The organism is Candidatus Phycosocius spiralis (genome assembly GCF_030158815.1).
In the GTDB taxonomy this organism is placed as follows: domain Bacteria; phylum Pseudomonadota; class Alphaproteobacteria; order Caulobacterales; family Aquidulcibacteraceae; genus Aquidulcibacter; species Aquidulcibacter spiralis.
On the sequence record NZ_BPFZ01000014.1, the window covers coordinates 1 to 57,671 of the forward strand.

At 50.6% G+C, this 57,671-nt stretch carries 45 protein-coding genes (1 of these 45 running past the window's edge); 19 read left to right on the forward strand and 26 right to left on the reverse strand.

All coding sequences use genetic code 11. The features are described from left to right. Positions 1 to 36: 36 nt before the first annotated feature. A complete protein-coding gene (locus PsB1_RS09870; protein WP_284360907.1) occupies positions 37 to 636 on the forward strand; it encodes a TetR/AcrR family transcriptional regulator in 600 nt (199 codons plus the stop codon). Here PsB1_RS09870 and mnmC2 read toward each other — a convergent pair. Beyond that, a complete protein-coding gene (gene mnmC2 / locus PsB1_RS09875; protein ID WP_284360909.1) occupies positions 602 to 2,455 on the reverse strand; it encodes a tRNA (5-methylaminomethyl-2-thiouridine)(34)-methyltransferase MnmC2 in 1,854 nt (617 codons plus the stop codon). The two genes, PsB1_RS09870 and mnmC2, sit on opposite strands and share 35 nt — an antisense overlap. Before the next feature lie 145 nt (positions 2,456 to 2,600). Continuing rightward, on the reverse strand, positions 2,601 to 2,888 hold the full coding sequence (locus PsB1_RS09880; protein ID WP_284360911.1) for a hypothetical protein: 288 nt from the start codon (positions 2,886 to 2,888) through the stop codon (positions 2,601 to 2,603). Positions 2,889 to 3,674: 786 nt separating this feature from the next. Between PsB1_RS09880 and rsfS the strand changes: the two genes are divergently transcribed. The 3 genes from rsfS to PsB1_RS09895 all read left to right on the forward strand — a co-directional run bounded on the left by rsfS (position 3,675) and on the right by PsB1_RS09895 (position 5,720). After that, positions 3,675 to 4,019 (forward strand): ribosome silencing factor, encoded by a 345-nt coding sequence (gene rsfS, locus PsB1_RS09885; RefSeq protein WP_320412734.1) that lies wholly within the window; start codon positions 3,675 to 3,677, stop codon positions 4,017 to 4,019. Beyond that, positions 4,016 to 4,492: a 23S rRNA (pseudouridine(1915)-N(3))-methyltransferase RlmH gene (locus PsB1_RS09890; RefSeq protein ID WP_284360913.1), complete on the forward strand. Its 477-nt coding sequence runs from the start codon at positions 4,016 to 4,018 to the stop codon at positions 4,490 to 4,492. The genes rsfS and PsB1_RS09890 overlap by 4 nt, the downstream gene beginning before the upstream one ends. 67 nt (positions 4,493 to 4,559) lie before the next feature. Then, positions 4,560 to 5,720: a murein hydrolase activator EnvC family protein gene (locus PsB1_RS09895; RefSeq protein ID WP_284360914.1), complete on the forward strand. Its 1,161-nt coding sequence runs from the start codon at positions 4,560 to 4,562 to the stop codon at positions 5,718 to 5,720. A gap of 145 nt (positions 5,721 to 5,865) precedes the next feature. On the opposite strand, the gene PsB1_RS09900 is transcribed toward PsB1_RS09895, so the two are convergent. The 5 genes from PsB1_RS09900 to PsB1_RS09920 form a co-directional block, all read right to left on the reverse strand. Beyond that, the gene (locus tag PsB1_RS09900) at positions 5,866 to 6,942 is read right to left on the reverse strand and encodes a LacI family DNA-binding transcriptional regulator (RefSeq protein ID WP_284360917.1); all 1,077 of its coding nucleotides are present in this window, start codon (positions 6,940 to 6,942) and stop codon (positions 5,866 to 5,868) included. A gap of 56 nt (positions 6,943 to 6,998) precedes the next feature. Then, positions 6,999 to 9,488 (reverse strand): glycoside hydrolase family 3 protein, encoded by a 2,490-nt coding sequence (locus PsB1_RS09905; RefSeq protein WP_284360920.1) that lies wholly within the window; start codon positions 9,486 to 9,488, stop codon positions 6,999 to 7,001. Between the two features lie 3 nt (positions 9,489 to 9,491). After that, the gene (locus PsB1_RS09910) at positions 9,492 to 11,450 is read right to left on the reverse strand and encodes a sodium:solute symporter family protein (protein WP_284360922.1); all 1,959 of its coding nucleotides are present in this window, start codon (positions 11,448 to 11,450) and stop codon (positions 9,492 to 9,494) included. Between the two features lie 54 nt (positions 11,451 to 11,504). Next, entirely contained in the window at positions 11,505 to 12,800 is a 1,296-nt protein-coding gene (locus PsB1_RS09915) for an AGE family epimerase/isomerase (RefSeq protein WP_284360925.1), read from the reverse strand. Between the two features lie 98 nt (positions 12,801 to 12,898). Then, entirely contained in the window at positions 12,899 to 14,263 is a 1,365-nt protein-coding gene (locus PsB1_RS09920) for a glycoside hydrolase family 5 protein (protein WP_284360927.1), read from the reverse strand. A 168-nt stretch (positions 14,264 to 14,431) separates the two neighbouring features. On the opposite strand from PsB1_RS09920, the gene gluP reads away from it, so the two are divergent. Then, a complete protein-coding gene (gluP, locus tag PsB1_RS09925; RefSeq protein ID WP_284360930.1) occupies positions 14,432 to 15,718 on the forward strand; it encodes a glucose/galactose MFS transporter in 1,287 nt (428 codons plus the stop codon). Positions 15,719 to 16,056: 338 nt separating this feature from the next. On the opposite strand, the gene PsB1_RS09930 is transcribed toward gluP, so the two are convergent. From PsB1_RS09930 to PsB1_RS09940, 3 genes are all read right to left on the reverse strand, one after another. Further along, on the reverse strand, positions 16,057 to 17,430 hold the full coding sequence (locus PsB1_RS09930) for a cytochrome P450 (protein WP_284360933.1): 1,374 nt from the start codon (positions 17,428 to 17,430) through the stop codon (positions 16,057 to 16,059). A gap of 294 nt (positions 17,431 to 17,724) precedes the next feature. Beyond that, complete coding sequence (locus tag PsB1_RS09935; protein ID WP_284360936.1) at positions 17,725 to 19,236, reverse strand: tryptophan halogenase family protein; 1,512 nt, start codon at positions 19,234 to 19,236, stop codon at positions 17,725 to 17,727. Between the two features lie 144 nt (positions 19,237 to 19,380). Then, positions 19,381 to 22,323 (reverse strand): TonB-dependent receptor, encoded by a 2,943-nt coding sequence (locus PsB1_RS09940; RefSeq protein WP_284360938.1) that lies wholly within the window; start codon positions 22,321 to 22,323, stop codon positions 19,381 to 19,383. 629 nt (positions 22,324 to 22,952) lie between these two features. On the opposite strand from PsB1_RS09940, the gene PsB1_RS09945 reads away from it, so the two are divergent. Then, on the forward strand, positions 22,953 to 24,131 hold the full coding sequence (locus PsB1_RS09945) for a glycoside hydrolase family 130 protein (protein WP_284360940.1): 1,179 nt from the start codon (positions 22,953 to 22,955) through the stop codon (positions 24,129 to 24,131). A gap of 91 nt (positions 24,132 to 24,222) precedes the next feature. On the opposite strand, the gene PsB1_RS09950 is transcribed toward PsB1_RS09945, so the two are convergent. Continuing rightward, positions 24,223 to 25,059, reverse strand: a complete 837-nt coding sequence (locus PsB1_RS09950) for a thermonuclease family protein (RefSeq protein WP_284360942.1) — start codon at positions 25,057 to 25,059, stop codon at positions 24,223 to 24,225. Positions 25,060 to 25,190: 131 nt separating this feature from the next. Then, a complete protein-coding gene (locus tag PsB1_RS09955; protein ID WP_284360944.1) occupies positions 25,191 to 26,138 on the reverse strand; it encodes an oxidoreductase in 948 nt (315 codons plus the stop codon). Between the two features lie 210 nt (positions 26,139 to 26,348). Here PsB1_RS09955 and PsB1_RS09960 point away from each other — a divergent pair, with 210 nt between their 5' ends. Continuing rightward, on the forward strand, positions 26,349 to 27,227 hold the full coding sequence (locus PsB1_RS09960; RefSeq protein WP_420887906.1) for a thymidylate synthase: 879 nt from the start codon (positions 26,349 to 26,351) through the stop codon (positions 27,225 to 27,227). A 384-nt stretch (positions 27,228 to 27,611) separates the two neighbouring features. Here PsB1_RS09960 and PsB1_RS09965 read toward each other — a convergent pair whose 3' ends face one another. Then, positions 27,612 to 27,896: a superinfection immunity protein gene (locus PsB1_RS09965; protein ID WP_284360947.1), complete on the reverse strand. Its 285-nt coding sequence runs from the start codon at positions 27,894 to 27,896 to the stop codon at positions 27,612 to 27,614. 243 nt (positions 27,897 to 28,139) lie between these two features. Here PsB1_RS09965 and cobS point away from each other — a divergent pair, with 243 nt between their 5' ends. Continuing rightward, on the forward strand, positions 28,140 to 29,123 hold the full coding sequence (gene cobS / locus PsB1_RS09970) for a cobaltochelatase subunit CobS (protein ID WP_284360949.1): 984 nt from the start codon (positions 28,140 to 28,142) through the stop codon (positions 29,121 to 29,123). On the opposite strand, the gene PsB1_RS09975 is transcribed toward cobS, so the two are convergent. Continuing rightward, on the reverse strand, positions 29,120 to 29,476 hold the full coding sequence (locus tag PsB1_RS09975; RefSeq protein ID WP_284360952.1) for a hypothetical protein: 357 nt from the start codon (positions 29,474 to 29,476) through the stop codon (positions 29,120 to 29,122). The genes cobS and PsB1_RS09975 overlap by 4 nt on opposite strands. Before the next feature lie 438 nt (positions 29,477 to 29,914). After that, positions 29,915 to 30,535: a c-type cytochrome gene (locus PsB1_RS09980; protein WP_284360955.1), complete on the reverse strand. Its 621-nt coding sequence runs from the start codon at positions 30,533 to 30,535 to the stop codon at positions 29,915 to 29,917. Positions 30,536 to 30,719: 184 nt separating this feature from the next. On the opposite strand from PsB1_RS09980, the gene PsB1_RS09985 reads away from it, so the two are divergent. Then, positions 30,720 to 31,616 (forward strand): ROK family protein, encoded by an 897-nt coding sequence (locus PsB1_RS09985; protein ID WP_284360958.1) that lies wholly within the window; start codon positions 30,720 to 30,722, stop codon positions 31,614 to 31,616. Positions 31,617 to 31,688: 72 nt separating this feature from the next. Here PsB1_RS09985 and PsB1_RS09990 read toward each other — a convergent pair whose 3' ends face one another. Together PsB1_RS09990 and mtaB are read right to left on the reverse strand one after the other, a co-directional pair. Next, the gene (locus tag PsB1_RS09990) at positions 31,689 to 34,217 is read right to left on the reverse strand and encodes a glycoside hydrolase family 3 protein (protein ID WP_284360961.1); all 2,529 of its coding nucleotides are present in this window, start codon (positions 34,215 to 34,217) and stop codon (positions 31,689 to 31,691) included. Positions 34,218 to 34,513: 296 nt separating this feature from the next. After that, positions 34,514 to 35,785 (reverse strand): tRNA (N(6)-L-threonylcarbamoyladenosine(37)-C(2))-methylthiotransferase MtaB, encoded by a 1,272-nt coding sequence (mtaB, locus tag PsB1_RS09995; protein WP_284361050.1) that lies wholly within the window; start codon positions 35,783 to 35,785, stop codon positions 34,514 to 34,516. Positions 35,786 to 35,982: 197 nt separating this feature from the next. Here mtaB and PsB1_RS11960 point away from each other — a divergent pair, with 197 nt between their 5' ends. From PsB1_RS11960 to PsB1_RS10010, 4 genes are all read left to right on the forward strand, one after another. Further along, positions 35,983 to 36,162 carry a PLDc N-terminal domain-containing protein gene (locus PsB1_RS11960; protein ID WP_420887908.1) on the forward strand — a complete coding sequence of 60 codons (180 nt, stop codon included), beginning with the start codon at positions 35,983 to 35,985 and terminating at the stop codon, positions 36,160 to 36,162. Between the two features lie 94 nt (positions 36,163 to 36,256). Continuing rightward, positions 36,257 to 37,195, forward strand: coding sequence for a sulfite exporter TauE/SafE family protein (locus tag PsB1_RS10000; RefSeq protein ID WP_284360963.1), 939 nt, complete (start codon positions 36,257 to 36,259; stop codon positions 37,193 to 37,195). After that, positions 37,192 to 37,971, forward strand: a complete 780-nt coding sequence (locus tag PsB1_RS10005; RefSeq protein WP_284360966.1) for a TIGR02186 family protein — start codon at positions 37,192 to 37,194, stop codon at positions 37,969 to 37,971. The genes PsB1_RS10000 and PsB1_RS10005 overlap by 4 nt, the downstream gene beginning before the upstream one ends. A 72-nt stretch (positions 37,972 to 38,043) precedes the next feature. Then, the gene (locus PsB1_RS10010) at positions 38,044 to 38,511 is read left to right on the forward strand and encodes a DUF3429 domain-containing protein (RefSeq protein WP_284360968.1); all 468 of its coding nucleotides are present in this window, start codon (positions 38,044 to 38,046) and stop codon (positions 38,509 to 38,511) included. Between the two features lie 5 nt (positions 38,512 to 38,516). Here PsB1_RS10010 and PsB1_RS10015 read toward each other — a convergent pair whose 3' ends face one another. From PsB1_RS10015 to folE, 4 genes are all read right to left on the reverse strand, one after another. Then, positions 38,517 to 43,391 (reverse strand): NAD-glutamate dehydrogenase, encoded by a 4,875-nt coding sequence (locus tag PsB1_RS10015; RefSeq protein ID WP_284360970.1) that lies wholly within the window; start codon positions 43,389 to 43,391, stop codon positions 38,517 to 38,519. A 151-nt stretch (positions 43,392 to 43,542) separates the two neighbouring features. Next, entirely contained in the window at positions 43,543 to 44,700 is a 1,158-nt protein-coding gene (locus PsB1_RS10020; RefSeq protein ID WP_284360972.1) for an AI-2E family transporter, read from the reverse strand. Between the two features lie 438 nt (positions 44,701 to 45,138). After that, the gene (gene hisI / locus PsB1_RS10025) at positions 45,139 to 45,570 is read right to left on the reverse strand and encodes a phosphoribosyl-AMP cyclohydrolase (protein WP_284360975.1); all 432 of its coding nucleotides are present in this window, start codon (positions 45,568 to 45,570) and stop codon (positions 45,139 to 45,141) included. 133 nt (positions 45,571 to 45,703) lie between these two features. Beyond that, a complete protein-coding gene (gene folE, locus PsB1_RS10030; protein ID WP_320412735.1) occupies positions 45,704 to 46,321 on the reverse strand; it encodes a GTP cyclohydrolase I FolE in 618 nt (205 codons plus the stop codon). 204 nt (positions 46,322 to 46,525) lie between these two features. Here folE and cysS point away from each other — a divergent pair, with 204 nt between their 5' ends. Together cysS and ppa are read left to right on the forward strand one after the other, a co-directional pair. Beyond that, complete coding sequence (gene cysS, locus PsB1_RS10035; protein WP_284360979.1) at positions 46,526 to 47,920, forward strand: cysteine--tRNA ligase; 1,395 nt, start codon at positions 46,526 to 46,528, stop codon at positions 47,918 to 47,920. Positions 47,921 to 48,114: 194 nt separating this feature from the next. Next, a complete protein-coding gene (gene ppa / locus PsB1_RS10040) occupies positions 48,115 to 48,663 on the forward strand; it encodes an inorganic diphosphatase (RefSeq protein WP_284360982.1) in 549 nt (182 codons plus the stop codon). A gap of 283 nt (positions 48,664 to 48,946) precedes the next feature. Here ppa and PsB1_RS10045 read toward each other — a convergent pair whose 3' ends face one another. Continuing rightward, positions 48,947 to 49,729, reverse strand: a complete 783-nt coding sequence (locus tag PsB1_RS10045) for an SDR family NAD(P)-dependent oxidoreductase (protein ID WP_284360985.1) — start codon at positions 49,727 to 49,729, stop codon at positions 48,947 to 48,949. 141 nt (positions 49,730 to 49,870) lie between these two features. Here PsB1_RS10045 and PsB1_RS10050 point away from each other — a divergent pair, with 141 nt between their 5' ends. The 3 genes from PsB1_RS10050 to infC all read left to right on the forward strand — a co-directional run bounded on the left by PsB1_RS10050 (position 49,871) and on the right by infC (position 52,708). Then, positions 49,871 to 51,055: a glycosyltransferase family 4 protein gene (locus PsB1_RS10050; RefSeq protein WP_284360987.1), complete on the forward strand. Its 1,185-nt coding sequence runs from the start codon at positions 49,871 to 49,873 to the stop codon at positions 51,053 to 51,055. An 11-nt stretch (positions 51,056 to 51,066) separates the two neighbouring features. Then, positions 51,067 to 52,065 (forward strand): glycosyltransferase family 9 protein, encoded by a 999-nt coding sequence (locus PsB1_RS10055; RefSeq protein ID WP_284360989.1) that lies wholly within the window; start codon positions 51,067 to 51,069, stop codon positions 52,063 to 52,065. A gap of 106 nt (positions 52,066 to 52,171) precedes the next feature. Next, a complete protein-coding gene (gene infC / locus PsB1_RS10060) occupies positions 52,172 to 52,708 on the forward strand; it encodes a translation initiation factor IF-3 (protein ID WP_284361057.1) in 537 nt (178 codons plus the stop codon). Positions 52,709 to 53,188: 480 nt separating this feature from the next. Here infC and PsB1_RS10065 read toward each other — a convergent pair whose 3' ends face one another. From PsB1_RS10065 to PsB1_RS10080, 4 genes are all read right to left on the reverse strand, one after another. Next, positions 53,189 to 53,839, reverse strand: a complete 651-nt coding sequence (locus PsB1_RS10065) for a 5-bromo-4-chloroindolyl phosphate hydrolysis family protein (protein WP_284360991.1) — start codon at positions 53,837 to 53,839, stop codon at positions 53,189 to 53,191. Positions 53,840 to 53,842: 3 nt separating this feature from the next. Next, entirely contained in the window at positions 53,843 to 54,577 is a 735-nt protein-coding gene (locus PsB1_RS10070; protein WP_284360994.1) for a 5-bromo-4-chloroindolyl phosphate hydrolysis family protein, read from the reverse strand. Positions 54,578 to 54,580: 3 nt separating this feature from the next. Beyond that, the gene (locus PsB1_RS10075) at positions 54,581 to 55,687 is read right to left on the reverse strand and encodes a toxic anion resistance protein (RefSeq protein WP_284360997.1); all 1,107 of its coding nucleotides are present in this window, start codon (positions 55,685 to 55,687) and stop codon (positions 54,581 to 54,583) included. 146 nt (positions 55,688 to 55,833) lie between these two features. After that, a complete protein-coding gene (locus PsB1_RS10080; RefSeq protein WP_284361000.1) occupies positions 55,834 to 56,967 on the reverse strand; it encodes an alpha/beta hydrolase in 1,134 nt (377 codons plus the stop codon). Positions 56,968 to 57,328: 361 nt separating this feature from the next. Here PsB1_RS10080 and PsB1_RS10085 point away from each other — a divergent pair, with 361 nt between their 5' ends. After that, positions 57,329 to 57,671 carry the 5' end (the start) of a TolC family outer membrane protein gene (locus PsB1_RS10085; RefSeq protein ID WP_284361002.1) on the forward strand. The gene runs 1,109 nt beyond the window's last position, so the window shows 343 of its 1,452 coding nt (coding positions 1-343); it begins with the start codon at positions 57,329 to 57,331; its stop codon lies beyond the right edge, outside the window.

Below are 57,671 nucleotides of genomic sequence, written 5' to 3' on the forward strand. Positions count from 1 at the left end.
AATCTATAGCGGCCAGGTTAACGTATCGGATCCATTATGCATGTTTTGCAGCAAAATCAAATACTTGAGGTTGCTAGTCAGCTGTTTTTTGAGCTTGGCTTCTTTAAGACAAAAATTAGTGATATTGCTGCCCGTAGTGAAACGTCAACAGCTTCTATTTACAAGATTTATCCATCTAAGGATGCGGTGTTTTGGGCTGTGATTGAGCGCACGGTTTCACAGATCAGGTTGCGCATCAAACAAGTGGACCCACCTTCCGATCCGATGACGTTTTTGAATGATGTCGCGCGAAACTACCAAGAACTGTGCGAAACTGATTTATTTCAGAATCTTATTCGCATCGCGCTGCTACAAAATCAATTGCCAGGAATTAGACAACGTGAGGTAGAGCGTTCTATTCGCGGTATCATCGCGGACTTATGTCTGCCAGCCCTTTATGCCTGTGGGCGCATGGAATTGATTAATCTCAAAAAGGTGGATGCGGCTTTGGGATTGCTCAGCAGCTTTATCGAATATCATACAATTTGGTATAATTTCTTGACGGGTGAAAAAAAAGAGCGTGCGTTAGTGGGCAAGGAGATTAGTCAAGAAGCGGTGCGTATTACATTGTTGGCCTATCAACCCTCGCCTGCCTAGCTTGCGCTTTCTTTAACGACCCATCCATGAACCGAGTTGGCGAAATCGCTTGAGCAACACTGCGCTCCATAGGAGTGAATTCTCCACAGGCAATAGCTGCAACATATTCGCCGAGCAAATGTGCAGTTGTAAATCCGCGTGAGCCTAAAGCCCCTAATACAAAAAGGCCAGGCAGCTTTGAGCCACACAAAGAGGTTGCAACCCCTGCTATGGGAATTTTATCGGGTGAAACTGTGCGCACAGATACCCTTCCATAGGCGCGCTTTAATTCTATGCGCGAGGCAAGATCTGGTGCGATAAGGGCCAATTGCTTCTTGTTCAAAAGATCTGCGCTGGGCGATGGGCTTGGATGAGACTGCGACTTTAAGTCCCATGGTGCATAGGTTGCGCCAAACAACAATTGATCCTGAAAAGGTGCGCCATAAGGTCCCCCTGCTATCCCAGATTGGGGCAATGGGCCGTTGACAGGTGCAAGACTGATTTGTCCAAGGCGACCTTCTAGGGGACGTGCTAGGTGAACAAATGACTCCAGTGCAGTACCTGCGGCGATCACGCAAAGGTCAGCCTGTCCCAAGACCATGCCAGTGTGATCCATAACCTGCCACTGTTCATCCACGAAGCGTATAGTAGAAATCTCGCAGGGGTGATGGCGGGCCGCTTTTGTCAGGGCCGCCAGAGCATTGTTAGGAAAAACCAGTCCACCACCACAATGAAATAGTTGGCCCGAAGGCTCTGTTATCAATAGGTTCTGTGGTAAGGGGGGATTGCGGGCAAGATCGCTTAAACGTTTTTGGGCTTGAGCATCTTGTGCCAGTTCATTTATACCAATTTGTGCAAAAACCTTTGTGCCTAATTCACGGTAGCGGGCGATGGCGTAAAGATAAGCAGCCCGGAAGAAACGGGCCTCACTTGTGTCCCCACGGTCTAATCTTGGCATGATGATAGCGCCAGGATTATGGCTCGCTTTGGTTCGACCACAAGGGTCATGATCAAACAGATCAATAACAAGTCCGCGCCGCGCTAAGGCGTCACATGCGGCCGCGCCTCCGATTCCCCCACCCAGGATGATGGCGCTTAGGGGGCGCACAGGAGGTGCCACGGATTGTCCATGAAAACGGGCTTCAAGGCGCTGGCGCTTAGAACCAAAGCCTAGCTCTTTGCGAACTACAAAGCCAAGGGATATCAAAGTTCGACGCACGTATCCTGCAACCGAATACGTTGCGAGCCGCCCACCTGGTGCAGACAAGCGCGCCACCTGCGCCAATAGCTCAGCTGTCCACATCTCAGGGTTGCGATTGGGGGAAAAGCCATCCAGAAACCAAGCATCTGCCTTGAAGTCCATGTTCGCTAAAGTCTCGGTGGCGTCACCAATCAGGATTGTTAGGCAGATCTGATCCTCACAAAACCAAATGCGTTGAACGCCATATGCGCGCACAGGCCATTTAGCTATAAGTGCAGCCGATAGGTCAGCCAGTTCTGCCCAGCGCATGTGGGCACGGGCTGCGTCACGGGCCTCCATCAAAAAAGCTTCCGTAGTAACATAATGAAGTATGGAGCCGAAACGACGGGTTTGACGCCACATCTGCCAAGTTGCCAAAAAATTCAGACCAGTACCAAAGCCTAATTCGGCCACAATAAAGCAGGGTTGCTTACCCCAAGTTTCGCGAAGGTAGCAGCCATGTATGAACACGGTACGTGCTTCGTCCAAGCCATTGTCGCGACTGAAAAAACAATCACCATATGTGTTATCATGGATCAAACCCATGTCGTCAAAACGAACATCGGGTAAGGGTGGCAGACGGGGCTTGATCTGGGTCAAATCGTAAGTACACCACAAAGCTGGTTGATTTGCCTTCCATGGAACTCAAGGCAAAAAGGAACTCAAGGCAACAAGGAACTCAATGCAAAAAGGCCACCCATGGGGTGGCCTTTAGCTCATTTAAATCGCCGCGGCGAATAAATGCTTATTTCTTTTCTTCGGTTACGCCGTTGACAGCAGCCGCGGCAGCGTCAACACCGTTGGTGCCTTCGGTTGCAGTTGCTTCAACCGTATTGGTTACTTCTGCTGCAGCGTCAACTACATTGCCAGCTGCTTCAGTCGTTGTAGCGGCTGCGTCAACAGCGTTAGCTGCTGCTTCGGTGGTTGCTGCTGCGTCGACAGTGTTTGCAGTGTCAGCTTTCTTGCCGCATGCGGATACGCCTAAAATCGCAACAGCTGCAGCTGCTGCGAAAAGCTTTTTAAGCTCGATCATAGTCAAATTCCTTCTTTGCCCTGAACGCCTCGTCTCGGGCGCAGTTCCGCGTCATTAGAAGGTGTTAGACAGGGACGCAATAGTAATAGATCAGCAACTTTTGCTAGGCCTGCTATGCATTTATGCAGTAACAAAGACGTGTAAAGCGGCACATCAGCATAGCTTAACTCTAATCTAATAAATAAATAAAATTAATAATTCCAATATATTATTGCCTCAGTAAGCGCGAATATCCTGCATGGATTGCACTTAAATCGTATCAAACTCAAACCAAAATTTTTGTCAGTCTGCTGAGTGATGCTGTCTCCTTTTGCTGAATGAGTGTGCGTAGTGAAAATGTTTGTGCAGTCAGCTAGCTTCCTATTCAAGGCTAATATAACGAAACGACCGCAGAATGGCCAAAGGATGGAAGGGATCGACCCGCGATCGAAAAAGGTGGAAAGGGTGCCTAGGAGGGGGAAGCATTTGATTTTGGGATTTTTATCCTTTCATCGATGCACTTTTCTTTCTAGCTTGAAATGGGCACCCCTTAAAAGAGAAAGCAACTACCTACTTACCGCTTCATACGCCTAGACATTCCGAGCCAAGCTCGACCTAGTTTGAATAAATCTTATCAGAACTCATCCTATCAGAAATGTGTCGATTCTAAATCATAGGCCATTTGTACTAAACCAAAATCGATCAAGGTTCGTGTGTATCAGGGCATGCATGTTTGCATAAAATGTGGTAGAAATCCTGTCTTCATTGTGAAAGGCTAGACCTCTGACATCTATACCCTCCGATCCCATGACACCAATCCTAAAAGATCTCATTCTCACTTCCTTGGATGAAGATCAGGCAGAAGATGTTTTGTACATTGATTTAAAAGGAAAAAGCTCTGTTGCTGATGCCATAATTATCGCCTCAGGCCGGTCACAGCGCCATGTCGCAGCGATTGCTGATCATATAGTCAGAAAACTGAAAGAAGCAGGAGTCGGCAAAGCACGGGTAGAGGGTCTTCCCAATGCTGATTGGGTCCTCATCGATGCAGGTGATATCATTGCACATGTGTTTCGCCCTGAGGTTCGTGCCTTTTATGCGATCGAACGGATTTGGACTGGTGAGACCAGACATGCGGCCGGTGCTGCTTGATTGTAACCTTGGCAGCGATCGGGCGGCTAAAGGCAAGTGATCCTGAACAGGTGATGACCAAGGACTGGTTGTCGCGCGCTGAGGGTCTGGGGAAGCCCATGGGCTTTCGCGGTGTCGGATTGCTTGAGATCGACCCGAAACTGCGTGACCCTGACCGCGATAAGGAATCTGCATGTCTTTTGGCGGCATTAGAGCCCGGCACTTTGATCATTGCCTTGGACGAACAGGGTCACTCACCTGGCTCAGTTGGGTTCGCCCACAAACTGTCGGGGTGGCGCGATGCAGGTCACCGTCAAATCAATCTCGTGATTGGTGGTCCGGACGGGCATGGGCAGGATCTCAAGAATGCTGCCACGGTGACTTTAGCTTTTGGTTCTTGGACTTGGCCCCACAAATTGGTACGTGCGATGGCGGCAGAGCAGATTTATCGCGCCATGACCATTTTGGCCGGAACACCATACCACCGCGTGTAAAAACGCTTATGGTATGATTCTCTTGGGAAGGGATGACCTAGGCAGCAAATCTTATTATTCAACCCATATGAAACGTCTTTTTGCCCTTTTCATGAGCTTGTTGAGCTTTGTTACAGCTTTGCCTGTTCATGGGCAAAGTTCTGCCGAGCAGGAGCTAAAGCGTCTAGAAGCTGAGCGTGTGCGCCGTGAACACCATTATGGCAGCTTGGTCGAAGATGCCAATCGTTTGGCCAGCGATGCGGAGGCTCTGCGCAAAAAGCTGGTGGCAGCAGCCGATTATCGTGATCGACTTGAACGCGAGGTCGAAGCCAAAGAAAGTCGCTTGATCCAATTACGTCATCAAGAAAAGGACCTAAGCGCACGGATTAAGGCCAGTCAATCTGCTTTAGAAGATGTGGTCATTGCATTATTGGCGATGGAGCGCGACCGCCCACCAACCCTTGCCGTGCAACCCAAAAATGTTGCCGAATCAGCACGAGTCGCGATCTTAATGGGTGAAATTGCCCCAATATTGCAAAGTCGTGCCAGACAGGCGGCCAGCCAAATCGCAAATCTTCGCACGGTGCGAGAATCGATTTTAATGCAAAATATCAGTTATCGCGACTCCAACACACGCCTCATGATTGCGCGTCAAACCATCGGCGGCCTGATTAAAGAGCGCCAAATCATGCAGGCACGCATCTTGGCCGATGCCGATACAGAGCGGACCCGCATTATTGAAATAGTCCGTCGCTCCAATGATCTGCGTGAATTGGTGCTTCGTTTAGGCGGATCAGTTCCAGGGCTTCAAGCCACGTCACCTGCCGAAGTCAACCAAGAAGATGGTGGCTTTGCCAGAGCCATGGGGTCCATTGCTTATCCCGCTTTTGGCCAAATTGTTGTCAGCTATGGTGCGACACTTGAGAGTGGTGGCCGCAGTGAAGGCATTACCATTCGGACGAAGTTGGGTGCGCAAGTTTCAGCACCTTATGATGGCGAAATTGAGTTTGTTGGCCCGTTTCGATCGTATGGCCGGGTGATGATTTTAAATGTTGGGGGCGGCTATCATTTGGTTTTAGCAGGTATGGCCAACACTTATGCCGATGTGGGCCAACATGTTTTGGCGGGCGAACCGATTGGGGAAATGACCTCTGATACCCGCCTGATGCCAGACCTCTATATGGAGGTGCGTCAGCAGAGTACGCCCTTAAACCCAAATTTATGGGTAAAGCGCCCCGACGGGACGTGAGAAGGCGATTAAAGTATGTGGTTTTATACCTCACACGCGCAATCGAGTGAAACGGGCGCAATGTGTGGCTGACTAATCTTTGAGGAAGCATAAGTTAGAATAAATCGACCTTAACTTCGCTCCTAAAATCAAATAACCCAAATTTTTAGCGTGGTGGAGCGGTAGAATCACGCACCAAAAGCGCATGGTTAACCGGCAAAGCTTGATTTAACTCAATTTCATCACGTGCGGCGGCATGGGCGATGAGTCGTTTGCAGGCTTGCGCCGCCATATCGCCGACGGGTTGGCGGATGGTAGTTAAGGACGGCAAACTATAGCGGGCGGCCTGAAAGTCATCAAAGCCAACAACTGAAAGATCTAGCGGGACTTCAACCCCATGTTCGGAGGCTACATGAATAATCCCCAGTGCCATTTCATCATTTGCGGCAAAAATCGCACTGGGTGGGTTTGCTTGTTGGAGTAATCGCCGCGCGGCTGCTTTGCCACCTTCATAAGTATAGTCACCTTGACACAAGTAGTTCTTTTCAAGCGCCAGTCCATACTTGGCCAAGGCAGCCAGAAACCCAGCCTCCCGGGCATGGCTGGAAGAAAGCGCGGGTGTGCCAGCGATAAATCCAATGCGGCGATGACCGAGTGAAATGAGATGCTCTGTTGCCTCAAACGCACCTGCCTTCTCGTCCATGGTTACAGATAGGCAAGGAATATCGGTTTTAATTGCACTTAAGCGGGCAAAAGGCGTCCCCATACGGGTCAATAACTTCATCACCCGCTGATTATCCGAAATGGGTGGTGTCAAAATCACCCCATCAGGATTAAGTGCCGATAAGGTGGACATCATGGCGGCCTCAGCCCCTTGGGCATTGGCATCTAACAGCTCAAACAACAAATGATAGCCTGCTTCGCGACACGCCATCATGCCGCCAAATTGCAACCGCTCAACATAGGGATTGGAGCGATCAATACGCCAATGTTCCAATGTTAGGGATTCGTCGAGATAGGTAACAAGCGTAAAGGATCGACCCCCCGCCAGACCCCGGGCAGAAGTCCTTGGGCGATATCCTAATGCAGATACGGCTTGGGTAACACGGTCGTGAACCGCTGGGCGGACATTAGGCTCGCGGTTTAGGACCCGAGACACCGTCTTAATCGATACACCAGCCTTGGCCGCGACTTCATAGATCGTGGGAGCACGGTGTTGGGTGTGGATAGGTTCTTCGGACATCTCCCAACCACCCTAATCGTGAAAGCAGGGGTCCTGCAAACATAGTTGCATAGGTTTCATACGACCCCTGCAGTCACTGGCGCGATGATAGCCTTAGCTAGGGTCAAAGATGCACCAGCTTCACCCGCGATCACAAGGAAACGAACGAGCTTTAAATCGATGCCCAAGTTTTCAAATTGCTTGAGCGCGATGACAAAGGTATCGCCTTGGCGTACGGCCCCTGACAGGGGAAGAAAAAAAGCCATAGCCGTTTCATCCAACCCCGACCATGCACCCAACAACGCAAGGCGCAAACTTTCACCCTGTTCCATCAGACCGCTTAAGCATAAACCATAACCAGCATTGGATTCACGCCGCAAATCGACAGCGATTTCGCCTTGTGAATGATACTCAAAAATCAGTTGGGCTTTGGCCCGCCAAGCGCCTGATATCGCATTTTCTTGTTGGCCATAGTCAATTGCCTTGACGTGTAATCCACCCCCCAGTGCCTTGACTCCGCGACCAGTTAGCACCTTGATGGCACCACCCTGACCAGCATGGTCGCATAACGAAAATTGCCAATCGCCTTGCGCAACACCGCGATCAAATATCCGACATGGATCCTTGCTGACACGACCGGCCACCTCATGAATTTTTTTCCAACTTGACCTGTCCTTTAAGGTCAGACCGTAGCCGAGGGGGAATAAGGGTGGACGAGACGGGCTTGGTGAACAAACATCGAATTGGTCGCCAAAAGCTGGCCAAGGAAACGGCAATTGACCTGAAAAATCAATTCTTTCACCTTGGACTGTGCCAAATAATAAATCCGCCAACGCACCAGCTTCTGTTCCTGGTAAAAATGCGGCAACAAAAGCGTCGCTGGCATTCAGTGCCGGATTGATCCAAAGTGGCCGCCCCGAATAAAGGATGGTGACCACCCCGATCCCTTGGTCTTTGAGGCGTTGAATGAGGTGATAATCATCAAGATCACCTGGTCGATAATCTAAACTATCGCAATCGCCACGAAACTCCGCATATGGTTCTTCTGCCAAGACGATGATTGCGACATCTGGTTTTTCAACCCATTGACCATTTTCTGCAAAATCAAGCTTAGCATTGTCTGCCCCCATGTGAGCTCGCACACCAGCCAAAAAGGTCTGGCTTTTGGGGAAGCTTGCAGCTAAATCCCCGCCACCTTGCCAGGATAGGGTCCATCCACCACAGGCAAGGTCCAAGCGGTTAGCACCACGCCCACATACCAATATGCGCTGATCTCGAGATAAGGGTAAAAATTGATGCGCGTTTTTCAATAAAACCGCCGAGGCCCGCACCGCTTTGCGGGCGATTTGTCGATGTGTATCGCAGGCCAAAAGGTCAAATCGGCCTGCGAGTGAGCGTTGTGATGGCCGCCCTTTGGTTGCCAGTTTCAGTCTGGCTTTAAAGCGCAGCATGCGTTTAACCGCATCATCCAACCGGGGTAGCCAAGCAGGATTCTCTTCGACAGCTTGGATGGTGGAAGCCAGAAGGCCTTGCCAAGAATCCGGGGCCATATACATATCTAAGCCAGCCAAGAGTGATTGGGGTGCAAAACTTGGCGAACATCCTGGGAGTTGACCATGACCATTCCAGTCGCCTGCAACCAAGCCGTCAAATCTCCAATGACGTTTCAACACATCGCTTAAAAGATCACGGCGACCATGCATGCCTTGCCCACCCCAAGAAGAGAAAGAAGCCATGACTGAAACCACCCCCGCTTCAATAGCCTTAACATAAGGCATAGCATGTACTGCGATTAGTTTGTCCTCGTCGCAATCGGTCTCACCTTGATCGCGCCCGTTTTTGGTGCCACCATCACCAAGAAAGTGTTTGGCCGCACAACCAACTTTATCATCCCCTAAAAAATCCTCATGCCCGGGGGTGCCCTGTAATCCGCGGATCAGTGCCCCGCCAAGTTCGCCCACTAAAGCCGGGTCGCAGGAAAAGGCTTCATAGGTGCGCCCCCAACGCAGGTCCTGAGCCACAGCCAAAGTGGGCGAAAACGTCCAATCCATGCCGGTTACCGCTATTTCGCGGGCGGTTGCGACACCAACCGAAGTCACCAAAGCCTGATCCCTTGTTGCGCCCAGATTGATATTATGTGGGAAAATCGTGGCACCCGCGATGTTGGAATGCCCATGTACCGCATCGGTGCCAAAAACAATCGGAATGGGGTACTGGTCCTCCTCATATGACCAAAAGCTATCCACCAGATCCAACCATTGCTGTGCGGTTGCATCCATCTGACTAGCTGGGGCTGAGTTGCCACCATTTAAGATCGCCCCGATGTGATATTGCTTGGCTTCTTCAGGCGTGATGGAGGCAATATCAGCTTGGATGATTTGGGCGACTTTTTGGGGTAAGGTCATCTGAGCCAATTGCTTTTCAATGAGGTCTTCTAAGCCCATGTCGATTTGGGTGGTCGTGTGGGGTTTTGGCCAGCGTGTTACATCAACAGGTCGTTCACCTCTGTTTAGAGGGGGCGGCACCGTTAGGGCTGGTTGTGCAGAAAAGGCCTCTTTGATGGGCATAGTTCAGTGGTCTGCCTTCAGTATTCTTATATGGTCATCTGAGGCTTCACCCTTATAATCTTTTGGATAATCTTCCAGCCGATCCCACCAATAGATTTTTAAGATTAAGGTGGTGACGCCAGCTAATGCTGCGCAAGCGCCAAATGCCGTCCAGTTCTGCGTCACAAAAAAGATGGGGGCAGCGACTAAACTCGTTTGCCAGATAATGCCAACGATAATGTTGAACGCATCAATCTTAAACGATGTGTTGGGCGCAACGCCTGCTCCTCGATCTTGAAGCGATTTTTGGACCGGTCCCCAAAAACCCCAAGGACGGGTTTTGATGTAAAACCTCTCCAAGACTGCCATCTCAGTAGCAGGTGTCAAAAGCGAGGCACTAACCACACAGGCCAAGCAAATCGCAAAAAAGAAAGGAAAGGCCTGTAAGGGGTTGAGGTTAAGAGCAGGTATGCCCAAGATCAGGGCAAAGATAATACCTGCTACCATGCCCCAAAAATAACCCCAGCCATTCATCCGCCACCAATACCACTTAACCACATTGGCCGCAGTATAACCCCCATAAAGACCCGCCGTGATCCAGTTCAGCGCGCTGTCAATTGAATGCAGAAAAAGCCCAAATCCAGTCCCGATCACCACAAATGCGATCGATACCAAATAGCTTAATCCAACCAGTTTTTTTTCACTGGCTTCTGGGTTGATGTATTTTTTGTAGATATCATTGACGATATAGGCCGGTGCAGCGTTTAAGGGTGCGGCAAAGCTGGACATGAAAGCTGCCAAAAGGCCCGCTAGGGTTAGTCCCAACAAGCCTGTCGGCAAAAATTCACCCAATGTGAAAGGCAAAATAGCTTCGTAATCTGCCCCTTTACCCATGGCGCGCAGTTCATCACTAAAATGCACCAATGCCAATACAGTTAACCCCGCGATCATCAAATAACGGGGTGGGTTGAGGACCAAGCTAACAAAACCACTCATTTTAGCGGCGTCGGTTGGAGAGCGCGCAGACAACACACGTTGCATATCATAATTGGGTGCAGGCCCGGCCAATGAAGTCAAAATGCCTTTGAACAAGACCAGCATGAAGAAGATGGTGAACAGAGAATAGCCTTCAGAAGCAATCTTTTCATTGGCTGAAGGCAAAAGTTTGGCCCAATCCAATTCTAGGTTCCAGCCGAAAAATGGATTTGACCAGCCATCGGGAATCGCTTGCATGATGGACTTTGCATCGGTATGCGCCATCGCTACCCAAGCAATTGCCAAACAGGTGATGGTCATCACGATGAATTGCATCACTTCGGTAAACACAACCGAATACATGCCACCCTTGATCACATAAACCGCGGTCAATGCGATGATGATGACGCCATAGGCACGATCATTATAATCTGCCAACAGGCGCGTTCGCTCGTTCAAACCTGCAGCATCGAGATTAGGTAGACGCAAATGTTCAGGTAAGAAGACTTGAAGATGGAAATAATCCGCAAGGTTGAACGGCACGAATTGGGCAGTCAGTTTGCCAATGCCCAAAAACCCGTAGGCCATATAGGCTAAGACTAATATAAGCGCGAAGAGAACGATGCTGAGATGGCTTAGTCTAGCCGACCGTCCATCGCCAAAGCGGAAGATAATCCATTCAGCCCCCGTCATCACTCCTGATCGGCGGAGCCATATGGACAAAAATACCATCAAAAACACCTGATTGAAAACAGGCCAAAGCCAAGGCAACCAGATGCTCTTTAACCCATAGACAAACAGGATTGAGACCAACCACATAGTGCCCGCAACATCAAACATCCCCGATGCATTAGACAGACCCAATGCATACCAAGGCAATTGATTGCCGCCTAGAAAATAACTGCGCATCCCTGTGCTGGCACGCTTGGAGATCCAAAAGCCTATAAAGATCGTCAGGGCAAGATAGGCAGCCACAATGGCCAAATCGAGGGGTGGTAGCTTCATCATGATTAGCCTCGCTCAAAAATCATCTGGTTGGGTCAGTCTTGTTATTCATAATCACTAACTTGCAACCATGGCTTGCGTAAGCTTGATGGTTTCCAGCATCGCGCGGCCGGTATGATAGGGGCATTTCCACGGGCCAACCATCAGCCCGCTGGCAGTGCTTTGATCGTCGACTCGTGAGAGCTCTTGCCATTCGCCGCCCTCATGGTCGATCTGATAAGTTTTGATAAAGTCCCAGACCCGCAGGGCGGCGGTCAAAAAAACGTCATCGCCGCTCAGGTGAAAGGCGTTTAAAAAACCAACCAAGGCCTCCGCTTGTATCCACCAGACATGGAGCTGGCGGATATGGCCATTGGCCTCCATCTCCTCATATAGGCCACCATAGGTCGAAACCCCTTCCAAGGCTCCATTGGCCAGAGCCAAGGCTGTCTCTTGTGCCTGCGCGATCGTCACACGATCGCCTAAAGCGCAAGCAGCTTCATAGATCAGCCAGCTCGCCTCAATATCATGACCAAAGGAGCGAATAACAGATTGAGGTGTCCAGTCCAGATCGAAGAATAGACCCAAAGTATTCCCCTTGGGGTGCACAATATGGCTGGTCATTACTGACACGGCTTCGCGCAAAGCCAGCTCAATTGTATGCAGGCGCGCTGCGCCAACGCCAAGCTTTTGAGCGGTCGAATAAAGCGCACTATAGGCTTCAAGAATATGCAAATGCGTGTTCATCGACTTAGGCGCGTTTAAGTCTTTTTCACTCAAGCGCACGTCTGAAATCGGCTCCAGATCTGGGCCTAAAGCTTCGATCCAACCGCCATAGCGGCTTTCCGAAAAATGGCGCTGCACCTGGTCAAAAGCCTTAAAGGCAAGTTCAAGGGCTGCTGTTTCTTGGGTGGCTTGCGCGTATGCCGCCAGAGCATAGATAGCGAAAGCCTGCGCATAGGTTTGTTTGCGCCGATTGCTGGGCACACCTTGTGGGGTAATCGTCCATACAAATGTGGATGTCGAAGGATCATAAAAATGCTGCGTAATCATTTCATAAGCGCGGTGGGCTTGCGCTCGGCAAACTTCATAACCTGTGGCTGAAAAGGCACTTGAAAAAAACCACAATAATCGCGTGTTTAAGATGATACTTGGTTCGCAATCCCCAAGGGGTACACCCGCCTCATCGATAGCACCCCAAAAGCCGATTTCTGGACGCACCGCATGCGTGCTCCACCATGAGATTAGGCGTTTAAACTCCACCTGAGATTCAGCTTCAAGCAAGTTTAAGCTCGCCGATCGTGGGTGAAGAACCCGCGTCGAGCGCGTTATCACAGTATCGTCTTGCGCCACCGACCGAACCCTCCCGTTCATATTTTGGCCTTATAATATGACCATATTCATTGTTAGCGCTGTCAATACGGATAGGCGCAAAAGCTGTCAACGACCAAGCTTGTGCGTCAAAAACCGCCCTAAAGCTTTGAAACCTGATAGCTCAAAGTTTTGATCTTGGCTAAGGTTGAGGTGTCATTGTCAAATACCGAATACCAACCCTGTGGCTCATGGGGTGGATCTCCTAGATAAGCGGTTTCGCCGGGTCGCATACGCTTATCGTCATGCAAGGCGCGGGCTTGGCCGCCCCAAGCCCAAAAATTCAAGCCAGCGATCTCACCCTTGCGGGCATGGCTTTCTAACAGCGCCGCACCTATGAGGTCGTAGAACCGATCACGCCAAGTAGTTGGGGTACCGGCGTCAAATGACCCCGCGTCGCGGGGAAAGCCAAACTCCTCAATCACCAAGGGTTTGCCAAGCCGATTGGCTATGCCCACACTATCGCGAATATAAGCCTTGGTCCTGGTTTCCACATTTGGGAAGGTGCCTGCTAAGTCCTTAACATTGGACCAGCTCCAATTTTGGGGCCAGATATGGGCCGTGGTATAATCAATATCGGCGCTTGCCTGGGCAAGCTGTGCATAGCCTACATTAAAAGTCTCTGCCAAATTATCTGTACAACCGATCGGCCCCTCATGACCGACACACACTAAATGATGAGGATCTAAAGTCTTAATCAACCGCGCTGAACGGTTGATCCACTCAATATAGGCAGGCATGCGTTGATCAATCACCGCCTTGGTCCCCCCGGGCCGCGGCTCATTACATAATTGCCACGCCATGATCGTGGGGTCATCCACATAGGCTTTTCCAGTAACTGTGTTGATCCGTCCAACTAGTGAACGCACATAGGCTTCATAGAGTGCCAAGGCCTTTTTATTTAGATAAAACTGCGAGACATAATCGGGGAAGGCCGGCCAAGGATGGGCTGGATCATTCATTTCGACAAATTTGCCACCATTGGTCCAAGCCTCATAGGTTCCCATACCACCTGACCATTCCCAAAAATTGGTCAAATACAATACGGCCACCATTTTGCGTTGAGCCAGAAGGTTTAAGCTATGATCAAGCCCCTGTAACAAGACTTCATTCAGCGAACCATCCGGATTTTGAATGGCAGGGTTTAGGGAGTTTTTAAGTGGCGACAATTCAGAGGAAGCCAAAATCCGCACATTGTTCACGCCTAAGCTGGCCAATGTGTCCAATTCTTTCTCAAGTCGGCCAGGATTACCGATCTTAGGGTCTGGGCAGGCTGCATAGGCTGCATACCAAAGGTTAGCGCCAACAAAATAATATGGCTTTCCCTCGCGGATAAATCTTTGCCCATCCACTGTGATGAAATTCTGAGCGGAACCTGGTTTGCTTTGTTCCGCTGCAATGACCGATGTTGCACCCCCCAATGCAAATCCGCCCAATCCCAAACTTAGTCCTCTTCTATTTATCATGTAAGCCCCTTCACAAATACTCCAAGAAGGGTTTAGTTGTGTTGGATAAAGACAGCCCTGTCAATTCGTAAACCCAACACTTTAGAGTGCGTAAGACCCAATAGATTTTCATGAGGGTCGGTTTATCTTGTTTTGGGTTTAAAACGAGGCAGGACCAAGGGAGGCAGTATGAGCAGCGATCAAAACTCAGCTAATGGGCTATCGGCTGGTGGAAAAATATCCATAGCATTTGGGGCAGTTACGCTCTTATTTTTTGGGTGGGGCTTTGTGACTTCACTGATTGACCCTTTGGTTCCAGCTGTCAAATCGATTTTTGAGCTAAGTTTTCTTGAATCCCAACTCACACAATTTTCTTGGTTCATTGCCTATGCATTGGTGTCATTGCCAGCAGCGGCCGTACTCAGCCGTTTAGGGTCGGTTCCGTCCATTTTAGTGGCTTTGGCCATTATGATTAGTGGGTGTTTGCTTGCCCCCTTGGCAACGTTTTTGCACTCCTACCCACTTGTTCTGACTGGTCTTTTCGTGATTGCAAGTGGGGTTACCTTGTTGCAAGTTGCCGCCAATCCCTTGGTTGCGGCGATTGGCGATCCCAAGCACGCTCATTTTCGTCTGACCTTGGCGCAGGCCTTTAACTCACTTGGTACTGTACTTGGCCCGCCATTGGGTGCCTTCATCATGCTGCGCGGCGGTGTGTTTGACGGCAAGGCCGTCGCCGATACGGCGGCAAAGGCTGAGTCACTCGCCAATGTCGAGCGTTCCTTTTTGATGATAGCCGGGGTGTTTTTACTTTTGGCCTTCTTGGTGTTTTTGGCCCGCAAAGCCATTGTGAATGCCGCTGTACCTGCCAAGGCCGCCAGCCCACTTGAAGCTTTATCTTCGCGCTGGGCTGTCCTTGGCGCTGGGGCGATTTTTCTATATGTTGGGGCAGAAGTGACTGTGGGCAGTTTCATGATCAACTTCTTGCATCAGCCCCATGTACTGAACATCCAATTGGAAGAAGCTGCAAAGCTTTTGGCCTTTTATTGGGGTGGGGCCATGGTCGGCCGTTTTGTGGGCAGTGCACTATTGACGCGCTTTCCAGCTGCTCATCTATTGTTACTTGCCGCAGCAACGGCTGCGTGTCTGGCAACCTTGGCTGTGTTGAGTGGGGGGCATGTGGCAGCCATTGCGGCCTTGTCGATCGGTTTGTTTAACTCGATTATGTTTCCGGTTATCTTTACCTTGACCTTGGAACGCTCCACGGCTTCCAGCGCGGCGACATCGGGCCTTTTGTGTACCGCCATCGTGGGGGGTGCTTTCTTGCCCCTGCTTGCAGGGGGCTTGGCGGATAAGTTTGGCCTCTCAGTAGCCTTGATTGTGCCAGCCTTAGCCTATCTTGTAATTGTCGTTTTTGCCGGTGCAGCAAAAAGGGTAACGCCTATTCAGCAAGGCGATGGGGCTGGTGTGTCGCATTAATTAGGGTGCGAAGCAGAACGCGTCGGGGTGGCGTGTATTCCAAAGCAGGAATGCACCCTATCCAAAGCGCCTCGTGTTAGCCTGTTTCGCTTAGGAAAGCCTTTGCCGCAGGCCATGGCTACGCAATGGCCGTATTCGAACTTTTGCGCGCAAGCTGGGGTGTCAAGAGGTGCGTTTCGCGTGTAGGCGTAGCCGATTTCACCTCTTGACACCCCAGCCTGCCCAGACACAATGAAGACGCGGATTCAACGCAAGCAAAGCGCGCCCTTGAACCGTTCCAAGTGTTCTTTCTGCTACACCAAGAACAACTCGGCTTTTGCTTTACAACAGTGAACAACTTAATCCACCGACCTCGACATCAAAGCCGCAATCCGCATCGGCATGCCACCTTCTGGCCGCATCGTGATACGCACCAGCGGGCGTATTTTGTGGGCTGGGTTGTGGTCTAGTTGCACCTCGCGCATCAATGTAGCTAAAACCGCCACGGCTTCGTTCAAGGCAAAGCCTAAACCGATGCAAATGCGATGACCGGCACCGAAGGGCATATAGTGATAGCGTTGGCGCTCTAATCCAAGATCAGGGGCGAAGCGATCAGGATCAAACACATCGGGGCGATCCCATTGTTTTGAGTGACGATGCATCGCATAAATGGGCATCAAGATAATGGTGTTCTTGGGAACGGGCATCCCAAGTATGGTCGTGTCGCGACTGGCTTGTCGCGGTAAGGCGGCCACCGGCGGGAACAGGCGCATAGCCTCCAGCACCACCTGACGGGTGAAGGAAAGGGTTTCGACGTGGGCTTGGGTGATGGACGCATCACCGGTGACACTTTGCACCTCGGCACGCACGCGCTGTGCGGTCACACTATCTTGGGATAACAAATATAACGACCAGGTTAATGCCAAAGCCGTGGTCTCATGCCCGGCACCGATAAAAGTGATCAAATTGTCCCGGAGTTCCATATCAGACATAGCCCTTCCGGTCTCTGGATCCTTGGCCTGCATCAAAAGGTCAACCAGATCCCCGCGCCCTGATGGCCCGCTTCGCCTACGCGCCACCATCTGTTGGACAACGCTGCGAAGATAATTGGCCGCGCGGACACCGCGTGGCGACATCAGTTTCTTTAAGGACGGTGGCAAGCCTAAAATGTCGCCAATACTGGGTCGGCCGAGTGTTTCTAAATAGATGCTAATCTCGCGGCTGGTCTCTTCAATATCGATACCCTCCCCTCCCGACAGCATCGTGTCGAGGATGATATCGAACGTTATGCGCACCATGTCTTGGGCAACATCAACTTGCGCACCCACGCCCGCCGCCCGCCAGCGGGCAAGCATTTTTTCAGCTGCCGCACTCATGATCGGGGTCAGTTTAGCCATAGTATCGGGTCGAAAGGCAGGGGCTGCGGCCTGGCGTTGCCACCGCCAATGTGCGCCCTCCGCGGTTAACATCGCTTCACCCAGCGCGGGCTTTAAAAAGCGCAGGAAAATCGAACCTTTACTAAAATCCTCACCGCGATCGAGCAAGATTTCGCGAATGGCCTCGGGCTTAGTCACAAACAGCAATTTTGGGCCATAAGGCGATGGGGCCCAATAGAAATCTTCTTCATAGACGGCGCGCGGCCACGCCTCGATCGGGTTGTCGGCAAGGGTAAAAAGCCGCTTGAATAGAGGAAGTGTCTTTTCAGGTGGCTGGATTGCCGGAGGCTTAAACATGGCATCTTTCGGGTGCATTAAACATGATAAGTAAATATTGCGGGCGTGACTAGCCCAAGATCAATCCTTGGATTTAAATCACGACCCAAAAGTTTGGGCTACATCAAAATCCGGCACATCACCATGTTCCAGATGGAAGTTGATTTAGGTCAATTGGCGCAGCGTATGAGCAATACACCGTCGCCCCTTCAACCAGTGTTTGCATTGAACAGATATGTGTAGGATGCGGGGAAGTTGATTTAAGATTACTCTCAATATGTAACCCCACATAATCATAATGATGCCTAATCTAACTTAAGCTGCCATCATGCCTGATTGACGCAAGAATGTTTCGTGGGGTGGTAATTGGTGAACCGCTTGTGTCAATGTTTGGCGCGCCAAAATCAGCCGCTCTAAGCTGGTGGATGGATCGACCGCCTCGACCAATGGATTATAGCCGAATGGATGGATGCCTTGACCCAAAAATACCGCAATCCAACTCGTATCTGTAAATAGGTCAAATGCGCGCGGTGGGACGCGGCCTGTTTGCTCAAATAAGGCCATGCGTGCCTTCAACGTATCGGGTAAATCCATGTTACGGCAATAATCCCACAAAGGCTCACCCAGTCGTTTATTGGCGGCATAATGGAGCACAAGGAAGTCGCGGATCGATACATATTCTTCAATACCAAGGCGGTTATAGGTCGCCGCATTGGCTTCCTGACTGCTGTGACTTGGAAAAAAATCGAGCAGCTTGGTTATACCAGTTTGAATCAGATGGATCGAGGTTGATTCTAAAGGCTCAAGGAAGCCAGAAGACAGACCAATTGCCACCACATTCTTGTTCCATAATTTTTTGCGCCTCCCGGTCGTAAACTTCAATGGCTTGGGGTCGGCAAGGATTTTACCATCCAGATTGGCCAAAAGCGTATCTTGGGCTTCTTGGTCAGAGATAAAGGAACTGGCATAGACATGGCCGTTGCCAGTGCGATGTTGCAACGGGATGCGCCATTGCCACCCACCTTTGCGCGCGGTGGAGCGTGTGTAAGGGGTTGGATCACTCACCCGCGCGCAAGGAACCGCCCAAGCCCGATCTGCCGGGAGATAAGCACTCCAATCCTCATAGCCGGTTTTGAGCGTTTCTTCGATCAATAGACCGCGAAAGCCCGTACAATCTACAAAAAAGTCACCTCTGATTTCTTCGCCATTGGCTAAGATGATGGCTTCAACATCGCCGCTTTGCCCACATTGGCGCACCGATTGCACTTGTTGGTCGATCCGGCGAACTTGATGGGCTTCGGCAAATGTGCGCAGAAATGCTGCATAAAGGCCAGCGTCAAAATGAAAAGCAGATGTTAGGGTAGCGCCCGGGCTCTCTGGATCTTGGGCTTGAGGCGCATAGCGGCCAAGCCGGGCAGCCAGTGTGCAGAGGGAATAATCGTCCAATACCCCTACTTGGCTATTGCCACGATGACGTAACCAATGATGGACAAAATTGGCTTGATGGAGACTTGGACCATAAACGCCAAAGGGATGGAAATAGCTTTGACCTGGAAGATACCAGTCGCAAAACTCAATCCCTAACTTATAGGTGCCCTTGGTTTCGCGCACAAAATCAACTTCGTTGATGCCAATGATCGCGTTAAAATTACGGATGGGTGGGATGGTTGCTTCCCCGACACCAACCGTTCCAATGTCAGAACTTTCAACCAATGTAATCTTGGACAAATGACCAACGAAACGGGCAAGCGCTGCCGCCGTCATCCAGCCGGCCGTGCCACCTCCAACAATGACAATTGATTTAGGCAATAATCCAGTTTGTAGCATAGCTTTGATCTGCCTCCTCAGGATTTGGTTTCTGCCACTAGCTGATCGCATGCAAAAGGGGCGACGATATTTTCGCCGCCCCTTTCCAATAACATCTTACCTCAAATCACCCAAAAGGTAACTATGGGTTCAAATCGTACCCGATTATGATCCGAACTTAAACTTACCGCCAAGCGAGAAGCGTGTCACTCCGCCAAGGTTACGGAATGGCAAATTCTCAAATTGCAGATATTCGGTCGCGTTTTCACCCGTTAAATTGCTGCCTTCCAAAGTGATTTGGAAGTTTTCAGTGACGTCAAAGGCCAATTGACCGTCCAATTGCCCATAGGCAGCTTGGTAGCGTCCCAAAACAAATTTATCGAAGCCAAAGGTTCCCACAAGGGCCTTATCCCTCCATGCATAGGATAAGTGCGCAGCATAGCCATTTTTCTCAAAATAACCGGTCACATTAAAGGCATTTTTTGAAACACCAGGGATCGGCAGATATTTTTCATAATCGGTGCTGTAGGGCGACTTTGAATCCGAATAGGTATAATTGGCCGTGAAGCCAAAACCATTAGAGAAGTCATATTGGGCAGAAAGCTCTACCCCTTGAATAGAACCACCTTCACCATTGGTCGGTTGGGTAAAGGCACCAACGGTGGAGCCTTCAACGGTCCCGTCCTTAACCGCGCGTGCCACGGTGTTGGACTGAATGAAGGAGTCAATCGATTTGTAGAACACACCGACTGACACCAAGCCTTGACGACCGAAATAATGTTCGAGGGTCAAATCGGCTTGATCGGCTCGGAATGGGTCAAGCTTAGGGTTACCCCCGCTACCATTGGTGAAGGCAAATTTATCTAAGTTCGGACCCGGTGTAGAGACGCGGGTGAAGTCATATTGCGACCCTTGCCCCAATTGGAACAAGTTTTGACGGGCAACCACGCGCGCCAAAGACCCACGCACCTTGTTTGCTTCATCAAAATTATAGATGGCGTTCACACTTGGCAGCACATCGGTATAGTCACGGACAGTGCGTTCGGCCACTGGGTTCATCAAGACACCATTCCAAGAATCAGTACCCCAATAAGCAGGTTCAGTTGGCGAGCCACTGGAATTGACGGTCAATTCAGTTTGGATAACCCGAACCCCTGCATTGATATGGTAATTTTCGCTTGGGCGACCAACATCCAACATCAAATAGCCGTTGTTGGTCTTTTCCTCGACCTTGAAGCTGCTAATGGGGTCACGATAAAACGCAAACGGTGTCGATGGATAAAGCCCCTTAATCCAATCGAGGGCGTTTTTCATCTGATCGCGGTTTTGGAACAAGGCAGTTATCCCACCGACAGTGACTGTTTCAAACCGATTTGGATTGGTAGCAGCTGTTTGATATGGCGTGATTAAAGCTGGCGAATCACCAAATCTTGGACCGTTCTCAGGGGGGCTACATTTTGGCCGTCCTGGAGTATTAACAGGTAATTCGCAGGATTTAAAGCCGATGGCACCATCTTGGAAATAGCCATAAGGCGTCCAATTTTGATTAAATTTCAGGCCGCTTAATTCACCCTTGCCTGAATAGTCCGCTAAATAACGACCATACTCACTATCCACTTTCCTGGTGCCGGTGCGCAACCCAAAATGGACAGTCCACAAGCCATCAAGCTTGTCTGGAGCATCTAAGGTAAAGTCTGCCCGATAGGCTGTGTTCTCAATGGAACTGTTTTCGCCAAATACCCAATGTGATTTTGCAAACACACTGGTTGGCGTAGTAAAAGCACTTGGGGTGGCTGGTCTAAAGGTCGGGAATTCACCATTGATATAATCAAATACCAAAGTCTTGGGTGCAGTTGGATTTGGTATAAAGCCATCTTTGGTGCCATTACGCACGCCATATTGAGTATAGCGCACGTCATTGTTACCAGAAGTGCTCTCATAATCGGCCTGAGACTGATAAGCACCAACATTAACACTTAGTCGTTCATTAATTTCCCAGTTTGCGGACAACTGAAAATTATCAGTTTTGGCTTCGCCATTTTGCACAAAGGAAATGCCTTCAGCCGAATTGGCTGTAATTGTGCCTGACTCAAGCACATTGTTGGCACCGATTTTCAAATTACTTGCTGAATAAGTTGCATTTTCGTTTGCGAATGGAAATTTCAGCGAGGCTTCCTTCGTCAAAATCGTCAAATTAGAGTGAAACCAGTCAAAACGGACATCAATTGTATCGGTAAGACGGAAATCAACATTGATCGAGCCAGCCAAACGTTCACGATCCTGATCACGCTTGGTGATATAACGATATTCAGGTGACCAGATGTTGCTGACTTTCCCATTGCTGAGCGGGCGATCGGTTAAACGCCAATTGCCACGATTATCGCCCCCTAAAGCGTCGGTAATGACATTGCTTTTATCATAAGAAACGCTGGCGAGGATGGCAAAACGATCATTGACACGATAGCCAGTGGTTAAGGAGCCTGAAGGGGTGGTTTCACCATTTTCACTTTGATTGGCGCGGGCTTGCCCAGTGATCAAGAAACCATCCTTAATCGTGCGCGCAGAGCGGGTGCGCAAATTGATGATTCCGCCTAAACCGCCTTCCAGTAAAGTTGCTTGTGGAGATTTATAAACGTCAACCCCACCAATTAAGTCAGAAGGAACACCTTCGAGCGAATCGGTCTGAGTGAAATTGCCTTCCCCAATCCGAAAAAGTTCAAGGCCAGTCAAAAAGATTTCATTGTTGAGCACAACCACATTTTGGTCGAGACCACGGATACGCACCTTGGTGCCTTGACCATTTTCTCTGTCAATTTGTACACCAGGTAAACGCTGCAAGGATTCAGCAATGTTTTTATCGGGGAACTCACCGATATCTTGAGCAGTGATAGATTCAATGATCAAGTTGGAATTGCGCTTTGTGGTCAATGCATCGGCCACAGATGCGCGATAACCGCGAACAACGATTGTATCAACTTCTTGGCTTGTAGGTGTGGCTGGTTCAGCCGCAGGTGTGGATTGGGCATAGGCTGCCCCCGCACTACCCAACATCAAAGCCACGACAGAAACACCCGTACGCAAACGAATTCCTTGAGCGTATTTTACCATTTTCGTCCTCCCAATGGGTGCCAGCTGTCTAACCTCTGGCTACCCTTGCAATTTAATCGACTTAACCGAACAAGTTTAGTCTAGTCACTTGCCCATTTGATTTTTGGCCTATCCTTCATGGCCAATTCATTTTAACCAGCTCAATTATAGCCCAGTTATTCACTGACTGCTCTTGCTGACTGCCTAAGACTGCCTAAGACTGCCCGCCACATTTTCGCTAGAAAATGCTATAAACTGACCCTTATATTCTCCCACTTTCCTAGATAAAACAAGTTGTGGTCACATTTTGCCAATTGCAAATGATGCTTTGCAAAACGTGCAGTAACATAATTTGCCAATAACAAAACAAAATTTGCCAACACGAAATCGCCTCGATCCATGCATTTTGGCCATGCATTTAGGATAGATCCAAAAATTCGGATCGATCTGTGAGTTGGCCGAGCGCTCATTCCTTATCGCGTAAAAATTGACAGCGCTGTTTATGATATGCTGCTCGAAAATGATTGCGCTGTCAATCAAGCATTTTCGACACTGAAAATAATTTTGCATTCCAGCCCTGTCCTGTTGACAAGCCTATCGAATGCGAAGGACTAGGTAGAATATAGAAACTTAATCGGGACAGACGCAGCATGTGGCACGAAACAACAAGCGAACGAAAACAAAGAGTACTGCGCGATTATGAGACGTTGATCACTCGATCCAACAATGCGATTCCCAGTTCGAATGGAATTTTTACGCGTTATCAATTTCCCGTCCTCACGCGCGCGCACGTCCCCTTGAATTGGCGATTTGATTTTTGTGAACGCAACAACCCATTATTCTTGGAACGCTTGGGTGTGAATGCTGTCTTTAATGCAGGCGCGCTTTATCGAGATGGCAAACATCTGTTGATGGCACGGGTTGAAGGCGTTGACCGTAAATCTTTTTTTGCGATTGCTGAAAGTAATCATGGTACCGAAGGTTTTCGCTTTTGGGATCAGCCAGCCGACATTCCAGAAACCAATATTCCAGACACCAACATATATGATATCCGCCTTACGGAGCATGCAGATGGATGGATATATGGCTTGTTTTGTACCGAACGTAAGGATCTAACAAAGCCCCATGACCTAAGTGCAGCAATTGCTGCTTGTGGCATTGCGCGCACGAAAGATTTAAAAACTTGGACGCGATTGGCCGATCTAGATGCGGGACCTGGTCAACAACGCAATGTCACCCTTCATCCCGAATTCGTTGATGGTCGCTATCTCCTTTATACGAGGCCACAAGATGGCTTTGTAGATGTAGGCGGGGGTGGCGGGATCGGCTGGGGGTTGGTTGATGATATCACAGCTGCGCGAGTGGATACACAACAGATTGTGGACAGCCGAGATTATCACACGATTAAGGAAACCAAAAATGGCCAAGGCCCGCCGCCCCTCAAAACACCCCATGGTTGGTTGCATATGGCTCACGGGGTCAGAAACACGGCCGCAGGATTGCGTTATGTCCTTTATTTGTTGATGACAGATTTGCACGAGCCTTGGCGTGTAACCCATGCGCCGGGTGGATATATGATTGCACCTGAAGGTGCAGAACGGCTGGGCGATGTTTCCAATGTTGTGTTTTGTAACGGCTGGACACACAACCCAACCACGGGTGAGATTTTCATCTATTACGCATCTTCTGACACCCGCATTCATGTGGCTCATAGCAGTTTAGAACGCTTATGTGATCATGCTATGCATGCCCCACCCGATAGCTTTACTTCACGAAAGGCCTTTCTGCAAAGGCAAGCCCTGATTAGTCATAATAGTAAGCTGGTTTAGGGTTTCACGGATCTTTTGGATATCTGGGATCGATGGGGAGCTGGTTTGGCGCGACATGTCCAGCTCCCCACCATGTTATATCTGGGCATGATTATCGGCTTAATGATCGGCCTGCTTGTTTCATATCGTTGGGTTTTGCTTGGCTTGGAGCTGCCATAATGAACTCAATCTGCTCTGGATGATCAAGCCATACACTGGGGCCATTGGAATTGCGCACATAGCCGCGCACCCGGATCGAGCGCCCTTGTAGCGCTGTTAGTTCCTGCACCCCGCCGGGCCAGCGCTGAAATGCACTTTGGGGAATAACTGCGGTGACATCGGTTTTAGCATCGGTGCCGAAATTCAAAAACATAACTTTACCCCGCTGTGACGCGCTTGCCACTTTGCCTTCCATCAATTGAAAACTATTGAGACCACCTTGTAGCGCCTCGGGCGTGGCGTAACGCACTTGATAAGCGCGCGAACCCCAAAGCCCCCGCCCTTCGCGGCGCGCCGCCCGCTCTGCCTGCCACAGTTCCCCGATATAGGCGCGATTATCGGCATAGGTGTGTACCCGTGCTAACCCTGCTTTAAGCACCATTGGCTGCACCCAAATCGCCTCTTTGCCAAAGCCTTGTGGAATAAAAACATGGGCGATGGCCCGCCCGCGCCGATCACGCCGCAAACCACTATAGCGCAGCTCAACCTTCTTGCCCAATAAAAGCTTTTCTAAATCCGCACTTGCACGGGCCCCCCATGTATCCCCTGGACGCACACGGGGTGCCTCAATTTGCGCCAGACGAACTTCAAGGCCGCCGTCCAATATAAAGCTATCTCCATCGATAATCTTGATAACCTGCCCACTTTCCCCACGTTCCAAGGCTGGGGTTGCCGCTAAAACCAGCACGGCACCGCATACTAATCCAACAAATCTGAGTCGTTTTGACATGATCATCATCCCCCCCTTCAAGATGCTGTGTTTCGGGTTAATCTAGATTATGTTCTTGTTTTGATCTTGTCGAGTCTTATTTTAGATCATCGCGCAAACTTACATGACTCTATAGGCTAACCATAGGTAATTTAGACCAATTTTTCCGATAATTTCCACAGTTCGCGGGCGGCCACTTGATCAATAGCGTGGGCGCGCACGCCCCTAAAAGGGCTGCCACCCTCAGTATGCAACTCGCTGATATCACAATCCTCACAATAGATGCCGCCAAGACCGGCCAACTGCGGGGAGGTCGCACACCAAACGCTGGTAGCTGCGCCTTGTTCGGGGGTTTTAAACTGCGCATTTAGAGTGCCATGCTGATCCACCCACCCCAAGGCGATCATCTCTTCTTGGGGGAGATGGCGCTGAAGATTGGTCATTATCCCGCCTGGATGCACGCTGAAGGCACGGATTTTATCGGCTTGACCGCGCGCATCCAATTCCACCGCAAATAATGCATTGGCACTTTTGGCGCGGCCATAGGCCAGCCATTTGTCATAAGGCGTGGTTTCAAAATGGGGGTCAGTCAAATCTGGTGCGCCCAACCGATGGCCAATGGAGGATAGTGAAACCACACGCGCGCCCTTGGCTGCTTTCAAATTGTTCCACAAGCCTTTGACCAACTGAAAATGGCCTAAATGATTGGTGGCGAATTGGCTTTCATAACCGCGGGCATCGCGCGTCAAAGGGTTGGCCATTATGGCCGCATTATTAATTAATATATGAAGTGGCCCTTGAAACGCATCGCTATAGCGGGTGATGCTTTGAGGGTCACTCAAATCCAGTTCTCTAATTTCTACAACACCCTTTACATCCGCCAGTTCTTGACGCGCCACATTGGGTCTGCGTGCAGCAACACTAACCCGTGCCCCAGCACCCGCCAAGGCGCGAACAGTCTCAAGCCCCAAGCCAGAATAGCCCCCAGTTACAACCGCAGTCTGACCGGATAAATCGAGCCCAGCGAGCACTTCGTTTGCTGTGCTGCGCATTCCAAAGCCTGATCCAATTGGCTTTTGTAAGTCTGAAATCTGCGCCATTGACTTGACCCTCCCTGCGCTTTCATCCAGCGCCCTCATCGGTGTCGTCGGAGTTTAGGTTTGCTTTTTTGGCCGAATTAGGTGGGCAAGCAAAGCAAAAGCTATACAGTCCAAAGCAAACTCCTTTCAGGTAGCAGGTCTAGCCATGCTGACGCAACCGAATCATGGTGGTAATGGAGATCCTCAAGCAAAAGGATGGAATAGCTTCTTATGGCAGATGGTCATATCATACATCAAGGGTCGCAACACCATCGCACATCTTTGACCAACGCTGTGCCAGCCACCCATGTCGATATCGTCTATCAAGGCTTATTGGCTGACATCTTAGAGCACGGCCAAGAAAGGGTCGATCGAACCGGCACTGGTACCTTGGGGGTATTTGGCCGCCAATTGCGATTTGACTTGGCGGATGGATTTCCCCTCCTCACCACCAAAAAACTCCATACCCGTTCCATCATCATTGAGTTATTATGGTTTTTACGCGGTGACACCAATATTGCTTGGCTGAAACAAAATGGTTGTTCCATCTGGGATGAATGGGCGGATGCGCAAGGTGAGTTGGGTCCAGTTTATGGTAAACAATGGCGCTCTTGGGCAGCACCTGATGGGCGTTCGATTGACCAGATTTCAGGGCTTATTCACGCTTTAAAGTCCAATCCATGGTCGCGCCGACATGTGATTTCAGCCTGGAACCCCGCTGAAATTGACGATATGGCACTGCCGCCGTGTCATTGTCTGTTTCAATTTCATGTCTCCACCGACGGCAAATTATCTTGTCAATTGTATCAGCGTTCTGCTGATGTGTTTTTAGGCGTGCCGTTTAACATTGCCTCCTATGCCTTATTGACCTTGATGCTGGCCCAAGTGGCTGGCCTAAAACCGGGTAGTTTTGTTCACACGCTTGGCGACGCACATCTTTATGTAAATCACCTCGACCAAGCCCGCCTTCAGTTAGCGAGGACGCCCTACCAGCTGCCGCATATGCGCTTAAATCCAGAAAAGACCGATCTTTTTTCTTTTGAATATAGCGACTTTACGCTGGAAAATTATCAAGCCCACCCGCATATAAACGCAGCCGTATCGGTGTGAGTAGATCGAACCGCCATGTCTGGTACCGCTCACTTTAGATCAAGAGAAAGCCAGATCCAAAAGAGGCTGAGAAGCGCTTTTGGTGCCCATTCCGGCACAAAACCGCATGTTGATGATCACCGGGCGTTTTGTTGCATCAAGTCCAGCTTTCCTTGAAATCATCTGGGTGAAGCTTCCGCCCTAAGTTCGCTTCTTGTTGTTGTATAAAAGGAGGCAGACCGCATTTATGGATTCATACGTGCTAATTGGTTCTTAAGAACCAATGCGCGTCAATGGCGCGACACAGACTTGACTCGTCAAAATCGCCCATGAACAAAGAATTTAGGGTATTGGGCTTACTAGGCCTGCACCAAAGCCGTTCCAACCAAAAGCACTTAAACTGGTTTAGCTTTCAGGCTTGCCTTTAGGCTTTTTAAGCCAATGCTTGAGCTTATCGGGTATCTCGCCACCAGCAAAGGCCCAAACCAGAAGTGCCACCCATCCAATTGTGCTCCACCCAATGACAACATTGAGCACAAACATTTGTTTTAAATAAAAGTGGCGGCGCACTATGGCGATGAAGCTTGGCACAAAATAAATCACAAACGTCACCACCACCAGTGTAACCAATAGGCCGGTGCTAGCATTCTCCAGCATAGCCGTCACTTTCTGGTCGAGGATTGGAAGCATGCAGGCAAATCCTGAATCAAGCTGACATGGTGGGTGCATTTACACTGTAATCACGCACCGGGCAAAAGGCAATTATGGCTTAAACTCTGTCTGAAAAGACAAAGACTCAAGTCTCACATGTTCGATCAAATCTGTGGCATAAAGAGCACTTGGTCCTGGGTAGCATGGATCCTACAGTGCAAACGCATCGGAACGCTTGACGGCGTGCGTTTGATCCTCAAACAAGATCAAAAGGAAGCGATAATGGCTATGACCGAGATGTTGATCCCAGCTTTGCCCGATACCACACTATCTGTCCAAGATACGTTTGGCTTTGCTTCTAAACTGATGACACCTGCGTTTAGCCAGCCCAATGAATATGTGCCAGAGCTTGATACAACCTATCAGTTCGACCCCCAAACCACGCGCGCAATCCTTGCAGGCTTTGCGCATAACCGACGGGTGATGATCCAAGGCTTTCATGGCACGGGCAAATCCACCCATATCGAACAAGTGGCTGCGCGCCTGAATTGGCCTTTGGTGCGGGTTAATCTCGACAGCCATGTCAGTCGGATCGATTTGGTTGGCAAGGATGCGATTGTCCTTAAAGACGGCAAACAAATCACAGAGTTCCGCGAAGGCATTTTACCTTGGGCCTTGCAGCGCCAAGTCGCTTTAGTGTTTGACGAATATGACGCCGGTCGTCCCGATGTGATGTTTGTGATTCAGCGTGTGCTCGAAGCCTCGGGACGTTTAACTTTGTTAGACCAAAACAAGGTCATTAAGCCACACCCGGCTTTCCGCCTGTTTGCCACAACCAATACAATCGGCTTGGGCGATACCACCGGCCTCTATCATGGTACCCAGCAGATCAACCAGGGTCAGCTAGACCGCTGGTCCATTGTCACTACCCTTAATTATCTTGATCATGATGTTGAGACCGAGATTGTAGCCGCCAAATTGGGAGAATCTGATCCTAATAAGCGCGCTGAACTCAGTAAAATGGTGCGGGTGGCGGACATGACGCGTAATGCCTTTATGAATGGGGATATTTCCACGGTGATGAGCCCGCGTACCGTCATTAGTTGGGCACAAAATGCCGATATTTTTGAAGATGTCGGCCTCGCATTCCGTCTCACTTTCTTGAATAAATGCGATGAGCTGGAGCGCCCCACGGTTGCTGAATTTTATCAACGATGCTTTGGAGCTGATTTACCCGAAGCGGCGCATCGGGTTCGCGTTGCCTAGCTGAGAGTGGGCGCGACCCAATTGGGATCGTCCATCTCATCGAGAAGAAGTTCCAGTTTGGCAATGACGGCGATGCGGGCCGCTTCAACCCGCTTGTAGGTGAGCTTAGGGTCTTCTTTGGTCGTTGCATAAAGTTTTCGCCCGCGCACCATGAGTTCTAGCCAAGCCTTGATTTCGCGCGGGCTAGCGGTGGCTATATTGGCATGTAATTGGGTTAAGATTAGATTTTGCCAAGCTTGAGCGGTCATGGGGTCTGGTAAGGGCGCTGGCATTGGCTCAGATGGGGTGGAATCGCATGCGCGCGATGGCTGGGCTGCTGTTTCGATGCGGCCCGCACGAGATTTTGCAGCCATACTCACCCCTTTCTTCAGAGATCGGGTCAAATCCTCATACCTCCCTTTGGCGCAGCTCGTCGGGACGTTTCACGTTAATGAGCCCAGGTTAGTAGCTCACGCAAAGCTCCTTTGGGCTGAAGTAGGTAGAGTGTGTGCCAATTGGAGGCCGGTCGGATAGATACCTCCTCAATCATATAGCCTGAAATCACATAGCCAGACAGCTTCCCCTCTATGGGTACACTGTCTACTCATCGTATTCTCTTTGCCATTCATAGGAGCGCTGAGCATTCGTCTCGGACTTGAATTGACAATCTCAGCTGGAATTACCAGCGCCACTTCTTTATTTCTCAGGTCTTCAATGTGTGATCAAACAAACGGGCAGCAAAAAACGGGACAGCAGAACCATCCCGTTTCATGCCAGTTCAACCCAATCTGTTTGATTGGGCACTGATGTATCTAATTGGTGTGGGTCTTAAGATAAGCAACAAGGTCAGCGCGTTTTTGGGAATCCTTAACACCGACAAAGGCCATGATGGTGCCTGGTACTTTGGCTTTTGGATTTTCAAGATAATTATAAATTTCTTGCTCGCTCCATACGATGCCAGACTTCTTATTGGCTTCAGAATAACGAAATCCTGGAACCTGACCGGCTGTACGGCCGATAATATTATGTAAGGATGGCCCGACTTTGTTGACCCCTGCGGTTACAACATGGCACGTCTGGCACTGACGAAAAACCGCCTCCCCCTTAACTGGATCCCCCGATAGGGTCACGCCAGCTTTGTCCTTAATGGCTAACACCATAGCCCCAGCCGAGGCAGCGGCGGCAGCAGGTGCTGGTGTGGCTTCAGCTTTTGGCGCTTCTGCTGCAGGAGTGGTTGTTTCAGCAGCTGGTGCTGGAGCTTCAGTGGCGGGTGCTGGCACCGATTCATTGCTTGCTTGTCCCGCGGGTGCGGTGGTATCGCTTGCCGGTGGCGCTGTTTCGGCTTTTTGGCTCGCTTGCTGACCGCAACCGGTGACTAAGGCTATGGCCGCCAATGATACAGCGATCCCAGATCCCAAAATCTGTCTTTTCATTGTTTTCCCCTTCACTCCGGCATTTATGCCAATGGATAAATTGAAGTATAGTACGAAATTCATTCAGGTCTAGAGTCACACGCTTGTGATCTCGAAAAATGACTGGATAAAGGATTTTTGTTGCGTGAGTTGACGTAGACTAGCAGTCCTGACTAGACGGTTAACCCATATAAGGCGAACATATATGAAGGGGAATGGATTGCAAAAGGTAGGGGCAATTGATGCAGGAGGCACTTCTTGGCGCTGTGCTATCATTGATGAGGATCTTACCATCTTGGCGCGATCAAGTTTTCCAACCACATCACCACAAGAGACTTTGGGGCTGGCGGCTGGCTTTTTTCGGGCGCAAAAAAGCGCAGGACTGGATGTCAGTGTCATTGGCGTGGGTTGCTTTGGCCCCCTTGCCGTTAACCCCAAAGATTCAAGATGGGGGCATATATTGGCTACCACCAAGCCTGGCTGGGCCGGGGCTGATGTTGCAGGTGTCTTGGCCGAGCAAACCGGCGCAAGGATCACCTTAGATACCGATGTTACTGCCGCAGCCCTAGCCGAACGCGCTTGGGGTGCTGGGCAGGGCTATGACGATTTAGCCTATGTCACGGTAGGGACTGGCATTGGGGCAGGGATCATTGTGGATGGCAAACCGATTTGGGGCAGCCTGCATCCCGAAGCCGGACATATGCGCGTGCCCCGTCATCGAGATGATCAAGAATTTGCCGGAATCTGTTCCTTCCATCGCGATTGTATTGAAGGCTTGGCCAGTGCCCCTGCGATGGCTGCCCGTTGGGGCCAAGATGCGAGCGAGCTTGGCGATGATGATATAGCCTGGGATATTGAGGCTTATTATTTGGGCCAACTCAGTGTGAATTTGGTGCTCACCAATGCGATACAGCGCATTATTCTTGGAGGTGGGGTGATGGTTCGCCATGGTCTTGTTGAAAGAGTGGCCGTTTGGGCAGCCAGTTTGCTTGGGCCTTATAGTGTCGGCGGGGAGGGTGAGGTCGGGTTTGACGTCGTAGGGGCAGGCCTTGGACTTGACGCCGGCCTATTTGGTGGGGCGTGGTTAGGGTTAAATCGCTGAACGCCCAAACTTGTTGCATCGGAAGCAACTTGGATCCTTGATCGAAACGCACTTGGGGGTCGTAAAGCCCTATTATTTGCTCACCATCGGGCAGGGGCTTGGTTTCCCAGTGCTGGGGCTTAATTGCACATCCGAAAAAGATAAGTCCCAAGCTGTATTGGCGCTAAAGCGAAGTGGCTCGTGAACATGGGTTAAGTCGATGCCGGCTGCAGCAAAGCAAGACAAAGGTACCATAATGGGCCGCCAAGTTCCGTCGGTGGAACTGGGTAGAATATCTATTAATTTGAACTCTTTACCATTCATACCAAAGTTGGCCCCAGATGGGGTATTCGCACGTGTGTTGACCTTAAAGCTTAGCACCCAACCTTGTTGTGCTGGCTGGCTAAAATCAGCAGCAGGGCCTGTGATAAACACCGATCCACCTGTCCCACTAAAGCTGATCGCACGCCCCGCTTCTTGCGCATTGGTATCAATCGGGGTCATCTGCACAGATGTGCCAGGGCTTGCACCTGTGGAGCTGGTGGTTCGGGTGTCTCCGGTTCGGTCAGATAGAATCAAGCTCCAAGGCGCAATGGGTTGACCGCGCATGAAGAGTTCACGCCTTGAGGTCTCCATTGTTACGCCATCTTCAGAGAGCGGCCCCAATAAATTTACCGAGGTATAGGTGAGGCCGAACCCATAGGCAAAGAGCGGATTGTATGTGGGATCACCTACATTAAGTGGTGTCTGGGTTGGACTGGCAGGCCAAGAAAAAGACAACTTCCCTTTAAAATCGTATCGCGGCGTTTTTTTAGGGGTACCGATCAGAACATCGGCCAAACCACCCCCTTCACTCCCTGGCAACCATGCTGCCACAAAAGCGTCCGAAGCATTGAGTTCTGGATTAACCCACATGGGCCGACCGGATAGAAATACTGCTACAACGGGGATACCATCGGCTTTGAGTTTGCGCATCAGTTTGAGGTCCTTATCCCCCTCTGACTTAAAGTCCAAATGCTCGAGATCGCCCTGAAACTCAGCATAAGGGCGCTCCCCAAATACCACAATGGCAACATCGGGCTTTTGGTTATAAGTGCCCGATACACTCAAAGTTGCGCGCCCGCCTTCGGCTTTGAGGGCCTCTGATAGTCCAGACCAGATGGATTGGCCATTGGGGAAATTGGCGTTGGTATTGCCCGTTCCTTGCCAAGTTAAGGTCCAGCCACCTGACTGCATTGAGATATCATCCGCACCACTTCCAGCCACCAACACATTGGCCGTACTGGCGATAGGCAAAGTTGCATTATTATTTTTGAGCAATACCAAGGATTCGCGCACAGCCTGGCGCGCTAACTGGCGGTGTTCGGGGGCACCCAGAAGGCTAAACTGGCCCTCGAGCCGGGCATGATTGGGCTCAAACAATCCGGCCAATATTTTGGCGCGCAAGATGCGTGTCACCGCATCATCAATTCGGCTCATTGGGATCTCGCCAGCCCTGGCTTGGGTCAAGGTGTTAAGATAGAGGCCACGCCAAGAGTCCGGCGCCATCAACATATCAAGGCCTGCATTAAAGGCCTGAGGGCAGCTCATATTGGAGCATCCCTGCACTTGGCCATGCGCGTTCCAGTCGCTGACTAGAAAACCGTCAAACCCCATACGTTTTTTTACCACACCCTCAAGCAGACTTTGATTAGCTGAGTGCTTGACCCCTTGCCAACTGGAAAAGGAGATCATGATGGAAAGTATTCCGGCATTTATCGCGGGGGGATAGCCTGCTGCATGGATGTGGATCAATTCTTCTTCACTAATGGACGCGTCGCCCTGATCCTTGCCGCCTTTCGTGCCACCATCGGCGAGGAAATGCTTAGCTGAGCCTGCAATGAAACCGGGTTTCATGGGCGCGTCTGGAACCAAGGTGCCCTGCAAGCCCAAAGTGATGGCTGAAGCATAGCTGGCTATGATTTTTGGGTCTTCGCTAAAACCTTCATATGTGCGGCCCCAGCGATCATCGCGGGGTACGGCCAAGGTCGGCCCAAACGTCCAGTCAACACCGGTTGCTGCGGCTTCCAAAGCCGTAACGCGCGCAATTTCGCCGATCAGTTCACGATCATTGGCCGCACCCAAGCCGATATTGTGTGGGAAAATTGTGGCCCCGACCACATTATTATGACCATGCACAGCGTCTATGCCGAAAATCAATGGGATTTTTGTGCCTGAACGTTTAAGCGCTGCGGCACGAAAGCTGCGTATCAAATCAACCCAAGCACCAGGAGTTGCATAGTCATTGCCTGAAGGCGCAGAATTTCCCCCGGCGATAATAGAACCTAATGGAAATTGAGCTAAGTCAGCTGGCGTGATTGATGAAATATCAGCCTGTATCATCTGCCCTATTTTTTCCTCCAGCGTCAAGGAGGCCAATAGCTGAGAGACCCGGGCCTCTAAGGCTGGCGTTCTAAAGGCTTGTGGGCTTTGGGCTAGCGGCCACAGCTGTGGATGTGCGACTGCGGCATTGGCTTGGTTCCCAGAAGCAGGAGGGGGTGTAACAGGGGGTGATGCCAATGCCGAGGTCAAGCAGGAGCAAGCCATTAAGCTTACCAACAAGACAATACGCTTATATCCCATTCAAATACCCCTTTTTAGGACTTGGCTGTTGCGGATGTTGGAAATCTTCTCGGTTTCATCAAATTGGCACATCACAATGTTCACCCTACCAAATTGAATAAGCATGTTGGGTGCAAACCATAATTGCAAATAAATCAATCTTAACCCATTTGCCAGCCGGATCCCCACAAGGTCAAGCAGACTTTGCTGGCAGTTAAGCATGTTCATTTGGTCCACACATGAGGTGCCATCCATGCTGATATCTGAACCGATTGTCCCTTAGGCTAAAGAAAGGTGATCAACCAATCCATGCCATTTTATACCCTCACGCCTATCAAATGCGTTTCCGTTCGGCTGGTGATATGCGCTTTGATCAAGCCACCAGCTTCGCCCCCCGTGATTTGAACTTCAGCGAAACTATTAAGCCGCCCGCGTCCATCACGTTCGAGTAAGACGGTTTGGGTAGTGCCAATCTGGCGATCGAGATAGCGAGTAAGGACCGAATGACCCTTTTGACGTAACGCAGCGGCGCGGGCTTTAATGGTGGTTGGTGCGATCTGAGGCATGTGCGCCGCTGGTGTTTGTGGGCGTGGGGAATAAGGAAATACATGCAAAAAAGTTAAATCCATCTCATCAACTAAGGAGAGCGTGTCGGCAAAATGGTCTTCTGTTTCGGTTGGAAAACCTGCAATTAAATCCGCACCAAACACGATCTCAGGGCGGATGCTGCGCAACCTTCGCGCCAATTGTATGGCGTCTGCGCGGCTGTGGCGACGTTTCATCCGCTTCAAGATTAGGTCTGAACCATGTTGAAGGGAAAGATGCATGTGAGGCATCATGCGTTCTTCATCGGCGAATAAGCGGAAAAGGGTTTCGTCAATCTCAACCGCATCAAGCGAGGAGAGCCGCAACCGGTTTAGATCAGGTACTAACTTTAAAATGCGCTGCACCAAATCGCCCAAACTGGGCTGACCGGGCAAATCAGCCCCCCACGAGGTCATGTCCACGCCCGAAAGCACTACTTCGGGGACACCTTTGGCCACAAGGCGATCAATCATCGCCACCACTTCACCTGCCGGAACCGAGCGCGAGTTGCCCCGACCGAATGGAATGATACAAAAGGTGCAGCGATGGTCACATCCGTTTTGCACCTGTACATAGGCCCGTGCACGGTCTTGCACGCCATCGATCAAATGACCGGCTGTTTCGTGCACACTCATGATGTCATTAACCACAACCCGCTCAGCCTTACCGCCGGCTAAATCCATAAAAGTTTGGGGCGAAGTTTTTTCGCCATTACCGATGACATGATCCACTTCAGGCATAACCGCAAACATCGCAGGATCAATTTGGGCTGCACAACCCGTGACCACAATTGTGGCGTCGGGTTTATCTTTTTTAGCCCGGCGGATGGTCTGACGGGCTTGGCGCACCGCTTCAGCTGTCACCGCGCAAGTATTGATCAAGATCACATCACAGAGACCGGCCGTTTGCGCCAAACCACGCATGGCTTCTGATTCATAAAGATTCAGTCGACAGCCCAAAGTAATGGTTTCAATGGATCCCGGTAAGGCTTGGTTCAAACACATGCTATCATGAAAGGGTAGAACCAGCAGGTCAGTTTGGGTCATGGCGGGTACGTGTATGCTTTCTTTCAGCGTCGCCTGATAACAAGCTATTGCTTAGGGGAGATGGTGTGCCAATATCACAAATGATTGGCAGATGCAGCGCCTTTTGTAGGAGAATAGACCCCATGTTCGGTATGGAATGGAATCAAGGGATGACAATGGGCTATCTTGTGGCGTTAGTCCTGGCGCTATGGGCCATTTTTAACATTCTCCAAAATGAGTATACGGGCCCATTCGGGAAAGCTTTTTGGTCTGTGTTGGTGCTATGCGTACCATTTCTTGGCTTTATCAGTTGGTTGTTGCTTGGACCAAAAGCTACAAAAAATCGCATCGGCTAATCAACTGGACCAAGCCTTACTGTAATTGTGAAACGCCGGTGTAGAAACACCGTGCGACGCAGCCTATGGTGCGCGCATCCAAAAGGTGGCGTCTATGCAAGTCTATCTGCCCATCGCGGAAATGGCCGTAAGCCCGTGGCTGATGGCCGCAATAGGGCTGATTGTCGGCTGCCTCTCAGGTTTTTTTGGTGTAGGTGGCGGGTTTTTGATGACGCCACTTTTAATGTTGATCGGTATCCCTGCACCGGTTGCAGTTGCAGCTGGCGCTAATTTAGCGGCAGCATCTTCCATGTCTTCGGTCTTAGGCCAATTTGAACGGCGCGGTGTGGATTTACGCTTGGGATTAGTCATATCTATAGGCGGTATAATTGGGGTTAGCGTTGGTACCTTGTTATTTGGATGGCTCAAATCCGTTGGTGCCGCAGAAGCAACTGTGCGGATCGCTTATGCGCTTTTATTGGGCACTTTGGGGTCAAGCCTGATTTGGGAAAGCTTCCAGGCGATGACGAAGGCGCGGCGGCGTGTTTCTAGCGAGGATGGCCCTGTTCACATTGCACGCCTAACACGGGATCGATCAAGCCGCCTGCCGTTTCAAATGCGGTTTCCGCGCTCCAGATTGGTGATCAGCATTATTCCGCCCTTAGTGATAGGTATTGGGGTAGGCATTTTGTCGGCGATCATGGGCGTCGGTGGCGGATTCATCCTTATTCCCGCATTGGTCTATATCATTCGCATGCCGGCGAATTTGGTTGTCGGAACTTCAACCTTTCAAGTTTTGATTACCGCCTGTGCGACAACTTTTGTTCAAGCGGTGGTCAATGGCAGCCTTGACATCGTGCTATCGGCCTTATTGATCGTGGGCGGCGTGATTGGCGCGCAGTTTGGCCTTATCCTTGGCCGCAAGCTCAAGGGTGAGCATTTACGGGCTCTATTGGGGGCTATGGTTGTTTTGGTTGCTGTGCGATTGGCCGCCGATTTGATTTTTATGCCGAGAAATCTGTATGAGCTTTCCTCCCCTGGGGGTGGCTTATGAGCCGCTATTTCTTCGTTTGGGGGCTCGTGTTGATGTTATTGGCCCTACCCTTATCCGTCACCCCCGCCCGGGCACAACGAACCCAAGTTGCAGCAGCCTTGGTCGATAATGCTGTTTTGGTCACCTCCAGCTTTACAGGGGCAAAAGTGACAATTTTTGGCTCCGTTCGCGCCGGAGCCATAGGCCAAACCGATATTGTGGTTGCGGTGCGTGGCCCAGATCGACCAGCTTGGATCGGTAAGCGCAAGCGCAGCGCTGGGCTTTGGATAGGGGAAGATCGCATCTATTTCGCTGCTGCACCGACTTTTTTTGGTATAGCTAGTGCAAGGCCTCTCGAAGAAATTGCCCCAAGCGATACTTTGTCGCTCTATGGTCTTCGTCCCAAAGGTCAATTGGACATCGCCAAAATCAGTATCAACTCTCCCTTGCGAGATAGTTTGGTGGACGCATTTGTGGCCCAGCGCCAGCGCGAGAAATTATATCTTGATGATGCAAATGGGGTTCAGTTACTCAAAGGCGGCTTATTTCGGGCTGACATCATGATGCCTGACCGTACGCCGCCTGGACTTTATACGGCCAAAGTTATGGTGTTTCGTAATGGTCGTCCGGCCCAATCCACTTTGACAAGCTTGGTGGTGACGAAAGTAGGGGCCGAGCGCGCTCTATTTGAATTCGCTCGAGATTATGCTATGATCAATGGATTAGTAGGCGTTTGTATGGCGCTTCTGGCAGGCATAGTCGCTGCGAATGTATTTCGACGTTTTGTACCAAATTAGTAATAAGTACTTTTACCAACTCATTGTACCTAGCTAAGTTAACATCCGCCCCAATGGCGTGAGGAGATCGGCATGCGCCGTCGCGATATTGCACCTATTGGGCCTTGGATCATTGGCATCCTTGGCCTTGTTCCTTTTTTTGGTACTTTGGCAGGCAGTATGCTCGCTACCGCCCCCTTAGATGGGGTCTCAACCACTTTGTTCTTTGCCTATGCGGGTGTCATTTTGTCTTTTCTAGGTGGCGCAAGATGGGGATTTGAGATCGGGGCTCGACCTGAGGCACCTGACTTCTTCACCCTATCCTTTTCCGTCATGCCAAGCTTGGTCGGTGCTATAGCCATGTTGAGCCAATATATAGCCCCACTCATCGGCTTGGCGCTTTTGGCTGGGGGATTTATGCTGATGTGGCTTTGGGATTTTGTCTCAAGCGGTGGCAGCACGCGGCGCTGGCCCTTATGGTATCAGCCCCTACGTACAATTCTCACACTAGGTGCCCTTGCGGCGCTTGGCGCAAAAGCTTGGTTAACCCTGCCAAACTGATCGATTTATGCTTTAGCGGTTTGGGTCAATTCTTTAAGCTGGTTATTGGCTATGGCCAGTTTAGCAAAGCTCCACCCACCTTGGCTGGCGCGAAGTTCAGCGAGTGCACCACTGGTACGACCAAGTTCAAGACCATTAAGGCGGGTCCAACTTTCCATCGCAGCCCTTGCCCAAGCGGCATCACTTCCCATCAGGTTCATGGCCTTAACATGTTCGCACACACTGGCAGTTAAGGCGCTTTGTTCGCCCATAAACTCTTCGATCAAACGGCGTGTCGCTACCCGGTCCCAATGATCAGGGGTGGAGGTTTGGTTGGCCGCTGCACGGATTTCATCAAACCCGACACTGGCCCCTAACGCGTGATAAAGGCGGGCTACCCGATCCACCTGCATGGCCTTAGCGCTAGCAATATCCACAATATCAGTCGCAGAAGTCAGAGGCAGTAGGCAGGCAATGGATTTAGCCAATTGTGCTGGCGCGCCTGCCGCAATCAAAATATCACATCGGCTAGCAAGGCGGGCTTTTTCAAAGGGAGAGACGACATCATCGATCAAGCCCGCTAAAGTCTGCACTCCATTCGCATAGGTATCTACCAAATCACCTACCCGGCGTACCCCGGCGCCATCACCGCGACTGGCTTTGCGGGCGAGCCAAAAACTTTGTCGGCGCAGGACGGTCAAAATCTCCAACATGAGGTCAAGCTGCACATTCGCAGGTATGATCAAGTCTAAGGCATTGACTGCCTCAATGGCTTGATCGAGCCCGAAAATTGCGCGAGCAGCGGCAAAAGCCCGCGCGATTGAGCCTGTGTCAGCCGCTGCACTTTCGCGCACCCGGTCCATAAAGCATGCCCCACCCAAATCGACCATTTTGTTGGATAGGACAGTTGCGATGATCTCACGTCGCAAGCGGTGATTGGCCATTGCCTCCTTGAACTGACGACAGCCTTCTGGAAAATACTGTACCAACGTCTCTTCAAACCAAGGGTCGTCTGGGGCGTCTGAGGCAATGAGATCATCAAACAATGCCAATTTTCCATAGGCCGTCAGCACCGATAATTCTGGCCGGGTTAAGCCCATTTGATTGGCGCGGCGGGCTCTAAACTCTTCTGTCGTGGGCAGAAATTCAACTTTGCGTGCCAAGCGGCCACTAGCTTCTAAGTGTTCTATGAAGCGTTCGTGGGCATCCAAATCCTGGCGTGCGGTAGCTTCTTGCAGGCTGATGGCCAAGGTTTGGGAATAATTATGCGCCAAGACGTGACGGGCGACATCGTCGGTCATTTGCGCCAAAAGTGTGTCGCGGGCTTCAAGCGTCATGGTCCCGGAGCGCACCAGACCCGTCAGCAAAATCTTTATATTGACCTCATGGTCAGAACTATCGACTCCAGCGGAATTATCGATCGCATCCGTGTTGAGGCGCACACCATTGTGCGCAGCGGCAATGCGCCCTCTTTGGGTTAAGCCTAAATTGGCCCCTTCGCCAATGACTTTACAGCGTAATTCTTCGCCATCAACTCGAATAATATCGTTGGCCTTATCCCCGGCGTCATTATGGCTTTCACTGCGCGCCTTCACATAAGTGCCAATCCCACCAAACCACAAAAGGTCGCAGGGTGCTTTGAGGAGGGCATGCATGATATCCGTGGGAGAGGCTTGATCGCCTTCAAGTCCAGTTAAGGACTTAAGCTGAGGCGATAATGGGATCGACTTGGCGCTGCGCGAATAGACCCCTCCTCCTGGCGAGATGAGCTTGGCATTATAATCGGCCCAAGATGAACGCGGCAGGGCAAACAAGCGTGCGCGTTCTTTAAAGCTTTTGGCTAAATCAGGCTGTGGATCGATGAAAATATCGCGATGATCAAAGGCGGCTACCAATTTGATTTGTTGCGACAACAACATGGCATTGCCAAATACATCGCCCGACATATCACCGACGCCAATGACGCTAAAGGGTTGCGTTTGGGTATCATGCCCGATCTCACGGAAGTGTCGCTTAACAGCTTCCCAGCCACCCCGCGCCGTAATGCCCATTTTTTTATGATCATAACCAACCGAGCCACCAGATGCAAAAGCATCGCCCAACCAATGGCTATATTCTGCACTGATGCCATTAGCTATATCAGAAAATGTGGCTGTACCCTTATCGGCTGCTACCACCAAATAGGGGTCATCGCTATCCCAGCGCACCACATTTTTGGGTGGAACAATTGTTCCGTCGCCAGCTATATTATCGGTCAAGTCTAACAGACCACGCAAAAAGGTCTTATAGGCTTCAATGGCAGTGGATTGGATGTCATCGCGGCTGCTGCCTTGTGGTAAAGTTTTAGGGTAGAATGCGCCTTTTGAGCCCACGGGGACAATGACTGCATTCTTGACCTGTTGGGCCTTCACAAGGCCCAAAACCTCGGTACGAAAATCATCGCGGCGGTCCGACCAACGAAGGCCGCCACGCGCCACTGGTCCAAAGCGCAAATGCGCGCCTTCCACTTGCGGCGACCAGATCCAGATTTCGCGATAAGGCTTTGGATCGGGAACATCTTCAAGTTCACGGGTGGCAATTTTAAAGCTCATGTAGGATTTGTGCGCACCGTGTGTGTCTGGTTGATAATAATTGGTCCGCACCATGGCCATCACTAGATCAGCCAAACGCCGCAAAACACGGTCGGCATCAAGGCTTGGCACATGATCTAACATGTTTTTGATCGCGGCCATTTGCGCTTTGGCAGCACTTTCACGGGTTTTTTTGGTGCCAAAGTCTGGATCAAATCGGATCGTAAATAATGTGAGAATAGCACGCGTAATATCAGGATAATCGCCAACAGCTTGTTGCTGAACCCCTTCTGAGGGGTCAAGACCCGTTTGACCACGCCAACGCGCCAATGCGCGCACCAAGGCCGCCTCTCGCCAAGAAACACCCAATTTGAGAATCAGGCGGTTGAATCCATCGTTTTCGGCTTGCCCAGCCCATATGGCCGCTACCGCCTGTTCAAATGAACCTTCAACAACTTTAAAGTCTAAAGGCTGGTTATTGGCTATGTGCATTGAAACATCTTGCACCCACATGCTCTCTTGCTGGTCATTTACCGAGCGCATGATGCAATGGGGGGTTTCACTTTCTACATAAAGGCCCATGCTTTCAAAGATTGGAACGGCTGCTGAAAGTGGGGTTGGATTGCCGGCTTTATAAAGTTTGGCCCGCAGGACATTATCGTGATCGCCTGGCCGTCGATAGGCGCGAACCCTTACTTCGTCACCCTTGATTTGGTCCAGCTCAACAATGTCGCGCAAGGCTTCTTCAGCCCCGAATCTTTCCTTATAGCCCGCAGGTATGCCGCCCAGATAACGTCGATAAGCATGGGATTTGCCCTCTCCCGCCACTTCTAGGCCATCCTCCCATGTGCGCGTAATTTCGGCGATCCGCTTTTCAAGCTCTTCCACATCCGGATTGGCGTGCTGATTGGCTGTGACGCCAATAATGTAATGAACCCGAGCTAAAGGAGCATCGCCAAATAAAGGATAATATGCCGATAATCGCCCGGCATAAGCTTCTGCCAACATGTCCCCAATTTTGGCTCGGACTTCAGAATTATAGCGGTCACGTGGTACAAAAACCAAAATGGATAAAAAGCGATCGAAACGATCTTGTCTAACGAATAATTTGGTCCGTGGACGATCCATCAAATGCTGGACCCCCAGCGCGATGCGTGCCAAGTCGGCCTCGTCGATCTGAAACAATTCATCACGTGGGTAGTTTTCAACGATGTTGCGCAGGCGTTTGTCATTATGGCTACCTGGTACCAAGCCGGCGCGGGTGATCACACGCTCTGTTTTGATCCTAAGTAAAGGCACATCACGTACCATTTGATCGTAAGCTTCAGCGGTGAATAGACCAACGAAACGATCTTCGCCCAACACTTCCCCATTCTCACCAAAGCGCTTAACGCCGATATAATCCATCACTGTGCGGCGGTGCACGCGTGATCGTAGATTAGATTTTGCCACGATAACGGGGGCAGGCTCTTCGATGTAAGCGCGCACAGCATCGCTTAGAACGGAAGGCTCATTAAGGCGGCGTAACACCATTCGTAACGGATCGCGTAAGATACCCAGATTGAGGTCTTCGCGAATATCGGGCTCATCTTTGATCCAAGCCCCGTTTTTATCCCGCGGGTAATCATAAGAGCGCACACCAAAAAACACAAAATGATCCGCCGTAAGCCATTTTAAAAATGCAATAGATTCAATAACTTCATCTGGTTTTGCACGGGTTTTGGCCACAGAGAGGGCTTGTATAGCACCACTCATACGCTGCTTCATGGCATGGAAATCGCCGACCGATAGACGGACATCTTGGAGTGTCTCGCGCACACCGGTTAAAAGAGCATCGCGCTTGGAAGGTGAAGTTGTAGGTAAATGCACTTGGATCAGCGATTCGTTCTGTGGCACGCCCCCCGGTACCCGCATGCCATCGCCATCGCGGCTGATCGCCACAACTGGGTGGAACATCGCCCGCACATCCACACCTTGAGCTCCAATTTCCCCCATCACGCTATCAACTAGAAAGGGCATATCTGGACCACAAATTTCCAAGAGATCCCGTTTCAAAGGACGACCATCTGCACCCTTGGCTTCAACCAAACGAATATGTTGGGCATCGGCGCGCTTATGGGAGGTCCAACGCCAAAATCCATCGGCCAAAGCAGCAAGATCTTCGGGGCTTAGCCCGGCGACATCATCGGTTGTTGCATCTTGGGCGATTTGGGTCAGAAAGGATTCAGCTGCGGCATCGATATGCGCACCTGTTTTGAAACTGTCAAATGCCAGCGCCGCCAATATGAGATCATCGGGTGAAATGCGTCGATCGGTTGCGTCTACCGACATGGTTATCCTCCTTGTCCAATTATGGACTATTGATCACCCCGGACCACGTATACTGGGCTACAATGGCCTTGTTCGTTGTGTGAACTCATGCGTGTCTTTGCGTGTCTGTCCAACATTTTAATGGTTGAATAGGCCGATTAATCTCAGGGATTTATAATGGTGTGGTGTGCGGTGATGGTGGATCATCTTTCAAAGATGTGGTTGCTTTCTTAACTTTGCGCTTGAAGGGTGCTGATTGATCATGTGGCTTGCCTGCTTTGGTTTCACCATCAATATCGGGATTCCCATTGTTGGACAGCATGACGGCAATCCAACGCGTAGCTGGAAATTGCGCAAGAATGATCATCAACATAACAGTCAAGGGAACGGCCAAGAACATTCCAGGGCCGCCCCATAATTTGCCCCAAAAGGCTAAAGATAGAAAAACCACCAGTACGGAAATATTCAAGCTGTCACCAGTCATGCGTGGCTGGATAATATTGCCGACCACAAACGCGATGCCTTGGGTGCCTGCCAATATGACCAAGGCTGGAATTGGGCTGGTAAACTGCACCAAGGCAAACAAGGTTGGTAACAGGCTGCCGGCCGCACCACCTAAAACCGGGATATAGCTTAAAACAAAGATGATGGCTGCCCAAAACAAGCTATTTTCAAGCCCCACAACCGCAAACAAAGCCCAACTCGCAAAGGCAATCATTAAACCGGTGACGGTTTGCACCCACAAATACTGCTCCATAGAGCGTGCAATCGCTTTGCCAATGGTAGCAGCGCGCGTGCGCTCTTGCAGATCAGGGAAAATTTCAGCGAGCTTGGCTGGCATACCAGCTTGTGCCGCAAATAAGCAGACCACATAAACAAGGACAAAAAGCGCGCGTCCGCCAAAGCTTTGCAGGGCGTCTGCCACACCTCTGAGCACCAAAGCGGGATCCAGATTAGAAAACAATTGCCCTAGTGTGGGTGGAGGCACTGAAAGTTTAAAAAATCCATAGAATTGAGCAATCACTTCATCAAGTCGGAGTTGATAATCACTGAGAGAATGTGAAAAAACAGCTGTATATTCAATAACTAAACCTATAATCGCGGCCGAACTCATAAAAACGATCAACACCGCTAAAGGGATTGAAGCCACGCGCGGCAGGAAGGGGAGGCGTCGGCTGAGCGAGTTCGCAAATGCATCAATGGTCAACCATAAAAAAATTGCCAATGCCAAAGGAGTCAAGAGATCGGCGAACCAATATAGCCCAGTGATGATTGCCGCAGCAGCCAGAATCTTGGCAGAAGCAGAGGTTTTGGAGTGTGCTTCGATCATGCCTGCTAAAAGCCCTGACTTCGCTCCTAGGTCAAGCTTACAATGCGCAAAAGGCGGGTAGTGGAACGCTTATCAGCCTTTTATTCGTACAGAAGTGCGACACTTGGGTTGGTAGAAAGGGTTCTGGGACACGGTTTGGTGCCCTTTCCGGCCACCGAACCGCTTTTCGATGATAACCGGGCGTTATGTCGCATCAAGTCCAGCTTTCCTTTGCAAAGCTACCGCCCGAGGTCCGGTTCTTTTTTGCCTAAATGGCGCGGTCTTAATTTCTTGATTTGAAAGCGCAACTTGGTTCTAAAGAACCAAACGCGCGTCAATGGCTCAAAGCGGACTTAACCCGTCAAAATCACCCACAAACAATGGAATTAGGCCTTTGGGTAGGCAAGGCCTGCACCAAATCCATCCTCGACGATGGCGAGTTGATCATTCTCGCGAAACTCATTTCTTTGTGGGCGGCGGCAAGTCCAAAAGTTGTGTTAAACCGCCGCCATCTCCTAAGGCCGCGCGGTAAAAGCAGGACTGAAAGCCCACATGGCAACACCCGCCGTCGCCTTCGACGCGAACTTTGAGGAGGATGGTATCTTGATCACAATCCACGCGCAGCTCTTGCACGTGCTGTAGATGCCCTGAGGTTTCGCCTTTCTTCCAAAGCCTTTGGCGCGAACGTGACCAATAATGGGCAATCCCCGTTTCCAAGGTCAGGCTTAAGGCTTCCGCGTTCATCCAAGCGAGCATCAGCACGTCACCGCTTTGGCTATCTTGGGCAATAGTGGGGATTAAGCCACCCTGATCAAACCGGGGCATCAGGGTCAAACCTCGCTCGAGCTCGTATGTTGATTTTGGCGTGGGAAAAGGGGTATGTGGGGCCACGGATGTGCCTTTGTATGGTAAGGTGCACCCTTATTGGCACAAATTGCGCCAAATCTGCAATCAACAAAATTGTGCCGGGCTTTGTTAGGCCTAGCACATCTGCTCCATCAATCACGCAAGCAGCTAAAAAGGCTTAATTATATCCAGCCAAGCGCAAGAACCGGTCTTTGAGTTCGCGATCGGTTTTGAAAACACCGGTGAATTGGGTGGTGATGGTGGCCACATTGGGGTGGTGAACCCCGCGCGTGGTCATGCATTGATGCTTGGCATCCAAAAGGACAGCAACCCCTGCCGGGCGAAGCGCCTCAGTAATGCAATCGGCAATCTGTGCGGTCATGGTTTCTTGGGTTTGCAAGCGCTTGCCAAAGATTTCCACGACGCGCGCGATCTTGGAAATGCCAACAACCCGATTGGTCGGCATATAAGCAATATGGGCGCGACCAAGTATGGGCACCATATGATGCTCACAATGGCTCTCTAGATCGATATCGCGTAACATCACAATATCATCATAGCCTTGAACATCCTCAAAGGTCCGGCTGAGTTCGGCTGCAGGGTCCATTTCATAACCCGCAAAAAATTCGCGATAAGCTTCAACCACCCGCTTGGGCGTGTCGATTAAGCCTTCCCGGTCTGGATTGTCGCCTGCCCATTGCAAAAGGGTGCGAACCGCAGCCATAGCCTCTTCGCGCGTGGGGCGGTTATCGTCTGGTGCCTCATTAACAAGGCGCGGATCTGTAATTGCATCCATGAGCATGTGCCCCTTCTTAAGGGGTCGGAGGTCGAGCCGGTAAACCGGTCTTAACGCCCGCCCTGATTTCTCTCTATACGCCCATAAGGATGGCCGCACCGTTTATACTGTCTTCGCCTGAGCAAAAATTCAGTCTATGAGACTAGCTCTTAACTAAACACTTAATCGCTCTAGAGTCTACGTTGTCTTTCTACCTTGGATCACATGATGCGTGTAATCAAACTGTTCAATACCTTAGTCCGGCAAAAGGTGCGCTTTGTGCCTCAAGACCCCAAACGGGTGACCCTCTATGTATGCGGACCCACGGTTTATAATTTCGCCCATATTGGCAATGGTCGCCCGGTTGTGGTGTTTGACACTTTGTTCCGATTGCTGCGCACGATCTATGGGCATGAGCATGTGATCTATGCGCGTAATATCACAGATGTTGACGACCGGATCAATGCTTTAGCATTAGAACAAGGCTTACAGATCGGGGCAATTACTCAAAAATACACTCAAATTTACCACGATGACATGGCGGCATTAGGGGCGCTGCCACCAACCTTAGAACCCAAAGTCACCGCCCATATGGATGATATCATCAGCTTGATTGGCAGGCTTTTGGCAAAAGACCACGCCTATCAGACTGAAGATGGTATTTATTTTTCTGTACGCTCCATGCCCAATTACGGCCAATTATCGGGCCGAAAAGTAGAGGATAATGAGGCAGGGGCCCGCATTTCCATAGACACCAAAAAACATGACCCTGCCGACTTTGCGCTTTGGAAGGCGGCAAAACCGGGTGAGCCTTATTGGGAAGCACCCTTTGGCGCGGGGCGCCCCGGCTGGCATATTGAATGCTCGGCCATGATTGAAAGCAATTTAGGCCTCACAATTGATATTCATGGCGGCGGTCATGATCTCATTTTTCCCCATCACGAAAATGAAATTGCCCAATCCGTATGCGCCCATGATGGCGCGCCCTTGGCCCATATCTGGATGCATAACGGCTTTTTGACGATGAATTCGGATAAAATGTCGAAGTCATTGGGCAATGTTGAACTTGTGCATCAATTGGTGGAGCGCTGGCCAGGCGAAGCCTTGCGGCTCGCTTTACTTTCTGCGCATTACCGGGCACCCCTCGATTGGACCGATGAGCTGATCTTGCAGTCGATGAAAACTTTGGACCGTCTCTACCGCGCCCTTAACAAGGTTTGGTACGAGCGGGTTGAGCCGATCATGCCAGATGGCATCCTCGCCGCATTGTGCGATGATCTCAATACCCCCAAAGCCCTTGCGGAACTCTCCATGTTGGCGCGCAAAGTCAATAAGGCCGAGACGATTGAGGACCGCAATCGGGCGAAAGCAGAGTTATTGGGTGGGGGTCTATTATTGGGGATTTTAGGTCAAGAGCCACAAGTTTGGCTTTCGCGGGCAGAGGCGGCACATGACGATGCTGACACAAATCGGGAGATTGATGCTATGGTGCAAGCGCGCTTTGAAGCTCGTGCCAATCGCAATTGGGCAGAAGCCGACCGGCTACGCAGCGAATTGGCCGCCCTCGGCGTTGAAATTACCGATGCTAAGGATGGATCAAGTTGGCGCTATACTTCTTAAGAATATAATCAGTTCTTTAAGTGTCCCATTCCTTGTGACTTATGCACACCCAGTTTGGTCGCCCACTGCCGGTCACTCAGGGTCGGTTTTCGATGCTAACTTAGATGGTTTTCGTTTCTATTATGGTCTAGAGCGCTGCCCCATAGGTGCCAAGTGGTCATGTATCGTCACCAATTTGAAGGAAAGCTCCCCAGATGGATATCAAAAAAATACCACCAGGCCTTGATATGCCAAATGACATCAATGTGGTGATTGAAGTGCCACTGGGTGGGGAGCCAATTAAATACGAAATCGACAAAGTATCGGGCGCAATGTTTGTTGACCGTTTTTTATATACGCCGATGCGCTACCCAACCAATTATGGCTTTATACCGGGCACGTTGTCGGGTGACGGGGATCCGGTTGACGTGTTGTGCGTTGGTCGGCGCGCTTTGATACCTGGCTGTGTGTTAAGGGTGAAGCCCATCGGGGTTTTGTTGATGGAAGATCAAGCGGGCTTTGACGAAAAAATCCTCGCCGTACCAATCCCGAAATTGACTGCCTTTTATGATGGCGTGGATAGCTACAAGGACTTGCCAGCCATTCAAGTCGCCCAGATTGAGCACTTTTTTGCCCATTATAAGGACTTGGAGCCCGGCAAATGGACCAAGCTTAAGGGTTGGCAAGACGCCGATGTCGCCAAAACCATGATCTTGGAGGGCGTGAAGCGCGCCAACGCCGCAGGCTTTGGCTATCAGGCTTAATTGTGTCGGGCTGAGCACCATGAGCATAATCTCATGCCAATAGCGTAGTTAGGCTTTCGTGGACGAGATTATGCCCCCATTTCGGGCGAGGTCTCGCGGTACGCGCCTGATAAGGGCTTACTGGGGAAGGGATGTCTCTTCCCCCCTCGGGCTGCAGGGCAGTGCACGCTGGGGCGGGTTGTGCACGCAACGCCTCCCCTTACTCGAAACAATGCCAGCGCTTACTCCTCGGTAATCCCTACTTGAGGAGGAGATTTCCAACTAATGAAGGGGCGGTAATGCCCTATCGCGGGGCCATACGGATGGCGCCGTCAAGACGCACGTCTTCGCCGTTGAAATAGCTATTGGTGATTATAGCGATGGCCAAGTGCGCATATTCTTGGGGCAAGCCCAAGCGCTTTGGGAAGGGTACACTCAAGGCCAGGGCTTGCTTGACGGCCTCTGGCGCTGCCTGCATCAAGGGCGTATTGAAAATACCAGGCAAAATGGTGTTCACTCGAATGCCTTCACCCATTAAGTCGCGAGCAATCGGTAAGGTCATACCTACCACACCACCTTTGGAAGCCGAATAAGCCGCTTGTCCGATCTGCCCATCCTCTGCCGCCACCGAAGCTGTGTTTACAATTGCACCGCGTTCGCCATCTTCCAAGGGTTCAAGCGTCATCATGCCCGCGGCTGACTTGGCGAGGCACCGGAATGTGCCAACCAAATTGATCTGAATGATTTTATCAAAGCTATCGAGGGGGAAATGCATAATCGCGCCAGTGGTTTTATCGCGTGAGGCGGTTTTGATCGCATTAGCCGTTCCCGCACAATTGACTAAAATGCGCTCTTGCCCATGGGCTTTGCGCGCTTTGACAAAGCCTGCATCGACACTTTCCTCAGAAGTGACATTGACATTGCAATAAAGGCCGCCAATTTCTTTGGCGAGTTCTTCGCCACGCGTGGCATTTAGATCAAAAATCGCTACTTTCACGCCTTGCGCCGCTAAAGCCCGCCCAGTGGCTTCACCAAGCCCAGAGGCACCCCCTGTGACAATGGCGGCGATAGATGTGTCGAGTTTCATGGTGGATTCTCCTTAATTTTTGGCTTGGGTTAGAATGAATGGGCCTCAGCCCAAAGCCCGCACTTCTGGCATTCATTACCGGGGTAGGCAATGAATAGGGTGTGAGCTACATGCACTAATCTTGATTGTGGAATAACGCCCTTGCTTGAAACCACCCCAACCTTACTCTCCTTGACAGGCAAGACTATCCTGCAAGTAGTACCAGAAATGGCAACTGGCGGGGTGGAGCAAACCACGCTAGAAGTTGCTAGTGCAATCATAGCTGCAGGCGGAAAGGCCATTGTGTTCAGTCAGGGCGGCCGCTTGGTGAACGAGCTTGAAGACCTAGGCGCGCGTCATATCCAAGGCCCGGCCGCTTCCAAAAATCCATGGACCGTGTTTGTGACCAATCCATGGCGTCTGATCAAGCTGATGGAGAAAGAGCGGATTGACCTTGTCCATGCCCGCTCCAGAGCCCCGGCTTGGAGCGCGTGGATTGCAACCCGCTGGACAACAACCCCATTTGTCACGACTTATCATGGGATCTATAATGCCAAATCAGGTCTAAAGCGTTTGTATAATAGCGTGATGGCGCGTGGCGACCGCGTGATTGCCAATTCGTTTTTCACCCAAAACCACGTAATCGAGGAACATAAGACCGCGCCCCCAATCCTTACCGTCATTTATCGGGGCGTGGATATTGCCACCTTTAACCCTCAAGCTGTTAAGACTAGCCGGCGGAAAAGCTTGGCGGCCAGGTGGGGCATTTCGTTGAAAAGCGTGCGTCCACGGCTTATTTTACCCGCACGCCTCACACCATGGAAAGGTCAGCAGGTTTTGCTCTCCGCCCTGTTTATCCTGCACCAAAAAGGGATTGAGTTTGAGTGTTTGATGGTTGGCGATGCGCAGGGACGTTATGAGTATCGTGACGATCTTAATGTCCAAACCCAGCGATTAGGATTAAGTGAGTGTGTCCATTTTGTTGGCCATTGTAACGATATGGCTGCAGCCTTTGCATTGTGCGATATTGCAATCACCCCCTCGATTGAACCTGAAGCATTTGGCCGCACAGCGGCAGAAGCCCAAGCTATGGGCCTACCAGTGATTGCCTCTGACCTTGGCGCGGCACGCGAAACCATAGACCCCGGTGTCACTGGATTGTTGACACCAGCTGGCGATGCACACGCTCTTGCATCAGCTATTGAACAACTAATCGCACTAACGCCCCTGGAGCGTAAGCGCATGGGTGCTGCAGGACAGGCGCGGATACAGCAGAAATTCACTACTTTGGCTTTGCAGCGCGCAACGGTTTTAGTGTATCAGCAACTCTTGCAAGCTCGCAATTGATTGGAAAAAAAGTGCGTAAAGAGCGGATCTTAGTGGTTCTTATCGGGAATTTGGGGGACGCTGTTCTTGCAACAGCACCATTGGCTATGCTGCGCTCGCATCATCATCAAGCCGAAATCACGGTTTTAACTCTACGCAGCAATGCGCGGTTTTTCACGAAATCCCCTTTCGTGGACCGTGTGGATGCCCGCTGGCCACAGCATAATTGGATCGATAGGCTCAAACTTGTGTGGTCCATCCGCAAAGATCGCTATGACATGATTTATGATCTAACCAATAGTGCCGAAAGCGACGCGCTTTTTGCAGCTTTAAACCCATTTCCACCCAATTGGTCTGGTGGTGTACACGGATGTTCCCATCCCCATACCGACCGTGGCCGACTGATGCTGCACCGTTTAGACCGTCATGCCGCCCAATTAATGACCTGTGGCATCAGTCCAAAAGATGGTTATGCCCCTGGGGTATCGCCCTTGCCACAACTTGATTGGGTTGAATCTGTCGTGAAAGATGCTCATAAGCTTTCACCCAGTCATTATGGCATTCAAGCGCCGTTTGCATTTTTAGCACCCGAAGGCCCCCCTGCAGAACCCATGAAGCGCTGGCCAACTGAGCGCTATGGAGAGCTCGCCTTGGCTTTACTGGCCCGCGGTATCCATCCGGTTTTGGTCGGCGGGCCAGGAGGGGTGGAACAAGCGATCGAAATCCGTTCCATGGCACCAGGCGCGCTTGATCTCGTGGCGCGTCTAGACATTTTCCAATTCATAGGTTTGGCAAGACAATCTTGTTTAGCGATTGGTTCTGAAGGTGATATGGCTATCATCGCAGCCGCCGCTGGTGCACCCACATTAGCTATCATTAACCCCAATGAAGCCAGTGTGCGCAAGGCCGCACCACGCGGTACGGCCACGGTTGGATTGGTCGCACGCAACTTTGATACCATCAAGGTTCAAGATGTGTTATCGGCCGCACGCGCTGTTGCACCGACAATTCTTGAAGCTCAAGCATCATGACGCCTTGAAGGATTGCTCAATTATAGCCATTATCTAACTAAGCTCGGATATTTCTGAGCTACAGGCATTTGCGGCACCAAACCGCGTAATCTATGGAGAGACGAACATCAGACGCCCAACGGCTGCCACGCCCACAAAAGACGGTCCAAGGATCAATGAAGAAATCCGCGCTTCGCGCGTGCTTTTGATCGACGAAAATGGCGAAAAGCAAGGCGAAATGCCTTTGGCTGCTGCCCTTGAAGCAGCGGCAGAGGCCGGCCTTGACCTGGTTGAGATCGCCGGTAACGCTAACCCGCCAGTCGTGAAAATTCTCGACTTTGGCAAATTCAAATTCCAAGAGCAAAAAAAGAGAAATGAAGCGCGCAAGCGCCAGAAGGTTGTTGAGCTTAAGGAAATCAAGCTCCGCCCGATGATTGACGACCATGATTATGACGTCAAAGTGCGAGCGATGAGTCGCTTTTTCGATGAAGGTGACAAGGTCAAAGTAACTTTACGGTTTAGAGGGCGCGAAATGGCGCACCAGCATTTAGGAGTCGATTTACTGATGCGGGTGAAGCGCGACTTTGAAACCATCGCCAAAGTCGAAAGTGAACCTCGCCTTGAAGGTAAACAAATGACCATGGTGATGTCACCGCGGACATAAGGTGCTTGTGGTGTTGCATGCTTGATTGAGCTGTCCTCATGCCTGTGCAGTGGGGCGTTTTTCAAAAGCGGACATTCGCCAGCAGCTAGAGTGAGGTCCGACAGGACTGCAGCACCTCAAGAGAGGCGATCTTGGTTTATTTTCACTTGGACAGCCTTTGCTACAGGCTATGCCTACGCAAAGGCTTGGTTCGAGTTTGAGCGCCCAAGCTGGGGTGTCAAGGGGCGCGCTTCGCGCGTCGACGATGTCGATTGCACCCCTTGACTCCCCAACTTGCGCAAAAAGAATTGTCAGACGGCTTCAAGGCAAGCGGAGCGACGCATTGAACCGTTCCGAGTCAGTTGGCCAAAGCCCCACATCAAGAAGCTCGGGAATTGCTTGACCATGGTGCATTCCATTAGTGGAGAGCACCCTACTATTGACTGGCTCCAGGTCTTTGAGGCTCTGTCTCGTTATCATCGAGAAATAGCGAGGCAGAGTTTAGCGCGACTCCAGTTCATCTTTTAGTGCTTTGTCCAGTAGCGCCATATCCATGTCTACTGAGTCTAAATCTGGTGTCAGGACGACGTGCTCGAAATTGGCAAAGGCCGCCTCAAGGCGTACTAAAGTGTTGTCGATTTCGCTAAGGCGCGCTTGGCCTGCATGAACTTCCAGCTTTAGTCGATCGGACACCAAATTTGCTGTGGCGGGCAAATAATAGGTGAAAAAACGCAAAACATGATTGAGCTTTTCAGGTGCATTTGCTGTTGCATCAATGATCACCAAACTATGTCGCACAAGGGCGTGTAATGTGCGCCTCAATCCAAAGGGCACTTGATTGATGGCTTGATGGATCATTTGGGTCTGTTGATTGGCCTCAACTAACAGCGCTTGGCGCGGATCATCAAGAACAATCTCTTTTTCCACGGCTAGCTCTGGAAGGCGAGATTGGCGTTTATGCCATTGCCTAGGCACAATGACCGTCAATAGAACATAGAGACCCAAGGCCGATACAGCGGCAACAAATGGACCCGTGCGTACTTCTGTCAAAAGGGCAGCACCGAGACCTAACGACAACCACATAGCCCCAAAAACAACCCACCACGAAGTCGGTTGCTTGGTCGGTGTTCGCTTAATGGGAGACTTTTTCATGACCTAGCCCTTGGACTTATGTGCGAATTCATCATCCAATGACTGATCCAATAGACGCAAATCAATCTCCAAATTGCGGGCGTCATGACCACGTAACCGGCTGGCGAAATCTGTGTAAGCTAGATTAAGCTTAGCTATCATCGCATCAATCTCGGCCAAACGCGCGGTGTCTGTAGAGCCCGCAATCGTGCGGCGTGCTGCCAATAAATCGGCGGTGGCGGGCAGATAATAGGTATAAAGCCGCTGAACTTCTGATAATTTATTGGGATCTTGATGCAGACCCATGTCTACTTCTTGGATCCGGGCCACCATTGCGCGCAAATGCGTGCCAAGCTCACCCTCCGCCACACTTGCAGCTGCCTCAAGCTGCATCCGCGACGCCTTTGCCTCTGCCATAACCTTTTGGTGGAGCTTGGTGTTGGCCTCAAGAATGGGCCGGTTAGAATCACTAGAGCGCGCTTGTGCTTCCCGATCGTTTTCGCCACCCTGATACCTACCAATATCCTCCTCTTCGTAGTCGTCATAGTCCCAGAGGTCATCTTTGGTTTCTCGTTTCGAGCCGCCAAACAAACCGATGGATCCACCTGCCGCAAAAAACAAACCGACCCCAACCCAAGGGTTAAAGTCACAAATCGCCCAAATAATGAACCAAAAGATCAAAGCGCCCATCGCTTTAGGCGATCGCAAACGGGGGGCTAATTCATCGGCTAACCAATCATCGGATTTGCGACGTGCCATGGATCAGGTCACGCGCCCCTGTACCAAAGCTTTGCGTAATTCTTGGGTCATCTCGTCCATACGCTTTTCAACCATTGCACGTTTTTGACGTCCCTCTTCCTGGGTTGATAAAACCCCAGCAATCGTATCAATCAGGTCGCGATTGGCTTGCTCTAAGGTCTCAAGGTCTACGATGCCACGCTGAGATTGTTCTTCAATGCCAATCGCCTGCTCCTTCATCATCGAAGAAGTCTGGCGTAGCATTTCATTGGTGGCATCAGTCACCGCCTTTTGCATCGCCAACGCGTCTTCTTGACGGCGTAGGCCCAACAACAGCACCATTTTTTGCTTCCACAAGGGGATGGTCAAGCGCGTTGAAGCCTGCAGGCTTTCAACCAAGGTTTCATCGCCCGCTTGGACAATGCGGATTTGGGGCAATTGCTGAATGCCGATTTGGCGGGCTTGCTTGAGATAGAAGATCCGCTTTTCCAACCGCTCCATCGCCTGCTGCGCATCACGATATTCTTGCGCTTCGATCATGCCATCGCCCGTCAACAAGGCTTCATCGGCGATGGTTTTAAGCTCTGGCAGGCGCGTGGCCTTAATCTCAGCAGCAAAAGCTTCACCGGCCTCGATATAAGCACTTAATTGGGCAATGGAGGCTGCGGTCTGCTCATGGAGATCATCCATAACCGCAATATCCCGGCGCAAGCCATCTTTGCGCTTTTCCAATTGAATGCCGATCGCATCAATTTGGCTAGCAACATCTTCAAACTTGCCTTTAAACTTTTCGACTTCAGCGCGCGCACCACCAAACAGCTTACCCAAAAAACCTTTCTTCTGCATGGCAGCGGGATCAAGGCCTTTGGCTTTTGCGATGATATCGGTCAGCAAACGACCCGTATCGCCTAATTCGCGGTTTTGGGTTTGGGCCAATATACGGTCCGCATAAGCCACCACATTGCGCTGCGCATTGTCGCCAAAGGTTGCGATAGAGGCGCGATCATCCAAGGACAATTGACCGCGAATACGGTTTAATTCCTTGGTCTCTACCTTGATTTCGGGCAAAACCGCCGCAGCTTGGAGCGTTTCTGTTGTCGTTGAACCCGTGGTATTGCCTTCGTCACTCATCGGCCTATAGCCTCCCCACCAACTTGATTGTGCCTTAAATGCATACAATTCAGTCAATGTTATCTAAGATCTTTGCCAGGTTTTCGCACTAGCAAAGCGGAAAAATTGCAGTGAATACTAGTCTTACGCCCCATCGCAACTAAAACTTAAGCACGCGTAATCCGTAGGGGAGCACCTAAGCCTTCAACGATCCGACCATCAAGGCCCAATAAGGTCCGCTTGCGGTCGTTCTGCCGCTTTATGCCCCAATCGAAGAAAATCGTGGCGGCCGCTATACTGGCCCCAAGCGCTGCTGCCTCTTTGGCAAGTCTTGGGTTGCGCCTAACCGGCGCAGAAGCCTTATCATCGTCATTCCCAGAAGATTTGCCGATTAAGCCAGCAAAATTTGCTGCGTGATTGGGAAGGGTTAAAGTCAGTATGCCGCTTCCTGGCAAAACGGTCGGTAATGAAGCTGCTTGGCCTGCTATCAATGCCAGCGCACCATCTGGCCCCGCTACATCATTCACAACGCGTGCTTGATCATCAAGTGGACTGGGCGATAAAGCGAAGGCGGCCTTAACACGCCCATCGCGATCTGAGACATTTTCCCCAGTGCTTGGTGTCCAACCAGCTAAGCCAAATGCCGTCCAAGCCCCTGTGCCATGACCCGCCACCCCAACACGTGCTGTTGAAACGCTTGATGCACGGGTTCCTAAAATCTTGGCAGCTTCGCCAGCCTGATCGATAAAAAACCGTGCTACGGCTTGGCTAAGCTTGCGTGAATCAGCTAGATCTTGCCTCAATTGACCGGGTGCGCGCAGGTCGTCAACGGCCAAAACAAAATACCCACTTGCTGCGAATGCCGCGATAATTGGCTCATAAAGTGCAGCTGTACACCCTTGATCAGGGCAAAATAGGATAAAGGGTAATCGGTCAAAAAGGGTAAGCGGGTAAGCGATCTTTGCGCTACGGCGAATGCCTTCGGGTGTGACCATGGAAAAATCAGCACAGCGGGCAGGGACAACACCCATTGAAGCATCATAGGCTGACTGAAATGAATCATGATTTTCTCGGTTCAGCCATGGCAGTGGATTTAGGCCATTCTCTCCGCCATTGGCGGGAATTTCTTTAGATATAGCGTAAGCCCTACTTTGTTTGGGGCAGACTAACCCCATGCCAATTCCTGTTAGTGCTAATGTGGTTATCATAGCACGCCGATCCATGATTTTGGTGCTAACAGATTGTTGAACGGGCAATTCAATGACCCCTTGAGGCAAGTGAGAAAGGCGATAAAACGTCATGGAATAGGCCTGCCTTTAGTTCATTACATATTCGCCCCATACACAACCAAGCTTCCAATCATCAACCAGTCTGATTTGGAGGTCAATCTATATCTTCCTATATCTTCATGGCCTTGGCGTGAACAATCTGACCCAATCAAGCTCACCTCAAGATTTAGCCTGACGCCCAAACCATCCTTTTTGCGCTTGAATTGGGATATAGGCAGAATCAAATTGGGCTCACACTCTAGTCACCCTCGGGTGCTTATCAATTGTGGAAGGTGGTGCAAAAGGGTTTGGGATGTCTTATGGTATGATTTCAATTTACCCTTCGTTGTTCTACCCGCCGCATGCTTTACGGCTTAAGGATTAAGATGCCCCTATGATCAAGTCAGTCAAAACCATTTTATATGCATCATGGTGTCTGATTGGCTTTAGTGCATTGGTTTGCCCCGCTTTAGCCCAAAGCTTGCCTGAAGCCGTAACTATGGCTCTGCAAACCAATCCTGGTCTTGAAAGCCAGCGCGCAAGTCTTAAGGCCTTGGGCCAAAGGCGGGTGCAGGCTGGTGCACAGAGGCGCCTGCAAATGAGCGGAGAGGCAGCTTATACCAATCAAGAATCCTGGACACGAAGCCTATTGCCTAATGGCGATTTATCGAGCCGTCTTACGGGCGAGAATGCCGCCACCACCTATGCGATTACCGCCACCCAACCGATTTGGTTGG

What these genes read in the sequence shown, in the direction of transcription:
- PsB1_RS09870 (WP_284360907.1), top strand. Translation starts at nt 37, where the DNA reads ATGCATGTTTTGCAGCAAAATCAAATACTTGAGGTTGCTAGTCAGCTG.
- PsB1_RS09880 (WP_284360911.1), bottom strand. Translation starts at nt 2,888, where the DNA reads ATGATCGAGCTTAAAAAGCTTTTCGCAGCAGCTGCAGCTGTTGCGATT.
- rsfS (WP_320412734.1), top strand. Translation starts at nt 3,675, where the DNA reads ATGACACCAATCCTAAAAGATCTCATTCTCACTTCCTTGGATGAAGAT.
- PsB1_RS09895 (WP_284360914.1), top strand. Translation starts at nt 4,560, where the DNA reads ATGAAACGTCTTTTTGCCCTTTTCATGAGCTTGTTGAGCTTTGTTACA.
- PsB1_RS09900 (WP_284360917.1), bottom strand. Translation starts at nt 6,942, where the DNA reads ATGTCCGAAGAACCTATCCACACCCAACACCGTGCTCCCACGATCTAT.
- PsB1_RS09905 (WP_284360920.1), bottom strand. Translation starts at nt 9,488, where the DNA reads ATGCCCATCAAAGAGGCCTTTTCTGCACAACCAGCCCTAACGGTGCCG.
- PsB1_RS09910 (WP_284360922.1), bottom strand. Translation starts at nt 11,450, where the DNA reads ATGATGAAGCTACCACCCCTCGATTTGGCCATTGTGGCTGCCTATCTT.
- PsB1_RS09915 (WP_284360925.1), bottom strand. Translation starts at nt 12,800, where the DNA reads ATGAACGGGAGGGTTCGGTCGGTGGCGCAAGACGATACTGTGATAACG.
- PsB1_RS09920 (WP_284360927.1), bottom strand. Translation starts at nt 14,263, where the DNA reads ATGATAAATAGAAGAGGACTAAGTTTGGGATTGGGCGGATTTGCATTG.
- gluP (WP_284360930.1), top strand. Translation starts at nt 14,432, where the DNA reads ATGAGCAGCGATCAAAACTCAGCTAATGGGCTATCGGCTGGTGGAAAA.
- PsB1_RS09930 (WP_284360933.1), bottom strand. Translation starts at nt 17,430, where the DNA reads ATGTTTAAGCCTCCGGCAATCCAGCCACCTGAAAAGACACTTCCTCTA.
- PsB1_RS09935 (WP_284360936.1), bottom strand. Translation starts at nt 19,236, where the DNA reads ATGCTACAAACTGGATTATTGCCTAAATCAATTGTCATTGTTGGAGGT.
- PsB1_RS09940 (WP_284360938.1), bottom strand. Translation starts at nt 22,323, where the DNA reads ATGGTAAAATACGCTCAAGGAATTCGTTTGCGTACGGGTGTTTCTGTC.
- PsB1_RS09945 (WP_284360940.1), top strand. Translation starts at nt 22,953, where the DNA reads ATGTGGCACGAAACAACAAGCGAACGAAAACAAAGAGTACTGCGCGAT.
- PsB1_RS09950 (WP_284360942.1), bottom strand. Translation starts at nt 25,059, where the DNA reads ATGTCAAAACGACTCAGATTTGTTGGATTAGTATGCGGTGCCGTGCTG.
- PsB1_RS09955 (WP_284360944.1), bottom strand. Translation starts at nt 26,138, where the DNA reads ATGGCGCAGATTTCAGACTTACAAAAGCCAATTGGATCAGGCTTTGGA.
- PsB1_RS09960 (WP_420887906.1), top strand. Translation starts at nt 26,349, where the DNA reads ATGGCAGATGGTCATATCATACATCAAGGGTCGCAACACCATCGCACA.
- PsB1_RS09965 (WP_284360947.1), bottom strand. Translation starts at nt 27,896, where the DNA reads ATGCTTCCAATCCTCGACCAGAAAGTGACGGCTATGCTGGAGAATGCT.
- cobS (WP_284360949.1), top strand. Translation starts at nt 28,140, where the DNA reads ATGGCTATGACCGAGATGTTGATCCCAGCTTTGCCCGATACCACACTA.
- PsB1_RS09975 (WP_284360952.1), bottom strand. Translation starts at nt 29,476, where the DNA reads ATGGCTGCAAAATCTCGTGCGGGCCGCATCGAAACAGCAGCCCAGCCA.
- PsB1_RS09980 (WP_284360955.1), bottom strand. Translation starts at nt 30,535, where the DNA reads ATGAAAAGACAGATTTTGGGATCTGGGATCGCTGTATCATTGGCGGCC.
- PsB1_RS09985 (WP_284360958.1), top strand. Translation starts at nt 30,720, where the DNA reads ATGAAGGGGAATGGATTGCAAAAGGTAGGGGCAATTGATGCAGGAGGC.
- PsB1_RS09990 (WP_284360961.1), bottom strand. Translation starts at nt 34,217, where the DNA reads ATGGGATATAAGCGTATTGTCTTGTTGGTAAGCTTAATGGCTTGCTCC.
- mtaB (WP_284361050.1), bottom strand. Translation starts at nt 35,785, where the DNA reads ATGTGTTTGAACCAAGCCTTACCGGGATCCATTGAAACCATTACTTTG.
- PsB1_RS11960 (WP_420887908.1), top strand. Translation starts at nt 35,983, where the DNA reads ATGGGCTATCTTGTGGCGTTAGTCCTGGCGCTATGGGCCATTTTTAAC.
- PsB1_RS10000 (WP_284360963.1), top strand. Translation starts at nt 36,257, where the DNA reads ATGCAAGTCTATCTGCCCATCGCGGAAATGGCCGTAAGCCCGTGGCTG.
- PsB1_RS10005 (WP_284360966.1), top strand. Translation starts at nt 37,192, where the DNA reads ATGAGCCGCTATTTCTTCGTTTGGGGGCTCGTGTTGATGTTATTGGCC.
- PsB1_RS10010 (WP_284360968.1), top strand. Translation starts at nt 38,044, where the DNA reads ATGCGCCGTCGCGATATTGCACCTATTGGGCCTTGGATCATTGGCATC.
- PsB1_RS10015 (WP_284360970.1), bottom strand. Translation starts at nt 43,391, where the DNA reads ATGTCGGTAGACGCAACCGATCGACGCATTTCACCCGATGATCTCATA.
- PsB1_RS10020 (WP_284360972.1), bottom strand. Translation starts at nt 44,700, where the DNA reads ATGATCGAAGCACACTCCAAAACCTCTGCTTCTGCCAAGATTCTGGCT.
- folE (WP_320412735.1), bottom strand. Translation starts at nt 46,321, where the DNA reads ATGGATGCAATTACAGATCCGCGCCTTGTTAATGAGGCACCAGACGAT.
- cysS (WP_284360979.1), top strand. Translation starts at nt 46,526, where the DNA reads ATGATGCGTGTAATCAAACTGTTCAATACCTTAGTCCGGCAAAAGGTG.
- ppa (WP_284360982.1), top strand. Translation starts at nt 48,115, where the DNA reads ATGGATATCAAAAAAATACCACCAGGCCTTGATATGCCAAATGACATC.
- PsB1_RS10045 (WP_284360985.1), bottom strand. Translation starts at nt 49,729, where the DNA reads ATGAAACTCGACACATCTATCGCCGCCATTGTCACAGGGGGTGCCTCT.
- PsB1_RS10065 (WP_284360991.1), bottom strand. Translation starts at nt 53,839, where the DNA reads ATGAAAAAGTCTCCCATTAAGCGAACACCGACCAAGCAACCGACTTCG.
- PsB1_RS10070 (WP_284360994.1), bottom strand. Translation starts at nt 54,577, where the DNA reads ATGGCACGTCGCAAATCCGATGATTGGTTAGCCGATGAATTAGCCCCC.
- PsB1_RS10075 (WP_284360997.1), bottom strand. Translation starts at nt 55,687, where the DNA reads ATGAGTGACGAAGGCAATACCACGGGTTCAACGACAACAGAAACGCTC.
- PsB1_RS10080 (WP_284361000.1), bottom strand. Translation starts at nt 56,967, where the DNA reads ATGACGTTTTATCGCCTTTCTCACTTGCCTCAAGGGGTCATTGAATTG.